The sequence below is a fragment of the Arcobacter sp. CECT 8985 genome, assembly GCF_004116495.1.
Taxonomy (GTDB): Bacteria; Campylobacterota; Campylobacteria; order Campylobacterales; family Arcobacteraceae; genus Malaciobacter.
On sequence record NZ_PDKC01000025.1, the window covers coordinates 1 to 43,567 of the forward strand.

At 27.6% G+C, this 43,567-nt stretch carries 37 protein-coding genes and 8 tRNA genes; 11 read left to right on the forward strand and 34 right to left on the reverse strand.

From position 1 onward, the window contains the following. The coding region (locus tag CRU93_RS10465; RefSeq protein WP_129104154.1) for a TonB-dependent receptor at window positions 1-633 on the forward strand (633 nt) is incomplete at its 5' end. A gap of 184 nt (window positions 634-817) precedes the next feature. Beyond that, window positions 818-2,965 carry a TonB-dependent siderophore receptor gene (locus tag CRU93_RS10470; protein WP_129104155.1) on the forward strand — a complete coding sequence of 716 codons (2,148 nt, stop codon included), beginning with the start codon at window positions 818-820 and terminating at the stop codon, window positions 2,963-2,965. Window positions 2,966-3,094: 129 nt separating this feature from the next. Here CRU93_RS10470 and lepA read toward each other — a convergent pair whose 3' ends face one another. The 7 genes from lepA to CRU93_RS10505 all read right to left on the reverse strand — a co-directional run bounded on the left by lepA (window position 3,095) and on the right by CRU93_RS10505 (window position 11,400). Continuing rightward, complete coding sequence (gene lepA, locus CRU93_RS10475; protein WP_129104156.1) at window positions 3,095-4,882, reverse strand: translation elongation factor 4; 1,788 nt, start codon at window positions 4,880-4,882, stop codon at window positions 3,095-3,097. A gap of 106 nt (window positions 4,883-4,988) precedes the next feature. Further along, window positions 4,989-6,017, reverse strand: coding sequence for an OmpA family protein (locus CRU93_RS10480; RefSeq protein WP_129104157.1), 1,029 nt, complete (start codon window positions 6,015-6,017; stop codon window positions 4,989-4,991). A gap of 72 nt (window positions 6,018-6,089) precedes the next feature. Beyond that, window positions 6,090-7,022, reverse strand: coding sequence for a ribose-phosphate pyrophosphokinase (locus CRU93_RS10485; RefSeq protein WP_129104158.1), 933 nt, complete (start codon window positions 7,020-7,022; stop codon window positions 6,090-6,092). A 412-nt stretch (window positions 7,023-7,434) separates the two neighbouring features. Continuing rightward, on the reverse strand, window positions 7,435-8,469 hold the full coding sequence (gene mnmA, locus CRU93_RS10490; RefSeq protein WP_129104159.1) for a tRNA 2-thiouridine(34) synthase MnmA: 1,035 nt from the start codon (window positions 8,467-8,469) through the stop codon (window positions 7,435-7,437). A 202-nt stretch (window positions 8,470-8,671) separates the two neighbouring features. Then, complete coding sequence (gene mnmA / locus CRU93_RS10495) at window positions 8,672-9,769, reverse strand: tRNA 2-thiouridine(34) synthase MnmA (RefSeq protein ID WP_129104160.1); 1,098 nt, start codon at window positions 9,767-9,769, stop codon at window positions 8,672-8,674. 33 nt (window positions 9,770-9,802) lie between these two features. Then, window positions 9,803-10,318 carry a 2-amino-4-hydroxy-6-hydroxymethyldihydropteridine diphosphokinase gene (gene folK / locus CRU93_RS10500; RefSeq protein WP_129104161.1) on the reverse strand — a complete coding sequence of 172 codons (516 nt, stop codon included), beginning with the start codon at window positions 10,316-10,318 and terminating at the stop codon, window positions 9,803-9,805. A 56-nt stretch (window positions 10,319-10,374) separates the two neighbouring features. Continuing rightward, window positions 10,375-11,400, reverse strand: coding sequence for a M24 family metallopeptidase (locus CRU93_RS10505; RefSeq protein ID WP_129104162.1), 1,026 nt, complete (start codon window positions 11,398-11,400; stop codon window positions 10,375-10,377). A gap of 66 nt (window positions 11,401-11,466) precedes the next feature. Between CRU93_RS10505 and aroQ the strand changes: the two genes are divergently transcribed. The 4 genes from aroQ to CRU93_RS10525 all read left to right on the forward strand — a co-directional run bounded on the left by aroQ (window position 11,467) and on the right by CRU93_RS10525 (window position 15,501). Then, window positions 11,467-11,940, forward strand: coding sequence for a type II 3-dehydroquinate dehydratase (aroQ, locus tag CRU93_RS10510; RefSeq protein WP_129104163.1), 474 nt, complete (start codon window positions 11,467-11,469; stop codon window positions 11,938-11,940). A 5-nt stretch (window positions 11,941-11,945) separates the two neighbouring features. After that, on the forward strand, window positions 11,946-13,169 hold the full coding sequence (locus CRU93_RS10515) for a metal-dependent hydrolase (protein WP_129104164.1): 1,224 nt from the start codon (window positions 11,946-11,948) through the stop codon (window positions 13,167-13,169). Beyond that, window positions 13,162-14,052: a signal peptide peptidase SppA gene (sppA, locus tag CRU93_RS10520; protein ID WP_129104165.1), complete on the forward strand. Its 891-nt coding sequence runs from the start codon at window positions 13,162-13,164 to the stop codon at window positions 14,050-14,052. The genes CRU93_RS10515 and sppA overlap by 8 nt, the downstream gene beginning before the upstream one ends. 195 nt (window positions 14,053-14,247) lie before the next feature. Beyond that, entirely contained in the window at window positions 14,248-15,501 is a 1,254-nt protein-coding gene (locus CRU93_RS10525; protein ID WP_129104166.1) for a DEAD/DEAH box helicase, read from the forward strand. A 59-nt stretch (window positions 15,502-15,560) separates the two neighbouring features. Here CRU93_RS10525 and CRU93_RS10530 read toward each other — a convergent pair whose 3' ends face one another. From CRU93_RS10530 to CRU93_RS10635, 22 genes are all read right to left on the reverse strand, one after another. Next, entirely contained in the window at window positions 15,561-16,763 is a 1,203-nt protein-coding gene (locus CRU93_RS10530; RefSeq protein ID WP_129104167.1) for an acetate/propionate family kinase, read from the reverse strand. A 22-nt stretch (window positions 16,764-16,785) separates the two neighbouring features. After that, entirely contained in the window at window positions 16,786-17,784 is a 999-nt protein-coding gene (gene pta, locus CRU93_RS10535) for a phosphate acetyltransferase (protein ID WP_129104168.1), read from the reverse strand. 217 nt (window positions 17,785-18,001) lie between these two features. After that, window positions 18,002-19,192: an acetate/propionate family kinase gene (locus CRU93_RS10540; protein ID WP_129104169.1), complete on the reverse strand. Its 1,191-nt coding sequence runs from the start codon at window positions 19,190-19,192 to the stop codon at window positions 18,002-18,004. 279 nt (window positions 19,193-19,471) lie between these two features. Continuing rightward, a complete protein-coding gene (locus CRU93_RS10545) occupies window positions 19,472-20,899 on the reverse strand; it encodes a putative nucleotidyltransferase substrate binding domain-containing protein (RefSeq protein WP_129104170.1) in 1,428 nt (475 codons plus the stop codon). Between the two features lie 53 nt (window positions 20,900-20,952). Next, window positions 20,953-22,602, reverse strand: coding sequence for a cation acetate symporter (locus tag CRU93_RS10550; RefSeq protein WP_129104171.1), 1,650 nt, complete (start codon window positions 22,600-22,602; stop codon window positions 20,953-20,955). Then, window positions 22,602-22,916, reverse strand: coding sequence for a DUF485 domain-containing protein (locus tag CRU93_RS10555; RefSeq protein ID WP_129104172.1), 315 nt, complete (start codon window positions 22,914-22,916; stop codon window positions 22,602-22,604). The genes CRU93_RS10550 and CRU93_RS10555 overlap by 1 nt, the downstream gene beginning before the upstream one ends. Window positions 22,917-23,173: 257 nt before the next feature. Then, a complete protein-coding gene (locus CRU93_RS10560) occupies window positions 23,174-23,806 on the reverse strand; it encodes a 3'-5' exonuclease (protein ID WP_129104173.1) in 633 nt (210 codons plus the stop codon). Further along, window positions 23,806-25,620, reverse strand: a complete 1,815-nt coding sequence (locus CRU93_RS10565; protein WP_129104174.1) for a DUF294 nucleotidyltransferase-like domain-containing protein — start codon at window positions 25,618-25,620, stop codon at window positions 23,806-23,808. Before CRU93_RS10565 ends, CRU93_RS10560 begins: the two co-directional genes overlap by 1 nt. Window positions 25,621-25,709: 89 nt before the next feature. Next, the gene (locus tag CRU93_RS10570) at window positions 25,710-27,605 is read right to left on the reverse strand and encodes a sodium:solute symporter family protein (RefSeq protein ID WP_129104175.1); all 1,896 of its coding nucleotides are present in this window, start codon (window positions 27,603-27,605) and stop codon (window positions 25,710-25,712) included. A gap of 15 nt (window positions 27,606-27,620) precedes the next feature. Beyond that, entirely contained in the window at window positions 27,621-27,875 is a 255-nt protein-coding gene (locus CRU93_RS10575) for a DUF4212 domain-containing protein (RefSeq protein ID WP_129104176.1), read from the reverse strand. Between the two features lie 166 nt (window positions 27,876-28,041). After that, the gene (locus tag CRU93_RS10580; protein ID WP_129104177.1) at window positions 28,042-28,704 is read right to left on the reverse strand and encodes a response regulator transcription factor; all 663 of its coding nucleotides are present in this window, start codon (window positions 28,702-28,704) and stop codon (window positions 28,042-28,044) included. Continuing rightward, a complete protein-coding gene (locus CRU93_RS10585) occupies window positions 28,685-30,268 on the reverse strand; it encodes a cache domain-containing protein (RefSeq protein ID WP_129104178.1) in 1,584 nt (527 codons plus the stop codon). The genes CRU93_RS10580 and CRU93_RS10585 overlap by 20 nt, the downstream gene beginning before the upstream one ends. A 111-nt stretch (window positions 30,269-30,379) precedes the next feature. Further along, window positions 30,380-30,456, reverse strand: a tRNA-Asp gene (locus tag CRU93_RS10590). A 6-nt stretch (window positions 30,457-30,462) separates the two neighbouring features. Further along, window positions 30,463-30,538, reverse strand: a tRNA-Val gene (locus CRU93_RS10595). 17 nt (window positions 30,539-30,555) lie between these two features. Continuing rightward, a tRNA-Glu gene (locus CRU93_RS10600) sits at window positions 30,556-30,630 on the reverse strand. A 9-nt stretch (window positions 30,631-30,639) separates the two neighbouring features. After that, window positions 30,640-30,715 (reverse strand) — tRNA-Lys (locus CRU93_RS10605). A gap of 18 nt (window positions 30,716-30,733) precedes the next feature. Further along, a tRNA-Asp gene (locus CRU93_RS10610) sits at window positions 30,734-30,810 on the reverse strand. Window positions 30,811-30,816: 6 nt separating this feature from the next. Continuing rightward, a tRNA-Val gene (locus CRU93_RS10615) sits at window positions 30,817-30,892 on the reverse strand. 17 nt (window positions 30,893-30,909) lie between these two features. Continuing rightward, window positions 30,910-30,984, reverse strand: a tRNA-Glu gene (locus CRU93_RS10620). Between the two features lie 9 nt (window positions 30,985-30,993). After that, window positions 30,994-31,069: transfer RNA gene (locus CRU93_RS10625), tRNA-Lys, on the reverse strand. A gap of 40 nt (window positions 31,070-31,109) precedes the next feature. Continuing rightward, window positions 31,110-31,616: a CinA family protein gene (locus CRU93_RS10630; protein WP_129104179.1), complete on the reverse strand. Its 507-nt coding sequence runs from the start codon at window positions 31,614-31,616 to the stop codon at window positions 31,110-31,112. A 112-nt stretch (window positions 31,617-31,728) separates the two neighbouring features. Beyond that, window positions 31,729-33,075, reverse strand: coding sequence for an FAD-dependent oxidoreductase (locus CRU93_RS10635; protein ID WP_129104180.1), 1,347 nt, complete (start codon window positions 33,073-33,075; stop codon window positions 31,729-31,731). 352 nt (window positions 33,076-33,427) lie between these two features. On the opposite strand from CRU93_RS10635, the gene ileS reads away from it, so the two are divergent. From ileS to CRU93_RS10655, 4 genes are all read left to right on the forward strand, one after another. Further along, on the forward strand, window positions 33,428-36,154 hold the full coding sequence (gene ileS / locus CRU93_RS10640; protein ID WP_129104181.1) for an isoleucine--tRNA ligase: 2,727 nt from the start codon (window positions 33,428-33,430) through the stop codon (window positions 36,152-36,154). Window positions 36,155-36,264: 110 nt separating this feature from the next. Continuing rightward, entirely contained in the window at window positions 36,265-36,543 is a 279-nt protein-coding gene (locus CRU93_RS10645; RefSeq protein WP_129104182.1) for a NifU family protein, read from the forward strand. Further along, window positions 36,543-37,136 (forward strand): hypothetical protein, encoded by a 594-nt coding sequence (locus CRU93_RS10650; protein ID WP_129104183.1) that lies wholly within the window; start codon window positions 36,543-36,545, stop codon window positions 37,134-37,136. Before CRU93_RS10645 ends, CRU93_RS10650 begins: the two co-directional genes overlap by 1 nt. Next, complete coding sequence (locus CRU93_RS10655; protein ID WP_129104184.1) at window positions 37,117-38,400, forward strand: UDP-N-acetylmuramoyl-L-alanyl-D-glutamate--2,6-diaminopimelate ligase; 1,284 nt, start codon at window positions 37,117-37,119, stop codon at window positions 38,398-38,400. The genes CRU93_RS10650 and CRU93_RS10655 overlap by 20 nt, the downstream gene beginning before the upstream one ends. Here the strand turns inward: CRU93_RS10655 and CRU93_RS10660 are convergent. The 5 genes from CRU93_RS10660 to CRU93_RS10680 all read right to left on the reverse strand — a co-directional run bounded on the left by CRU93_RS10660 (window position 38,397) and on the right by CRU93_RS10680 (window position 42,224). Continuing rightward, window positions 38,397-39,146: a hypothetical protein gene (locus CRU93_RS10660; protein WP_129104185.1), complete on the reverse strand. Its 750-nt coding sequence runs from the start codon at window positions 39,144-39,146 to the stop codon at window positions 38,397-38,399. The two genes, CRU93_RS10655 and CRU93_RS10660, sit on opposite strands and share 4 nt — an antisense overlap. Window positions 39,147-39,156: 10 nt before the next feature. After that, window positions 39,157-39,960 carry a VWA domain-containing protein gene (locus tag CRU93_RS10665; protein ID WP_258238896.1) on the reverse strand — a complete coding sequence of 268 codons (804 nt, stop codon included), beginning with the start codon at window positions 39,958-39,960 and terminating at the stop codon, window positions 39,157-39,159. Between the two features lie 91 nt (window positions 39,961-40,051). Continuing rightward, window positions 40,052-40,438 (reverse strand): hypothetical protein, encoded by a 387-nt coding sequence (locus CRU93_RS10670; protein WP_129104187.1) that lies wholly within the window; start codon window positions 40,436-40,438, stop codon window positions 40,052-40,054. Continuing rightward, entirely contained in the window at window positions 40,438-41,271 is an 834-nt protein-coding gene (locus tag CRU93_RS10675) for a DUF58 domain-containing protein (protein WP_129104188.1), read from the reverse strand. Before CRU93_RS10675 ends, CRU93_RS10670 begins: the two co-directional genes overlap by 1 nt. Further along, entirely contained in the window at window positions 41,271-42,224 is a 954-nt protein-coding gene (locus CRU93_RS10680; RefSeq protein WP_129104189.1) for a MoxR family ATPase, read from the reverse strand. Before CRU93_RS10680 ends, CRU93_RS10675 begins: the two co-directional genes overlap by 1 nt. 117 nt (window positions 42,225-42,341) lie before the next feature. Here CRU93_RS10680 and CRU93_RS10685 point away from each other — a divergent pair, with 117 nt between their 5' ends. Continuing rightward, window positions 42,342-43,520 (forward strand): murein transglycosylase domain-containing protein, encoded by a 1,179-nt coding sequence (locus CRU93_RS10685; RefSeq protein WP_129104190.1) that lies wholly within the window; start codon window positions 42,342-42,344, stop codon window positions 43,518-43,520. Window positions 43,521-43,567 lie beyond the last annotated feature (47 nt).

A 43,567-nucleotide genomic window follows, 5' to 3' on the forward strand; every position in this document is an offset into this window, starting at 1 on the left:
CAATTAAATAGTGATTACAATAAGTTTTATAAAGATATTGATTCAGATTATATGAAAAATAAAGATAACATAACACGAGGTATAGAATTGACATTTGAAAAAGATTTTTTTGAATCTTATTTAATAAGTACGACTTTTTTTATAGCAAATAATGATTACGATTACATTTATAAAAAACATACTTCAAATAAAAAACACAGAATTAATAGCTTGTCTAAGGGGTTAAACTTTTCTATAGATAAAAGTATTTCTGATAATTTCAAAGTTGTAACAGCAGCAAAAATAAGCCAAAATAAAATAAAAGATAGTAATGAAAAATATTTAATTGGGAACAATGTTAAAAACAAAGCTAATACTCAATTAGCTTTAAATTTAGAATATAAAATAAACAAGATTAAATTATTTAGTAGATTTACTCATATGTCAAGTAGATATGCAAATGATAAAAATAGTAAAAAATTAGATCCTTATACTATAGGTACAATTGGAAGTTCTTTTTATACAAAAGTAAAAAATAGAGATATTAAATTTGATTTTAATATAAAAAATATATTTAATAAGAAATATTATATTGATTCAGATACGCAAGGAGATTTGAGGAATTATTTTTTCAATATGATTATGAGTTTTTGAATTTAAAACTCTAATTTTTTTTGTTTTTTTACTTATATATAACTACTTTTATAAAAAAATAACTGACTAAAATCATTTAAAATTATTAATAATAATAATTATCAAAATTAAGTATTTGCTAAGAAAAATTTGCTATTATTTTGCCTTTGCAACAAGTTTGCAATATTCAAATACAAGGAAAATAATGCAAAAAAAAGTTTTTTCTATGGTAGCAGCATCTTTTATATTACTTCCTAATATAATGTTTTCATCTGAGATAAAAACTAATAAAAGTGTTTCTTTATCTGATGTAACTATTGTTAGTGATTCGGATGAGAAAAAGCAATCATACTATAAAACTGAAGCTACTTCAGTTACTCGTACAGATACACCTCTTTTAGAAACAGCTCAATCTGTTCAAATAGTTACAAACAAAATTTTGGATGACATGGGTATAGTTAGTCTTGATGAGTCATTAGATTATGTAAGTGGAATCTCAAGACAAAATGATTTTGGTGGAGTGTGGGATAACTTCGCTATTAGAGGTTTTTCAGGACATGAAAATACAGGAATAAGTATGCTTAAAAATGGGTTTGCTGATAACAGAGGATACAATGCTCCTAGAGATGCAGCAAACATTGAGAGTATAGAAGTTTTAAAAGGACCATCAGGATCTCTTTATGGTAATACTGAACCTGGTGGAACAATAAATATTGTTACAAAACAACCAAAATTTACAAGAAACAACTCAATCACAACTATGCTTGGTAGTAATGATTTTTATAGAGTATCAGCAGATTTAACTGGACCATTAAGTGAATCTTTCGCCTATCGGTTGAATGTAGCTGCTGAAAAGAAAAAAAGTTTCCGTGATTATATTCAAAGTGAAAGATATATTATTGCACCTTCTTTTCTTTGGTTAATCAATGATAATACATATTTGACATATATGGGTGAGTATATCAAACAAGAAGCTCCTTTTGATAGAGGGATTGTTGCATTTAATGGTGATTTTGATGTTATTGATCGTAAAACATTTTTTGGGAATCCAAAAGATGATAATATGGTACTTGAAAACTATACTCATCAGTTAAAATTAGAACATGATTTTTCAGATAGTTGGAGTACAAAAGTTGGATTAGCTTATAAAACAGGAGATTTTAAGGGAACAGGAGCAGAAGTAAAACCTTTTGTTAATGTTACAACCGATTCTTTGATGCTTCGTTCTAGGTATAAAGATTTTGAGTCCAAAGATTTTTCTTTTCAAGCAGATGTAAAAAATGTTTCAACAATAAAAGATTTTAAAAACACTCTTTTATTTGGAATGGAATCTTATCGTTATGAGTTAGATTTTGCTTTATATAATTTAAATAACTCTGTAAGAATGGATAATATTAGGGGCAATCCAACTTATACAACTTTAGCTACAGGAAAAGGAACTATAATTAAAGATGAACACCAAGTACAAAAGGGAATAGCATTTTTTGCACAAGATGAATTAGCTTTCTCTGATTCATGGAGATTACTTGTTGGTTTAAGATATGATGATATTGATACACAATTGGAAAAACATAAAAAAGGAATCTCCTATTCTCAAAATGATTATGCGTTGTCCCCTAGAATAGGTCTAACTTATCTTATAAATCCTAATTGGTCTTGGTATGCTACTTCTGGAAAGTCATTTAGACCAAACTCTGGTGTAGATAAAGATGGAAATACTTTTGAAGCAGAAGAAGGAATATCTATAGAAACAGGTTTGAAGTTTGAATCTGACAATAAAGATATGGGAGGAAGCCTTGCTTTATACAGAATTGATAAAAAGAATGTTTTAACAGGGACAGATCCTAATGGTGTTTACTCTATTGCAGCTGGTAAAGTAAGAAGTCAAGGTATAGAGTTTGATATAGGAGGAAGTCTTACTTCTAATATAAGAATTAATGCAAACTATACATATACTGATACAGAAGTTATTAAAGATACTGGTGGTGCTATTGATTGGTCAATTGGAAGAGTTGTTAATTTGGAAGGTAAAGCCTTGACAAATGTAGCCAAACATAGTGGATCAGTTCTTTTTATGTGGGAAGAAAAATTATCAAATAACTCTTCTTATGGTATTGGAAGTAATCTTATTTATGTAGGAAAAAGAGAAGGAAATTATATTAATAGTTTTACATTACCTGATTATATTACGATGGGATTAACATCTTATTGGCAAGTAAATAAGAGTTTAAAATTTAAATTAAATGTTAATAATCTATTTGATGAAAAATATATTGCAAGTAGTTATGATCGTTCATGGGCTGTACCTGGTTCACCAAGACGTTTTACATTAAGTATGAATTACAAATTTTAAAATTTGACATAGTTTCAAAGTAGAAAAAAGTGTGTGAATAGGAGTTTATTTAAATATACTCCTATTCAAAAACTAAAGTTGTTTTGTGTTTTAAAAAAACATTTAATAATGCAGTAGATATGTTAAATATTAGATTTTTAAAACTGCCATAAAAGCTTCTTGTGGTACATTTACTTTTCCAATAGCTTTCATTCTTTTTTTACCTGCTTTTTGTTTTTCTAAAAGTTTTCTTTTTCTTGTAATATCTCCACCATAACATTTTGCAGTAACATTTTTACCTGTAGATTTTACAGTTTCTCTTGCTATAATATTACTTCCAATTGAAGCTTGTATTGCTACTTCAAAAAGCTGTCTAGGAATTAATTCTTTTAATGCTTTTATAAATTCTCTTCCTTTTGAAAGTGCTTTATTTTCTGGAACAATAATTGATAATGCATCTACTACATCTCCAGCAACTTTAATATCAAGTTTTTGTAAAATCCCTGGTCTAAATCCAATTGGTTCATAATCAAATGATGCATAACCTTTTGTAGTAGATTTTAATTTATCATAAAAGTCCATTACAATTTCATTCATTGGAATGTCATATTCTAGTAAAACTCTTTTTCCAAGATAATCCATTTTATTTTGGATACCTCTTTTATCATTTAGAAGTTTTATAACATTTCCTAAAAATTCATCAGGAACCAAAATTGTAGCTTTTACATATGGCTCATAGATTGTTTCTATATAGTTTGGTTCAGGTAATTCAGATGGGTTTTGAATTTCGATTTTTTCTCCATCTTTTTTTTCAATTTGATATACAACAGTTGGTGCAGTTGCAATTAAATCTAAATCAAATTCTCTTTCAAGTCTTTCTTTTATAACTTCCATATGAAGCATTCCAAGAAAACCTGTTCTAAATCCACTTCCAAGTGCAGCTGAACTTTCAGGTTCAAAAGATATTGATGAATCATTTAATTGAAGTTTTATTAAAGCTTCTCGTAAATCTTCAAATTTATCTGTTTCTATTGGATATAATCCAGCAAATACAAATGGTTTAGCTGGTTCAAATCCACCAATTGCTTTTTGTGTTGGATTTTTTGCATCTGTCATTGTATCACCAACGGCAATTCCATCTAAAGTTTTAAGACCAAGTACAACAATACCAATTTCTCCTGTTTTAATTTCAAGAGTTTTTTCCCTATTTAATGGGTGAGGGTACATTAAGTCAAGTACAGGATGTTCAACTTTTGTATTCATCATTTTTAATACTTGACCTTTCTTAATACTTCCATCATAAACTCTTACAAGTGCTAAAGCTCCAAGATAATTATCAAACCAAGAATCATAAATAAGAGCTTTAGTAGAAGCATCTTTATCTCCATTTGGTGCTGGCACTCTATCTACAATTGAGTCAATTAAATCTTTAACTCCAAGACCAGTTTTTGCACTAACTAGATTATGTTCTGTACAATCAAGTCCAATTGCCTCTTCAGTTTCTTCAAGTACTCTCATAGGGTCAGCACTTGGTAAATCAATTTTATTTACAACTGGAAGTAATTCTAAGTCATTATCCAATGCAATATAAACATTTGCAATAGTTTGTGCTTCTACACCTTGTGTTGAATCAACAATTAATAATGCACCTTCAGATGAAGCTAAACTTCTACTAACTTCATAAGAAAAATCAACGTGACCTGGAGTGTCAATTAGATTAAGGATATACTCTTGTCCATCCTTTATATATTTTAATCTAACACTTTGAGCCTTGATTGTGATTCCTCTTTCTTGCTCAATATCCATAGTGTCCATCATTTGTGCTGACAACTCTCTATCTGTTACAGCTCCGCACTCTTGAATAATTCTATCTGCAAGTGTAGACTTTCCATGGTCAATGTGTGCAATAATACTAAAATTCCTAATATTTTGTTGCAAAGTAAGTTCCTATTGATTTATATTTTACGCGATTATATCTAATTTAATGTTATGTAGTGTTTAAGTTTTTAAGTAGTTAAAAGATAGGTTTTACCTATCTTTTAAATTATTTTATAATAGTTGCTTCAACTCTTCTGTTTTTAGCTCTACCTTCTTTTGTTTCATTTGTAGCAATTGGTCTTGATTCACCATAACCAAACCATTTTAATCTTTTTGTGTCAATTTTATATGCTTTAAGTGCATTTACAGTTGAAAGTGCTCTTCTTTTAGATAATTTATCATTATATTCTTTAGTTCCTATTGAATCTGTATGTGCTTCAATTTTAGCTTTTGTAGTTGGGAAAGCTTTCATAAATTCAGCAAATCTTTTGATTTTTGATTCATAAGAATTATTGATTTTTGCACTATCAAATTTAAAATTAATATTTAAATCTGTTTTTAACGAACATCCAACTTTATCTACAAAGTCACCTTTTGGAGTATTTGGACATTGGTCAATTGAATCAACTACACCATCTCCATCGCTATCCATTTCAACTTTTTTTGGTTCTTCTTTTTTAACTGGAGCCATTTTTTTAACTGGTTCTTCTTTAACAGGAGCTACATTAGTTGCTTTTTTACCAAATGAAATTGCAAGACCAACAGTATATAAAAGTGTATTATCACCATGATTTGCATTGATTAAATGTCTAACATCTGTTTTTAAAGCTATATCATCTGTAAATTTATATTTATAACCAATACCATAGTTTCCAAATAATCCAGAGTCGTTTCTGTGGTCTTCATTACTAAATAATTCAACACCAGCACCAACTAATCCATAAATTGAAGAGTTATTAGTGATTTCAAAATCTTTAATTACGTTAGTGAAAAGTCTTGTAATTTGAGTATCTCCACCTTTATCATAATCAACTTCACCAAGGCTATTTAAAAAACCTAGTTCAACTTGATTAAAAAAACTTTTGTCGTCAAGATTAAAACCTAAACTTAGTCCACCTACGCCATAGTGATCATCAAGGTTTGTATTCCCTTCTGTAATAGCACCACCAATAATTGGAGTAACTTCATATTTATATTCACTTGCAGCAAACATTAAGCTACTACATAAAATAGTCGATAATAAAACCTTCTTCATAAAAAATCCTTGTTTTTTTTATTTCAATATACTAAATTATAGGTTTAAATAAATTAAATCCTACTTATTAGTTTAACTTTTAAAAATTGAATTAACCGATTCATTATTATGAATTCTTTTTATAGTCTCTCCAATAATCTCAGCAGCAGTTAAAACTGTAATTTTATCACACTCTTTTTTAGCAGGGATTGTATCAGAAATTACAAGTTCGTCTAAAACGCCATTTTCAATTCTTTCATATGCAGGACCTGAAAGAACTCCATGTGTACAACATGCCATTACTGAAGTTGCACCTTTTTTCTTAAGTACTTCAGCAGCTTTAACTAAAGTTCCAGCAGTATCAACCATATCATCAACTAATATAACATCTTTTCCTGCAACATCGCCAATAATATTCATAACTTCAGCTACATTTGCTTTTTCTCTTCTTTTATCAACAATTACTAAATCATAACCTAACTTATTTGCATAAGATCTTGCTCTTGCAACACCACCAATATCAGGACTTGCAATAATTGGATTTTTTAATTTTTTAGATTTAATATAATCAACGAACATAATTGAACCAAATAAGTTATCAACAGGAACATTAAAGAAACCTTGAATTTGAGCAGCGTGTAAATCAATTGTAATAACTCTATGGATACCAGCTTTTTCTAATAAGTCAGCAACTAATTTTGCAGAAATTGGAACTCTTGGAGCAGCTTTTCTATCTTGTCTTGCATATCCATAATATGGAATAACTGCAGAAATCGATTTTGCACTTGATCTTTTAAGTGCATCAATCATAATTAAAAGTTCCATAAGATTATCATTTGTTGGAGCACAAGTAGGTTGAATGATAAATACATCTTGACCTCTTACACTTTCTGTAACTTGTACAGAGATTTCTCCATCACTAAATTTATTAAGTGTAGCCTCTCCAATAGGCTCTTTTAAATATTCCCCGACTTTTTTTGCAAAATCAGGATTTGCAGAACCACTAAAAAGTTTGAAACATGACATTATTTTTTTTCCTTGTAATTTTTATTATAGTATTTATAATGCGATTTTATCTAAATACTTCTTATATTGAATTTATATGTTATTAATAAAAAATATATAGTCTAAAAGTATAAAAAATATACATGCAAAATATTGAATAGGATTTATTAAATGTTATACTTTAATTGTTCTTCTAAAGGAAAGAAGACTAAAGGGAAATTTTTTAAGCGCGAGTCCGTTATTTTTATTACATACCTTGTAATTTTATGAGTTATTGGATAAAAAAGTTTTAGATATTTTTCGCTCATTTTTCTAAAACTTTTTAATATCCTTTATGTAACTCTTTGTGATGACAGTCATGTTTGACTTCATATATACTTTCTAGTGTAAAAATCTAAGAGAGATTCCTCCTCCTCTCTTAGTATTTTTATAATTATTTAGATGTATTCTCTATCCAACCACTTCCAATAACTTTTTGTTTATCATAAAATACAGCAAGTTGACCAGCTGCTACACCAAATGCTGGCTCTTTTAATTTTATTATTGCTTTGTTATTTTTAATATTCACTTCGCAAGGTGTTGTTACACTTCTATATCTTAGTTTTACTCCACAATTAAAAGTAGTTTCATCAATATACATATTTAAATTATTTGCTATTACATTATTAACTTCAAGTGCTTGTTTTTTCCCAACTACAATTGTATTATCTTTAGGGTTTAATTTTGTAACAAAGTGAGGTTCATGTGCTCCATTTACTGTAAATCCTCTTCTTTTACCAATTGTGTAGTGCATATAACCTTTATGTTTACCAACTATATTTCCATTTTCATCAAGAACATTTCCAGGAATATCAATATTTGCATGACGTTTCACAACATCAGTATAAACTGTTTCAACAAAGCAAATTTCTTGTGACTCACTTTTTTCTGTAATTTTTTTATATGCAACATCAAGTTTAGCACCAAATTTGATGATATCTTCTTTTTTGTAAGTACTTAAAGGGAACATCATATATGGTAATGCTTCTTTTTCTACTTGAGATAAGAAATAACTTTGATCTTTTGTTTTGTCATCAGCTTCATAGAAAAATTTTCCATCTGTTTTGGCATAATGACCTGTTGCCAAATATGAAGCTCCATGCTCTTTTGCAAATTTAAGCATTGCACCAAATTTTATTTGTCTATTACATTTAACACATGGATTTGGAGTTGTTCCTTGTAAGTATGAATCTACAAAATAATCATAAACTTCTTGTGTAAACTTATCAGCTAAATCTAGAATGTGATATTTTATTCCAAGATATTTTGCAACATCTTCAATATATCCTAAATTTTTCTCGTGATAACCATCTGTTCTATTATGAAGTTTTAAGTAAACACCTTCTACTTCATATCCTTCTTTTTGTAGCATATATGCAGTAACTGATGAATCAATTCCGCCACTCATTCCAACCATTACTTTTTTCATATTTTACCTTTAAAAGTCTCTTTATAGAAACTATAAATTTAATAAAGGAATAATCACTGATTCTCTATTGCCCAATTTAATAAGATATTTAATTTTTGGTTTTAGACGTATCTTGAAAGGATCGCTTTCTTCCATATTTTAGTTTTAATCTCTACAATTATTTAAATAGTTGTAGAGATTATAAAAGCGCGATTATAGCATATTAATTGTAATTACTAATAAATCCACCACCTAAGCAATAATTACCATCATATAAAACTAGACTTTGTCCTAAAGTTACAGCTCTTTGAGGTTTATCAAATTCTACTATTACTTTATCTTCATTTATTTCAACTACTGTACAAGCTTGCTTTTGTTGACGATAACGAATTTGTGCCATTAGTTTATCTCCAACTTTAGCAGGCTCTTCAAGTACCCAGTGCATATGACTAGCTTCTACATTTTTACTCATAAGTAAAGGATGGTTTGTATCTTGAACAACTGTTAAAGTATTATCTTCAATATTCTTTTTAGCAGCATACCATGATTTGTGAGTGTTATTTTCACCTTCAAGCCCTTTGATCCCACCAAGACCAATACCTTTTCTTTGCCCTAATGTGTAGCAAATAAGTCCTTTGTGTTTTCCTAAAACTTTTCCATTTTCATCTATAATATCACCAGGAATCGCTTTTAAATGCTGTGTAATAAATTCATCAAATCTTTGGTTGCCAATAAAACAAATTCCAGTACTATCTTTTTTATCACTTACTGGTAGATTATGTTTTCTTGCTATTTCTCTTACTTCTTTTTTAGTTAAATCACCAAGAGGAAACATAGATTGAGATAATTGTTCACTTGATAATGCATGTAAAAAATAACTTTGGTCTTTTGTATTATCTTTTGGAGTATCTAAAACATAATGGTCGTGATATTTAGCTATTTTTGCATAGTGTCCAGTAGCAATGAAATCTGCACCCATTTTTTTAGCTTCATTTAAAAATACATTAAATTTAATTTCACGATTACATAAAATATCTGGATTTGGAGTAAGTCCTTTTTTTAAACCTTCTAAGAATACATCAAATACTTTAGTTCTATACTCTTCAACAAAGTCTTTACCTTTTACTTCAATTCCAATTAATTCACCTACTTTTTTAGCATCTTCAAATTCTATACGATTAGGGCATTGGCTACCTTTAATTCCATATTCCCAATTTCTCATAAATAGGCCTTGTACTTCATAGCCTTGTTCTTTTAATAATAATGCAGTAACTGAAGAATCAACACCCCCAGACATACCTACAACTACTTTTTTTTTCATTATGTACCTTCTTTAAAATAATTGAACATTATTTTATTTATTTATAACTATGTTCTTTTTTGTTTTGTAATTTTTTATATATTTTAAAGGAATAATCACTGATTCTCTATTTGCCCAATCTTTGTGAGGAATAATAAGTTTTTGGGTATTAATTTTTTTATTATCAAAGAAAATAATATCAATATCCAAGGTTCTAGGCGCATCTTGAAAGGATCGCTTTCTTCCCAATCTATTTTCTAATCTTTGCATATTTTTCAAAAAATCATTTGGCGATAGATTAGATTTAATCACAATTATACCATTTAAAAAGTCATTTTGATTTAAAAAACCAAATGGAGGATTTAAAAGTAGGGGAGATGTCATAAGTATATCAAATCTTAGATCTTCTTTTAAATATAAGAATAACTTATCAAATCTGCTTTTAACATTTCCTATATTTCCCCCAATACCAATAGTAACAAGATATTTTTTGTTTGAATTAATTTTTGAAGTGTATGGAAAATTACTTGTAAAAAAAAGTGTTAATTTATCATCTAATTTTTTTAGCATTTTGCTCCTAAATATAAAATTGAGTAAAAAAGTCAAGTTTAAAAAAAACTTAACTTTTATAAAATTACTGCTTTTCCATTTATCATTGCAACTGTATCTTCAATTCTAATTCCAAATTCATTTGGAAGATAAATACCTGGTTCAATTGTAAAAACCATATTATCTTCAATTATTACATCAGATTTAGCACTTATAAAAGGAAATTCATGGATATCCAACCCAACCCCATGACCTGTACTATGCACAAAATATTTGCCATAACCTGCTTTTGTAATAATATCTCTTGTAAGAGCATCAATTTGTGATGCTTTCATTCCTGAACGTGCATTATTAATCGCATTAAGTTGAGCTTTATAAACTAAATCATAAATTTTTTGATGTTTTTTGTTTTTAAATTTTTGCTCTCTTTTAAAAGAGAATTTTTCAAAGTTTACATTAGAAGTACAAGTTCTATCAGAACAATATCTTTTATATTTTATTCCCGCATCAACTAAAAGTAAATCATTTAATTTTAGTTTTTTCTTTGTTGGTAAAGCATGAGGCTTTGCAGCATTTTCATTTATTGCCACAATTGGTTCAAAACTTAAGTTATATTTTCCCACTTGACTCATCTTTTCAACTGCTTTAAAATATAAAAGTTGTTCTTTTTGATTAAATCCATTTTTTCTTATATATTTGGCTAAAGATTTAAAACCATCTCTTCCTAATTTTGCAGCTTTACTTAATATTGCAATTTCATCATCTGTTTTGATAATTCTTTTTTGTTTTGAAAAATTTAGTTTTTCAATAAAATCAATATCTAAGTCTTCGATTAGTTTTTTATATGCATGGTATGTAAAATCACTTGGATCAAAAGTTAGTTTTTTTATTTTACTATCTTTTAAAAGTTCTTTTGTAGTTTTTATCAAATCACTTGATTCTATGATAGAACAACTCTTTGCATACTCTTTTGCTTCTAAAACATATCTAGCATCCGTAAGAAAAAAGTTCTCACTTCCTAACTTGATAAATATCACATTATCACAAGAAAATCCACATTCATAATAGATTGCATTTTCATTTTGTAGTATATAGTTTTCCATAACTCATCTTTCATTAACAAAAATTTTAATATAATCTTATCAAAAATTTATAAAAGGAAATATAATATGAAAATTGCAGTTATCCAAGGTCCAAATTTAAATATGTTAGGTATTAGAGAAAAACATATTTATGGTCCTATGTCATTAGAACAAATTCATGAACAAATGAAAGCTAGTGCAGAGCAAAATAATGTAGAATTAGAATTTTTTCAATCAAATTTAGAAGGTGAAATAGTAGATAGAATTCAAGAATGTTTAGGTGAAGTTGAAGGTATTATTATAAACCCAGCAGCATATTCTCATACATCAATTGCAATTAAAGATGCACTAAGTGCAGTAAATCTTCCTGTAGTTGAAGTTCATATCTCAAATATCTATAAAAGAGAAGAATTTAGACAAAAATCAATTACTGCAAGTGCAAGTACTGGTGTAATTTCTGGATTTGGTCCATTTGGATATCATTTAGGATTAATTTCATTAATGCAAATGATTACAGAAATTAAAGCTGTACAAGAAGCAAATGATTCAAAAGAACAATAATTGTAATGAAATCAATTAGTGCAAAGTGGGTTTTTACCTGCGATGAAAACAATAGTATCATTGAAAATGGTGCTATTGTTTACGATAAAAAAATTATAGATATAGATACTTTAGAAAATATTCAAAAAAAATATCCAAATTTAGAAACTACTATTCTTGAAGATAATTCAGTTTTGATGCCTGGTCTTATAAATACTCATGTTCACTTAGAGTTTAGTTCAAACTCTACAACTTTAAAGTATGGAAATTTTATGTTATGGCTTAATTCAGTAATTGCTTCAAGAGATGAACTTATAAATAAAGCTACTAAAAAATTAATTTTAAAAAAATTAGATAAAATGAAAAAAAGTGGTACTACAACAATTGGTGCAATATCATCATATGGTTTTGATATGGAAGCTTGTTTAGAATCACCAATAAATACAGTATTTTTTAATGAAGTAATAGGAAGTCGTCCTGATATGATAGATACTTTATTTACTGATTTTAAATCAAGATTAGAAAAATCAAAAAAAAATAAAAATGAGAGTTTTTATCCTGCGATTGCAATACATTCTCCATATTCAGTTCATCCTATTTTAATAAAAGAGACATTAATCATTGCAAAAGAAGAAAATTTACCTGTTAGTGCACACTTTTTAGAATCAGTTGAAGAGTATGACTGGTTACATAAAGATGAGGGTGGATTTACCGAGTTTTTCAAAAACTTTTTAGGTCAAGAGAAAGCTGTTACAAAACCTATGAATTTTTTAAATCAATTTGATGGAATTTCAAATCTTTCATTCACTCACTGTGTGGAAGCAAGTGATGATGATTTATCAAAAATTAAAAGTTTAAATGCAGTAATAAATCATTGTGTTACTTCAAATAGACTTTTAAATAATACAAAATTAGATTTATCTAGAATAAATGAAGCTGATTTTGCAATAGGAACTGATGGTTTGAGTTCAAATAATTCTTTATCAATGTTTGATGAAATGAGAAATGTTTTGATGATGCATAGTGATTTTGAAATAAATAGTTTTGCAAAGAAAATCTTAAAAGCTTCAACTGTAAATGCAGCTAGAGCATTGGGCTTAAATAAAGGAATTTTAGCAAAACAAAAAGATTCAGATATTATAGCAATTAATCTACCTGATGAGTTAGCTCACAAACAAGATTTGGCAACACATATTATCTTACATACTAAGTATGTGAAAAAAACAATAATAGGAGGGAAAGATGTTTAATTTCCTTAAGACTTTATTTTCACCAATCATTGCAATTTTAGATTTTATAACTAAATATTTTAAAACAATTGTATTTTTAACAATTATGTATTTTGTAATAGTTAGTGGTTCAAATAATGAAATTTCTACTTTTGAACAAAATCATGCAAATTTACAAAAAATCGAGTTAACAGGACCAATTGTTAGTTCACAAACAATATTAGAACAGATAGATAAAGCTAGAAAAGATCCAAATATTAAAGGTGTTTTGCTTGAAGTAAATTCACCAGGTGGTGCAGTTGCTCCTTCAGTTGAGATTGCATATGCAATAAAAAGATTAAGAGATACTAAGCCAGTTGTAGCTTATGCAAGTGGAATAATGGCTAGTGGAAGTTATTACTCTTCTATTTGGGCAAATAAGATTATTGCAAATCCAGGAAGTATGGTTGGTTCAATTGGTGTTATTTTTCAAGGTGCTAATGTTGAAGAGTTAATGAATAAAATTGGAATAAAAGCACAAACCATAAAAGTAGGGAAATATAAAGAAGTAGGAACTCCTACAAGAAAATGGTCTACTTATGAAAAAGAAGAATTAGAAAAAGTAATAAATGATACTTATGATATGTTTGTATCAGATGTTGCAAAAGCAAGAAATCTTAAAAAATCTAATTCAAAAGATTTTGCCGATGCACATATTTTCACTGCAAGACAGGCAAAAGATGTAAAATTGATTGATGAGGTAGGTACTATTTATACTGCAAAAGCACAATTAATTAAATTATCAAAAGTTATTGTTCCTGTTTGGAAAAAAGAAGATAAGATTAATAAATTTATAGATAAATTTATTAATGAAGCAGTAACTCATTTTTCAATGAGATTTATGGATGGATTAAAAGCTTATTAAAAGTTATAATCTTTAATTTTACTGTAATTTAAAAGAGTACTTAAAAAAAAGTACTCTTTTTTTATATATTATGATATACTTCTTCAATCAATAAGTAAATAATCTACGTTATTCTTCGTTTTAATTATAATTAATTTCTTAATTAGCCTAGCATATCAACATTTTAAATTACTGATACTTATTAAAAGGTAATTAATGTCATTTTCACATTTAGGATTAAATCCTAATATTTTAAAAGCAATAAAAGAGCAAGGATATACAACTCCTACTGCTATTCAAAAACAAGCTATTCCGATCGTTTTAGAAAAAAACGATATATTAGCAGCAGCACAAACAGGTACTGGTAAAACAGCCGCATTTACACTTCCATTATTAGAAATAATGAGTGTTAAAAAAAATAAAAAAGAGCAAAAGCCTTATATTAAAGCTCTTATTTTAACTCCAACAAGAGAATTAGCTTCTCAAGTTTGCGAAAACATACAATCATATTGTAAATATCTTCCTTTTAAATCTACGGTTATTTTCGGTGGAGTTGGAATTAATCCACAAAAAGCAGCTTTAAGAAAAGGTGTTGATATTGTAATAGCAACTCCAGGAAGATTGCTTGATCATATTTCTCAAAAAACTATAGATTTATCAAGAGTTGACTTTTTAGTTCTTGATGAAGCTGATAGAATGCTTGATATGGGTTTTATCAATGATATAAAAAAAGTTATGAGTTATATTCCACAAAAAAGACAAACACTTCTTTTTTCTGCAACATTTTCACAAGAAATTAAAAAATTATCACAATCTTTTTTAACTAATCCAAAACTTGTAGAAGTTCAAAGAAGTAATACTTTAACAAAACAAGTTTCACAATTTGTTTATTATGTAAAAAAAGATACAAAAAGAAATTTATTAGTTTCTTTGTTACATAAAGAGAAATGGAATCAAGTTTTAGTTTTTACTAGAACTAAACATGGTGCAAATAAACTATGTGAATTTTTAAATAGAAATGGTATAACATCACTTGCAATTCATGGTGGCAAATCTCAAGGTGCAAGAACAACAGCTTTAAAAGATTTTAAAGATAAAAAAATAAAAATTTTAGTTGCAACTGATATTGCTGCACGTGGATTAGATATCGAATTACTTCCCCATGTAATAAACTTTGAATTGCCAAATGTTCCTGAGGATTATGTTCATAGAATAGGAAGAACAGGAAGAGCAGGGAATATTGGTGAAGCAATTTCTTTAGTTTGTGATGAAGAATTTTTATTTTTAAAAGATATAGAAAAACTTACAAAAACAAATATTCCTGTCAAAACAGTTGAAGGTTTTACAATCGCTAAATTAAAACATGTAGGAAAAAAATCTACTTCAACTTCTAATTCAAGAAGAAAAAATAATAAAAGCGATTCAAATAATAGTAGAAGTAATTCTAGAAAAAGAACTCAAAGAGTTTAAAAGTATAAATTATTAGTCTATTAGAAGTCAAAAGATAAGAGTATAACTCTTATCTTTTTTTATTTTTCAAGTCCTGAAACAATTTTATATGTATCATTTGCAATAACGAACTCTTCATTTGTAGGAATAACAAAAATTCTAGCATTAGAACTATTTGTTGCAATATCTCTAGCTTCAGTTTTTCTTTTGTTATTTTTAGTAGGGTCAATTATTAATCCCATACCATCAAGACCAGCACATACGATTTCTCTAATTAAAGCTGAATTTTCTCCAATTCCACCTGTGAAACATAATGCATCAATTCCATCAAGTGCAGCAACATATGAACCAACATATTTTTTGATATTGTATGCAACCATTTCAACTGCTAATCTACATTTGTCATCACCTTCTTGCATTCCATCAAGTACTTCTCTTAAATCTGAAGATTTACCAGAAATTCCTAAAATACCAGATTTTTTATTCATAATATCTAAAGTTTCATTTATTGAAAGTCCTTCTTGACTCATCATAAATGAAATTGCACCTGCACCAACATCACCAGCTCTTGTTCCCATCATTAAACCTTGAACAGGAGTAAGACCCATAGATGTATCAATACATTTACCATTTAATACAGCACTTACAGAAGATCCATTACCTAAATGACAAACTATAATTCTTGTATTTCTTTTTTTATCAAGCATATTTCTAGCTTCATTTGATACAAAAAAGTGAGAAGTTCCATGAAAACCATATTTTCTTATACCATGTTTTGTATATTGGTCAAATGGAAGTGCATACATATATGCATAATCAGGCATTGTTTGATGAAAAGCAGTATCAAATACAGCAACATTTGGTTTACCTGGCATAAGCTCTTGGCAAATTTCCATTCCCATAATATTTGCTGGATTATGTAAAGGTGCAAGGGGAATAAGTTTTTTCATAGTCTCAATTACTTTTTCTGTAACAATTACAGAAGAAGCAAATTCTTCACCTCCATGTACTGCTCTATGTCCAATAGCTTCAATATCATCAATAGAATCAATTACTTTACCTTCTCCATCTGTTAAAGTTCTAAGAACAAGTTCAATTGCTTCTTTATGTGTAGGCATTGAAACATCAATTTTTAATTTTTGTCCATCACCAAATTCATGTTTTAAAACACCATCAATTCCAATTCTTTCACAGATACCTACTGCTAATACTTTTTTTGTAACTGGATTCATTAATTGGTATTTTAATGAAGAACTCCCTGCATTTAATATAAAAATATTCATTATTATCTCCTCCCCTTATTTTTTAATCTTCTACTTGAGTTGCTGTAATAGCTACTAAATTTGCAATATCTTCTACTGAACACCCTCTTGAAAGGTCATTTACTGGTTTTGCAAGTCCTTGAACAATTGGTCCATGCGCATCTGCTTTTGCAAATCTTTGAACTAATTTATATCCAATATTTCCAGACTGTAGGTCAGGGAATACTAAAATATTTGCATTTCCTGCAACACTACTTTTTGGAGCTTTTTTCTCTCCAATTGAAGGAATAATTGCTGCATCTGCTTGCATTTCTCCATCAAATTTAAAATCTACATTTCTACTTTTTAATATTTCAACTGCTTCTTGTACTTTTGAAACAAGTGGATGTTTAGCACTTCCCATTGTAGAAAAAGATAACATAGCAACTCTTGGATCAAGTCCAACTACATTTTTTGCAGTTGCAGCTGTACTTGATGCAATATCAGCTAATTGTTCAGATGTAGGATCTGGTAAAACCGCACAGTCTGCAAATAATATTAAACCATTATCCCCAAATTCTGTGTCTATTGTTTCCATAACAAAAGTTGATGAAACTGTATTAATTCCAGGTGCTGTTTTAATAACTTGTATAGCAGCTCTTAAAACATCTGCAGTTGGTGAATTTGAACCAGCAACTAATCCATCTGCATCTTTAAGTCTTACCATCATACAACCAAAGAATCTTGGTTCAGTTGTCATGATTTTTATAGCTTCCTCTTTTGATAAGCCCTTTGATTTTCTTAATTCAACTAATTCATCTACATATCTATCAATATTATTAAATTTTGTCGGGTCAATTATTCTTGCACCATCAATATTTGCTTCGCACTTCAGTGCATCTTGTTTGATAGTATCTTCATTACCTATTAGGATAATATTTGCTGTTTTATCTTCTAAAACTTGTTGTGCTGCTTTTAAAACTCTTTCATCTTCCGATTCGGGAAGGACAATAGTTCTAAGCTTTTCTCTAGCATTATTTTTAATACTATTAATTAAACTCATTTATATATCCTTTGTTTATATTCTTTAAAAATTATAGAAGATTAGTATAGCATTTATGTAGCAATAAGGGTAGATTTGGAAAAAAAATTTATACAAAATATAATAAAATGTATGATTTATGTACAAATAGTAATAAATGTATAAAAGTTGTGTGGTTTTGAAACGATAAGAAAAAAATGGAATTTACTCAGCAAAAATTAAGTTTGCTGAGTAAATTTTATAAGTCTTTTACAAGGTTATATGTATCATTTGCAATAACATACTCTTCATTTGTAGGAATTACAAATACTTTTACTTTAGATTTGTTACTACTAATTTCTCTTGTTCCTGATTTTTTAGCTTCATTTCTATCTTTATCTATCTCAATACCCATAAATTCTAAGTTTTCACAAACTTTTTCTCTTATTAAGCTAGCATTTTCTCCTACACCAGCTGTGAAGCAAATAGCATCAACGCCACCTAGTACACCAGCATAAGAACAGATATATTTTTTAATTCTTGTTGTTTTTAAATTAATTGCAAGGGTTGCTCTCTCATCACCATTATCACTTGCTTCAATAATTTCTCTTAAGTCTGAACTAACTCCAGATACTCCAAGTAATCCTGATTTTTTATTTAAGTAGTTAATTAGTTCTTCAGCACTCATTTGTTTTTTTTGCATTAAAAAAGATATAACAGCAGGATCTAAATCACCACTTCTTGTACCCATTACTAAGCCTTCTAAAGGAGTCAATCCCATAGAAGTATCACATGATTTCCCATCTTTAACTGCACAAATAGAAGAACCATTTCCTAAATGACATACGATAACCTTGGCATTTTTATCATTTAATAGTTTACATGCTTCTTTTGATACAAAATTATGGCTTGTTCCATGAAAACCATATTTTCTAACCCCATATTCTTTATAATCTTCGTAAGGAAGAGCATACATATAAGTGCTTGGATCCATTGTCTGATGAAATGCTGTGTCAAATACTGCAACATTTGGCTTGCCTGGCATTAGTTCTCTACAAATTTTTATTCCCATTATATGAGCTGGATTATGTAAAGGAGCTAAAGGTACTAATCTTTCTAATTTTGAAATAACATCTTCATCTATTATTACAGATTTAGAGAAAAATTCTCCTCCATGTACAACTCTATGTCCAATTGCATCTATATCTCTTTCAACTGAGTCAATTACTTTATGCTCGCCCTTGACTAAAGATTTTAAAACTACTTCTATAGCTTCTTTATGAGTAGGCAAATCTACTTCTTGTTTTGTTTTAGTACGAGATTCAATAACTAGTTTACCATCAATTCCAATTCTTTCAGCTATTCCTGATGCAAATACATCGTGTGTGGCATGATTCATTAATTGAAATTTTAGTGATGAACTACCAGCATTTAAAATTAATACTAACATATATTACTTCCTCTTTGTTCTAAATTGTGAAAATTATACCCAAAGCAACTATAAGAGTAATTAAAAATTTTTTTTGAAGTTTTTTCATATATTGTTTTATCTTTTTAGGTATATATTTTATATAAATATTCGTTAATTACCATGAAATAGTAACTTTTAGTTCTTAAATCATAATAAAAAATAAATGTTTTAACAAGTTTAAAATAATTATTTGTTTAATATCGTAATACTTTTTTAAAATAATTATAATATGTTGTAATATTGTAATACTTATAAATGTTATATGAAGTTTAGCTTGTAGTGGTATTCTATTTTCTCTTTTAGCTTATTTACTATTTTAAAACTATCTTTTAAAAGATCTCTTTGCATACTATTTAAATCTTCTAAAGTTATAAAATTATCAACTTTTTTCCCTTCTTTTATTTTTCTTAGATTTGTTTTTAGTTTAATAGAACAAAGAAAATTAAAAGCCTCTTGTATCTCTTTTGAAAACTCTTCATCTAAAACATTTAGTTTTGTTAGTTCTTGCACTCTTTTTATTGTATTTGTTCTATAAAGTTTGTTTTCCAAACTTAAAGTTCTAATACATTGAACAACTATAAAAATTGCACCTCTTTTAATATCTATTTGATTATGATTTTTGCTATCTAAAATAAATCTATTGAAAAATCCAAGTGGTACTTCAAAGCTTTCAATAACTTTTGCAAAATTCATATAAAAACTTTGAGAATCAGTTGTAACTTTTAGTAAATACTTTTTTAAATCTAGTAATAGTTGTCTATCTCCACTTGCACATATAGAGTCATAAAATATTGCCAAATTCATAAAATCATCAGGTTTGTTTCCTAAAACCCAATCAAAAATTACATTTTTAAATTCTGTGAATTTTCTACACCAATAAGGATTTGAAACCATTATATTACCTTCACATTTAGGGAAACCAAACTCAATTAATGTATTTGTAAATGTATTTGTAAATATATTTATTTGTTCTTTTGAAAGTTTACAATCATCTGAAATAATCAATGCATTGTCTTGATCTGTTTTTATTGTTTGTTCACATCTTCCTTCACTACCCATGACAATTAATGTTGATTTATTTATTAATTCTTTTGGAGCTAATAGATTAAAAATTTTATTAAGTAATTTTATATTTAATTGGTTGATTAATTTTGTAATGAAAGTTATTTTTACACCTTTTGCTTCAAGTGATTTTATAATTTTTAGAAATAGAGTTGAAATATTTTTTAACTCTTCTAGTGTTTGAGCTGTATCAATTTCATTTGATACCCAAAAAGTATTAGTTGCAAAAAATGAACTTAAAGATATTTGATCAACTATTCCTATTATCTTTTCATCATTATTTTTAACAACTAATCTTTTTAAAGAGTGTTTAGACATAATTAATTGTGCATTGAATAAAAAATCATTTTCATTTACATAAACTAAATTTGTACTTGAAATTTTTCCAACTTCTTCATCAAAATCCATTTTGTTTAATATTACTTTCTCCCTAAAATCAGAATCAGTGACTATATGTAGTTTATTTTTATTATCTTTTAATATAATAGTTGGAATTTTTTGTTCTTTTATTATTTTAGCAGCTTCATAAATAGTAGTGTTGTAAGGTATAATTGTTACTTTATGAATTTTCGAATCTTTTACTTTTGCTAACATTATATCTGCTAATTCACTATTGTTTTTCATAAAAACTCCAAGTATTATATTTATTATTTCAAAGAGGAAAGTCCTCTTTGAATTTAATGATCAACTGCTCCAGATGCTCCAATACCAGTCTCTGCTCTTATGCTTTGAGCTTCAAATGCTTTTTGTTCATCTTTTGCTCTTTGAGAATTATCTGTAATAGAGAAAAACCAAATAGCAATAAATGCAGTTGTTACTGAAAATAGTGCAGGGTGTTTATAAGGGAAAATTGCCTCTTCATTACCTAAGACTTGTACCCAAACAATTGGTCCTATTATTACTAAAATAACTGCTGTTAGAAGTCCTATAAAACCACCAATAACTGCACCTCTTGTTGTTAATTTTCTCCAATAAATAGATAAAAATAAAATTGGGAAATTTGCAGATGCAGCAATTGCAAATGCAAGACCTACCATAAATGCAATATTTTGTTGTTCAAATGCAATTCCTAATATAACCCCTACAATCCCAATAACAATAACAGAAATTTTTGAAATTCTAATTTCTTGTTCTTCAGTTGCATTTGTATTTATAACTGATGCATAAATATCATGAGATATTGCAGAAGCACCTGCTAAAGTTAAACCTGAAACAACTGCAAGAATTGTTGCAAATGCAACTGCTGAAATAAATCCTAAAAATACATTTCCTCCAACAACATGAGATAAATGAATTGCTGCCATATTATTTCCACCAAATAATTTTCCATCTACAAAATATTGTGCTCCAGCATCTGAATTTAAAAATACAATTGCTCCAAGGCCAATAACTGCAATTACTAAATAGAAATATCCAATAAAACCTGTTGCATAAACTACTGATTTTCTTGCTTCTTTAGCATTTCCAACTGTAAAAAATCTCATAAGTACATGAGGAAGACCTGCTGTTCCAAGCATCAATGCTAAACCAAGTGAAATTGCAGAAATAGGATCAGAAATAAAGCCTCCAGGAGCCATAATTGCTTGCCCTTTTGAGTGAGATTCAACTGCTTTAGTTGCTAATGCTTCAAAGCTAAATCCAAAATGGCTTAATACCATGAATCCCATAAATGAAACACCAGAAAGTAATAAAATTGCTTTTATAATTTGAACCCATGTAGTTGCAAGCATACCACCAAATGTTACATAAATAATCATCATCACACCAACAAGTATAACTGCATATTCATAGTCTAAACCAAATAGAACCTGAATTAATTTACCAGAACCAACCATTTGTGCAATTAAGTATAAAGTTACAACTGACAATGAACCAAAAGCAGCTAATGTTCTAATCTCTTTTTGTCCAAGTCTATAAGCAGCAATATCAGCAAATGTAAATTTACCTAAATTTCTTAGTTTTTCTGCCATTAAAAATAAAATTACTGGCCATCCAACTAAAAATCCAACAGCATAAATAAGTCCATCATATCCACTTAAATATACAAGTCCAGAAATACCTAGAAAAGAAGCAGCAGACATATAATCACCTGCAATAGCCATACCATTTTGAAATCCACTGATTCCACCACCTGCTGTATAAAAATCGCTTGCAGATTTTGTTTTTTTTGCTGCCCAATATGTAATTACTAAAGTACCTGCTACAAAAATAAAAAACATAATAATTGCAGGAACATTCAATTCTCTTTTTGTTGCTTCAAAATTTGCATCACCCGCTGCAAATAAAGATACAGCAAAAATAGTTAATATTAATAATATTCTACTCATTATAACTTATCCTTTATCTCTTCTTTTACTTGATTATTTAAATCTTCAAACTCAGTGTTTGCTCTTCTTACATATATTAGTGTAGTTATAAAACTAATTACTATAATAGCTGCTGCTATTGGAAATGCAATTGTCATCACCCCATCACCTGTTTTAGTTGCCATAACACTTGGATCAAATGCAATAGTTAAAATATATGCATAAAACATAACTAAAACAAAAATTCCTAATTTAAGAGCAAAACCAGTTCTTTTTTTTACTAATTCTTGATATTTAGGATTAGCTTTTATTTGCTGAACTAATTCATCATTCATACTCTCACTCCTCTTTTTTTTGTGAATTTTATAGTACTTCTAACCAATATATAAAATCAATCAAAGCCCCTTTATATAGACTCCGTAGCATTAAAATAGCATTGGTTAAATACTATTTCATTATACAAATTATTGATTTTTATTTCTACAGAAATATGCTTTTTAAGTAGAGTTTTATTTTGTAAAAAAAGCTAAGTAACTTTTAGTAACTAAAAATGTATAAATTGTGTACAAAGTGCATTTTTATTTTGAGTAATTTAATTTGAATAAAAAGTTGTCTTTGCTGGAGTTTTATCTTTTAATTTTAAAAACATCATTGAGGTCATAATTGCATCATTTAGTGCATCATGTTTTCCAAGTTCAGGAATATTTAGTTCTTTCATAATTGTATCAAATTTTAAATCAACAAATTCATACTCACTAGAACGTTTTTTTGTTTTATAATACATAGATGAAACTTCAATTGTTTCATTTGGCAGTTTTATTCCTATAAGATTTTTTGTATATTTAGAAATTATTGAAATATCAAATTTTATGTAATATCCAATAATTGGTCTAGAACCAATAAACTCTAAAAGTTTAAAAATTGCATCTTTAGGATCTTGTGCATTTTTTAAATCAATTGGTCTTATTTGATGAATTTTTATTGATTCTTCATTTACATTTGATGAAGGTTTTAAAAAGATATTAAAATTATTCTTTATAATTACTTTATTATCTTTTATCATAACTGCACCAATTGATAATATTTCATCTTTTTTGGGATTTAATCCAGTAGTCTCACAATCTAAACAAATATATTCACCTTTAGGTGCTTCATCAAATAGATACATAAATTCTTTATTTTTTAATTTCTTTTTTTGAAAGTTTCTAATTATATTTTTTAACATTATAATATCTTATCAATTTTAAATGTAAAAGTAATAAACTTTTTAAAAGCAACAACAATTTTAAAACTATCTTTTAATAAATCCCTTTCTATTTTGCTTAATGTATGAGTGTCAATTTCATTATCAATTTTGCCTTTGTCATTAACTTGGGCTAATTGTGATTTTAATCTTAGTGTACTTAACACTTCAAATGCTTCGATTAACTCATTTGCTAATTCATTATCAATTTCTTTTCTATTTTGTAATATTTTAATTCTTTTTATTGTAGTTGTTTCTCTAATTTTTTCTCTTAATGCAAGACTTCTAACACCTTGAACAATAGGAAAAACACCAGTCTTTTTTATATCTATAAAATGTGTTTTTGTCATAAAATTTGCAATTGTATTTGGTGTATCGAAAGTTAATGTTGCTTTTGCAAAATATGCTAAGAATACATCTTTATCATGTAGTTTATTAAATAAATTATCTTTTAATTTAATTAATAAGTTTTTATCTCCTGCAACTGCAAAAGAATCAAAGAAAATTGCTAAATCCATATAATTTTGCATATCAGGAGCTTCAATCCATCTTGATGTTTCTGTTTCATAATCTTTTACATTTTTACACCAAAATGGATTTGATACCATAATATTACCTTCACAAGGTGGATAACCAAAATCTATAAGTGTATTTGTCATTTGATTCATATACTCTCTATATTGTTCTACATCAACTCCATTTTTTATTACAAGTGCATTATCTTGATCTGTTTTTATAATTTGTTCATTTCTTCCTTCACTTCCCATTACAATAAAACAAGCATCATTTTGTAAGTTTTCTGGAACTATTAATTGATATAACTTTTTATATACTTTTGTATTTAATTGTCCAATTAAATTTGATATATGATTTACTTTTACACCTTTTGCTTGTAAAGCTCTAATAATATTAATTAAATCCTTACTTGCACTTTTTAAAGATTCTATATTTTTTGCTTTTTTTATTTGTGTATCTACAACAAAAGTATGGTTTGCAAAGTGAGAAAGAACATCAAGTTGTTCAAGTATTCCTATTAATTCATTATTACTATTTATCACACCCACTCTTTTAATACCTTTTTTGATTAAAAGTGTTAAGGCTTCAAATAAATAATCATCATTAAAAACTGTAAGTAGTGGGAAAATAGCAATATCTTCTACAAAAGTTTCTAAATTTTTTTCAGTTAAAAGAACTTTCATTTTTAGCAAAGAATCAGTAATAATTCCATACTCTTTATCTTTTTTCACAATAATTGTAGATGTTTTATATTCAATAGATTTAGCAATTGCATCTTTAAGTGTTGTTCCCTTTTTTACAATACAAGGGTCATGAATTAAAGTATCTTCAACTTTTGCAATCATAAAAGATGATAATTGTGATGTATATTCTTTTGTTTTTAATGTCTGTATTTTTTTTACTAAGTTATTTAAGAAAAATTCTTTAAATTCCGAATTTTGTTCAAGTAATTCTAAAAATGTATTTTTATTTAGCTCATAACAGATTAAATCTTCATGTACCTTAAAAGTGCTTTTTGTCTTTGAATATATTAAAGAATTTGCATCAAATGAGTCCTGTTGATGATAGTCCATAACTAATTGTTCATCTCGATATTCGTGAACAATTCCTTTTATAATAATAAAATAATAATTAGGTATTGTTTCAGGAGTTATTAGTGTTGTATCTTTTGGATAATATGCGATATCCATATTGTTTATACATTTATTCATTTGTTGAGAAGATAAGACTTCAAAAGGGTGAATATTAGATAAAAAGGCTTCTTGATCTCGTAGACTCATTAAAAATCCTTTATAAAATCTTTTATATTAAATTTATCTAATTTAACATAAAACAGATTATAAAAAGCCAACTTTCGTTGGCTTTTTAATTAATGATCGTGTGCTGCACCAGCTCCTGAAGGGATTCTGATGTTTTCTACAATTTCTTGTACATGTGCAGGTGGTTCTGGTGTCATTCTTGAAACCACAAATGCAACAATTAAGTGAAGTATTGTACCAATTGTACCAATACCAGTTGGAGCAATTCCTAAGAAGTAATCTTCTTTTGCACCACCTAAGAATACAAAGTAAACTATGTATCCGAAAGTAAATATTAAACCTGTTAAGATACCAGCAATTGCACCTTCTTTATTCATTCTTTTATCAAATATACCAAGAATAATAGTAGGGAAGAATGCTGCTGCTGCTAAACCAAAGGCAAAAGCTACAACTTGTGCAACAAAACCAGGAGGGTTAATTCCTAGATAACCAGCAACACAAATTGCTGCAACTGCTGCAATTCTAGCCCACATTAACTCAGATTTCTCTGTTAATTTAGATTTACCAGTATCTTTATCTTTAAAGATAACTTGACCCATTAAGTCATGCGAAATAGCTGATGCAATTACAAGTAATAAACCTGCTGCTGTTGATAAAGCTGCTGCAAGTCCCCCAGCTGCAATAAATGCGATAACCCAATTTGGTAAGTTAGCAATTTCTGGATTTGCTAGAACCATAATATCTCTATCTACATATAGTTCATTGTGCATTCCATTATTTTTAGCTAACTCTTCTTTTGTTGGCATACCTTTACCATTTATTGTAGCTCTATGTCCATCTGCATCTTTTTTCTCACCATCAAATACTGGCTTACCTTTTGGTCCGTTAAAAGCTGCACCTTTAGCATATTGGATTTTTCCATCACCGTTTCTATCTGTCCAAGCAAGTAGTCCACCTTGTTCCCAAGTTCTAAACCAATTACCATCATTTTTTGATCCATCTGCATGTGATAATTCACCGTTTACAAATGCTTTATATTCAACATTTTGAACATTTTTAATTAGATTTACTCTTGAAAATGCTGCAACAGCTGAAGCTGATGTATACATAATCGCAATAAATACTAGTGCCCAACCTGCAGAAACTCTAGCATCTTTTACAGTTGGAACTGTAAAGAATCTTACAATAACGTGAGGTAACCCAGCAGTTCCTAACATTAATGCAGTTGTAAGCATAAACATATTCCATAAGTTCCCAGGTTCAGTATAAGCTCCAAATCCTAGATCTGTTATGGCTGAATCAAGGGCATGTAATAAGTATGTTCCTTCTGGAATAACTTTTACTCCATCATCAAATGCAAATGTTGTTTGTCCAAAAATACCTAATTGAGGTAAAAATGTATCAGTAACTTGTAATGATAAGAAAATTGCAGGAATTGTATATGCAAAAATCATTACTACATATTGAGCAACTTGTGTATAAGTAATACCTTTCATACCTCCAAGAACAGAGTAGAAAAATACTATTACCATACCAATAATTACACCTGTATTTACATCAACTTGTAAAAATCTTGAAAATACGATACCAACCCCTCTCATTTGACCAGCAACGTATGTAAAAGATACAAATATTACAGATATAACTGCAACTGTTCTTGCTACATCAGAGTAATATCTATCACCCACGAAATCAGGAACAGTAAATTTACCAAATTTTCTTAAATATGGTGCTAATAGCATTGCAAGTAGAACATATCCACCTGTCCAACCCATTAAATATGCACTTGCATCACTACCAATAAATGCAATAATACCAGCCATAGATATAAATGATGCAGCACTCATCCAGTCTGCTGCAGTTGCCATACCATTTGCTACTGGGTGAACCCCTCCACCAGCAACATAGAAATCTTTAGTAGAACCTGCTTTTGCCCAAAGTGCAATACCAATATATATTGCAAATGAAATACCTACGAATAGATAAATTAATGATTGTAATTCCATTTCTCTCTCCCCTTACTATTCGTTTACACCGTATTTTTCATCAATTTTTGTCATTAATCTAACATAAACAAAAATTAAAATCACAAATACATATATTGCACCTTGTTGTGCGAACCAGAATCCTAACTTAACACCTTTTATTTCAATTGCATTAAGTTCATTAATGAAAATGATTCCACAACCAAAAGAAACGATAAACCAAACTACTAATAGTTTTATAATAGTAGATATATTTTCTTTCCAATAAGCTTGAGCTTTTTCAGGACTCATATTCTCTCCTTTTAAGAATTTGATTAAACAAATCATCTTGTTTAGTTATCCAACACTGAAAGTATATATTCTATCTATAGCAAAAGGGTAGCAATTGATAAAAAAATTAAATTAAATTTTATTTTTAGATTGAAAGAGGGCATCAAATGCCCTAAAAACGGTAGTTTTAAACAGAGTAATATCTATCTATTTTATATCCAAGGCCTCTTATATTTTTTATAAAATCTTCTTTTAAAGCTTTCTTTAACCTAGAAATTTCTGCTCTAATGGTAGGATTATCTATGTTTTCTCCCTTCCAAATGTCCATTCTAAAGCTTTCAAAATCAACAATCATATTGATATTTAAAGCTAAAATATGAATAATTTCAGACTGTTTTTTTGTTAAAGTTTGAGGTTCACCATTAAAATATAGTGTTTGAGTATCTTTTGCATATGAGTAATGTTCACTAAATTTCATATGAGAAGTGTTTTTTTGATCTTTTTTAAGTATTTGATTTATTTTTATTCCTAATTCACCTAAATGAAATGGCTTTTTGATATACTCTCTTGCACCTAAATCATATGCTTTTGTAATATCTTCAATATCAACTAAAGCACTAATAAATATAGTTGGAACATAGATTTTTTTCTGGTTAAGTTCTTGTATTATTTCAAAACCATCTTTTTTGGGTACATTAATATCAAGTATTAATAAATCAAAAGAGCTATCCACATTATCAATAACTTGTTGACCATCAGTAAAACTTTCAGCCATATGACCAATATCTTTTAGATATTCTGAAATTGCATTATTTAGCATTAATTCGTCTTCAAGAAGTAGTATTTTCATTTATATTAAACCTATAAGTAAATTTTGTTTCTTGTTCATTTGAATCTAACTTGATTATAACTAAGTTCTTATCACAAATTTCTTTTACTATTCTCAAGCCTAGTCCAAATCCTCCTCTAGCATTATTTTCCCTATAAAAATCATTGAATATTTTATCTTTGTTTTCTATTTTTTCTGATGCAGTTTTTACTTGAAATTCTATTTTTTCATCATTAAGATATTTTAATTTAATGTAAATAGGTGATTTGGCATATGAATATTTTATTGCATTTGATATATTATTATCAATAACTCTTTGTAATTGAGTTTTATTAAATTTTATATATATATCTTCTTGTACATTAGCGATGAAAAATAGACTATTTGATTTTGCTACTTCTGCAAAAAATTCAATTCTTGAGTTTAATATTTCTGAAAAGTTTAAGTACTCTTTTTTATATTCTACTCTATCTTTTTTTATCATAAAAGATAAATCATTATAAATATTTTGAATTATTTTACAACCAGATTCAATATTTGTAATATATTTGTTTTTTGGAGTATCTCTTTTTAATAAATCAATATTTGTTTGAATAATTGCAAGAGGGGTATTTATTTCATGAACTGAATTTTTTAAAAATTGTTTTTGAGACTCAATAAGATTTGTAAGCTCTTTTGTTTTTTCTTTTACACTATTTTCAAGATTTTTGTTTAAGTCTTCTACTAAATGTTTTTTGTATTTGATACTTGTTAAAGCTTCATTTGCATAATTTACAATTGTTCTGAATTCATTTAATACAAGATTATCATTATTTATTGGATGATGATGTTCATCAATCTGGCTTTTTTTAAAATAATTTCCTATCTCTTTTACTTCATTTGCAATTAATAATGTTGCATTTTTAAAAATAAATATAGAGTATAAAACTAGCATAATTGTTAAAGAAGTTATTTGCAACGTTGAATTTGAAATCTTTTCATCATACTCATTTTCTTTTTCCCTAACTAGTTTTTTAATATTATCTAAATATACACCTTTACCTACTGTCCAGTTCCATGGCTTATAAGACATTGCAAATGAGATTTTATTTGTTTCTTTTTTTATTTCAGGTTTGTACCAAGTATATTTTACAAATCCACCTGCAGGTTTTTTTGATACATTAATCAAATCTTTAATTACACTTGTTCCATTTTTATCCATATATTCTAATAGGTTTCTTCCTGTTTTACCTATTGGATAATAAATTGAAGTTCCTTTAAAATCATAAATAAAAGTATAATCATCAACATCATTATAATTTTTCATTTTTTCTATGGCATGAATTACATCTTTTTTTATTTGTTCTTCACTTTTTTTACCTTTATTTATATTATGGTAAAACTCAATGAATTTAATAGTATTTGTTATATCTTGTTTTATAATCTCTTTTTGTTTACTAATATAGTTTGTTTTTATAATTTTAATTTTTTCTTGAAATTCATCGAAAGTATTGTCAATAATAATAACGGTAAAAAAAGATATTAGAATAATTATAAAGATAATACTATAGACAATTAATTGATATAGAGACTTTGCTTTAAACAAGAAATAACCTTTGTGTAAATTATATGTAATATAAAAATATTATCTTATTTTTGATTAAAGTAAACAAAGTATTAAAAAAATGATTTATTAAATTTTTGAAGTGTTTCCAAGTGGCGCGGTTGACGAGACTCGAACTCGCGACCTCCTGCGTGACAGGCAGGCATTCTAACCAACTAAACTACAACCGCACATAATGGTGGTCGATAGTGGACTCGAACCACTGGCATCTACCTTGTAAGGGTAGCGCTCTACCAACTGAGCTAATCGACCGAAATAAGAATTAAAATTGGTGACCCCTAGGAGACTCGAACTCCTGTGATTGGGATGAAAATCCATGATCCTAACCGCTAGATGAAGGGGCCAAAAAAAAATGGTGACCCGTGAAGGATTCGAACCTTCGGCCACCTCCTTAAAAGGGAGATGCTCTACCAGCTGAGCTAACGGGTCAAACAATAATAAAAATAGTGGCGCGGTTGACGAGACTCGAACTCGCGACCTCCTGCGTGACAGGCAGGCATTCTAACCAACTAAACTACAACCGCACATAATGGTGGTCGATAGTGGACTCGAACCACTGGCATCTACCTTGTAAGGGTAGCGCTCTACCAACTGAGCTAATCGACCGAAATAATAATTAAAAATGGTGACCCCTAGGAGACTCGAACTCCTGTGATTGGAATGAAAATCCAAGATCCTAACCGCTAGATGAAGGGGCCAAAAAAAAATGGTGACCCGTGAAGGATTCGAACCTTCGGCCACCTCCTTAAAAGGGAGATGCTCTACCAGCTGAGCTAACGGGTCATCTTTCTCAAAATGGAGTGGAATTATATAAAAAAATTTTTTATTTGTCAAGAGTTTTTTGGAAAAAATTCGAAAATTTTTCAAAACTTGTTTTTGCAGCTTGAAATTGTACGGATTTTCTATCTCCATCAAAGTGGTAAATATCAATTTCTGTGCCATTTACTTTAGATGTAACTCCAATTACAACTGTACCAACTGGCTTTGTTTCTGTTGCTCCTGTTGGACCTGCAATTCCACTTGTTGCTATTGCATAATCTGCATTAAATTTATTTATTGCTCCCCTTAACATATCTTTTACTACTTCAATGCTAACTGCACCATGATTTATTAAATTACTTTCACTTACATTTAATTCTTGCATTTTTATTTCATTTGAATATGATACTATTGAACCATTAAAAATATTAGATGAACCAGAAATCTCTGTTATCATCGATGCGATTAAACCTCCAGTACAACTCTCCGCACAAGTAACTGTTTTATTATTAGCTTTTAATAAGTCTTGTAAATTTTGCATCTTTTTTTCATCAAAAATATTATCAAACATAATATATGATCCTTTAATATATAAATATATTAATACTATTATAATTTAAATGAAAGTTTAATTTGAAGGGATATATATAGTATGAATTTCATACTATATATATATGAGTAGTTTACTCTTTGTCAGTTAAGTCTTCTAAGAATTGTTTTTCATCGAATTCTAAATTTAAGAAGTCAGTAACAGTTTTTACATCTCTTTGTGCATTTCCTAAACATGAAGTAGCACCTGGGCTTGGAGTCATATTAAATATTATTCCATCTCCAGTATTTATTGAAGCTTCACCTAGCATTAGTCTTTGTTCTTCTTTATTTAAAACTTGAGGTCTAACTCCTCCAAATCCTTTTGCATATTCTATATCCTCTTCTTTTAAAGAAGGAACGATTTTTCTAGCATCTTTTACAAATAGTTTTTTATTTAAAAATGGCACTTCAAATAAGAAGTTTTTAAATACATAGTTTCTAATTTCACTATCTTTTAATAAGTCCCAGAAAATTTTAATGATGTTTCCATCTAAATTTAAAGTTTTAAAGAAGTCTAAATATGTTCCTGGTTTATATCTTTCTAATTTTGGAAGCATTAATGCAGTTGGACCAAATCTTGTTTTCCCATCACATAAAATATCTGGATCACCATGTAATGCAGCAAATGGTAATTTATCATTTTGAACCATATATACTTTACCGTTTAGGAATTCTCCATTTGTAATATAAAAGCTTCCTGCCATTGGAAGACAACCCATATGTTTACCGTAACCCATTTTATGAGCTAAGTATAATGAATGTGCACCCGCATCAACAACAACAAAATCAGCTGTAAATACTGTTCCAGAAGTAGTAGTTAATTTATAAACATCTCCAACTTTTTCAATTTCATCTACTTGAGAATTAAAGAAAATATCTGTTACAACATCTTCACAGTCTTGGGCAGCTTTAGCTAGCTCTTTAGTCATTTGACCATATTCAACAGTAGTATATTGGTCTTTTGTACCCATAGCTAAAATTGGTTCAGGTCTTTCTGTTCCATCATCTAAATAAACAAGTTTTGGTTCTAACTCTTTAAGTTTTTCTTTATCCCATAGCTCTAAATAAGGGAAAACAGTTTTGAACTCTTCATATCTATTTCTAATAAAGTCAACTTCTTCTTGACCTACACCTAATGCCATTTTTTGATGTTTAAACATAACTTTGTCTTGCAGATTATGTTGCAGACAAAATTTTTCAACCATTTTTGCAGTTCTTTTTGTGATTTTTGCTTTTTCTAAAGTATAGTTTGTCTCAATATCTCCAACATGGATTGTTTGAGAGTTACTTGTACCTTTAGTATTTAGTGTAGCTAAGTCTTCATATTTTTCCAGCATACAAAGGCTTTTTACATTTGTATATTTTGCCAGCTCGTAAAATAAAGCCGCGCCAGAAATCCCTCCACCGACAATAACTACTTCATAATGTTTTTCATTCATATTAATAATCCCCATAGTTTTTGTAAAAAATCTTATCGATATTATCATAAATAAGTTATTTTATAAATAAAAATAAATTAATTCATACATTATTAAGATTTACTATCCATTTTGGTAACATATGAGCATATGCTCATGCAATTTAGTTGTACAATTATTGTACAAAGGCATTAAAAAATGGTTACTCATATGGTAAGTTTTATTTTAGCTTAAATTTTAAAGTAATATAAAAAATTAAAGTAATAATATTTGCCAAGTAAATAATGATTAAATCTAAATTTACTAAAACTTAGATATAATCAATGATTTTAATAAATATAGATAAATACTAATAACTGAAGGTAGTACAAATATGGATTATAAAGATAGTTTATTACTTCCAAACACTAAATTTCCAATGAGAGGGAATTTACCACAAAATGAGCCTAAGAGATATAAATCTTGGGAAGAGAAAAAAGTTTATGACAGAATGAAAAAGAATAGAGAAGGTAAACCTAGTTTTACGCTTCATGATGGACCTCCATATGCAAATGGGCACATTCATATTGGTCATGCATTAAACAAAATACTAAAAGATATTATTGTTAAGTATCATTATTTTAATGGAGAATCTGTTCGATATGTTCCAGGATGGGATTGTCATGGTTTACCAATTGAACAAAAAGTTGAAGAAAAAATTGGTTCAACTAAGAAAAAAGAGTTAGATAAATCTAAAATTAGAGAGTTGTGTAGAGAACATGCAAGAAGATTTGTTGATATTCAAAGAGATGAATTTAAAAAGCTTGGTGTTTTAGCTGATTGGGATAATCCATACTTAACAATGGATTTTAAATTTGAAGCAAATATATACAGAGAGTTATGTGCAATTGCACAAAAAGGTTTATTAGTTCAAAGAAGTAAGCCAGTTTATTGGTCATGGGCAGCTCAAACAGCACTAGCTGAAGCAGAAGTTGAATATGAAGATAAAACATCTCCTTCAATTTTTGTAGCATTTAAACATCAAGATTTAGATGCAAGTTTAGTTATTTGGACAACAACACCTTGGACTCTTCCTGCAAATACAGCAATTTCATTAAATCCTGAAGAAGAGTATGTTATTACAACAGATAAATATATTGTTGCTAAAAAACTTTATAACTCTTTAATAGAAGATGAAGTTATCAAAGGTGAAATTGATAAAACTCTTCCTGCAATAGAACTAGAAAATACAGTTGCAATAAACCCATTAAATGGTAGAACATCAAAAATTGTATTAGGTGATCACGTAGAGATGGAATCTGGTACAGGTTGTGTTCATACTGCACCTGGGCATGGTGAAGATGACTACAAAGTTGGTCTTATGTATGGTCTTGATGTAATTATGCCAGTAGATGATTATGGTAAATATGATGAGACAATAGTTCGAGAAAAATTATTTAAAGATACTGATAAATATCTTGGTGTTCATGTATTTAAAGCAAATGAGTTAATTTTAGAAGAATTAGGTGATGCGTTATTAAAACATACAGATATAAGACACTCTTATCCTCATTGTTGGAGAACTCATAAACCAATTATATTTAGAGCTACTAAACAATGGTTTATTTCAATTGATGATGAGTATGGAGAAAAAAATAATACATTAAGGCAAAATGCTTTAGATGTAGTTGAAAATATCAAATTCTACCCAGAATGGGGAAGAAATAGATTAAAATCTATGTTAGAAGGAAGACCTGATTGGTGTATTTCAAGACAAAGAGATTGGGGTGTTCCAATTGCATTTTTTAGAAATAAAAAAACTGATGAAATAGTTTTTGATGAAAAAGTATTGAATTATACTGCTATGATTTTTGAACAAAAAGGTTGTGATGCTTGGTATGATTTATCAATAGAAGAGTTATTATATCCAGGAAGTGGACTAAATCCTGAAGATTTAGAAAAAACAATGGATATTTTAGATGTATGGTTTGATTCAGGTTCTACTCAAAATGCAGTATTAAGAAGTAGAAATTATGATGCTGGAACATTCCCTGCAGATATGTATTTAGAAGGAAGTGATCAACATAGAGGTTGGTTCCAATCTTCTTTATTGACAACTTTAGCATCAAATGAAGTTGCACCTTATAAAGCTTTAGTAACTCATGGTTTTACTATGGATGAAAAAGGTGAAAAAATGTCTAAGTCTAAGGGAAATGTAATAGACCCTGCAAAAATAATGAAACAGTATGGTTCAGAAATACTTAGACTTTGGGTAGCAATGAGTGATTATCAAAATGATCAAAAAATCTCAGATAATATTTTAAAACAAAATGCAGAGCTTTATAGAAAAATAAGAAATACTGCAAGATTTTTACTTGCAAATATTAATGATTTAGATGAAGTTGTTTCTATTGATAAAATGGGAGTTTTAGATAAATGGATATTAGCAAAAGCTAAAAGGGTATTTACAGAAATTGAAGACTCTTTTGCAATTTATGAATTTTCTAAAGGATTAAATAAATTAAACAACTTTTTAGTAGTTGATTTATCAGGAATTTATTTAGATGTTTGTAAAGATAGATTATATTGTGATAATAAAGATGATATTCATAGAAGAAGTTCACAAAGTGCAATGGCTATAATTGCCAAAAAATTAATTTCAACATTGGCTTGTATCTTAACATATACAATGGATGAATTACTAGAAAATGCACCTGAATTTATTAAAGATGATGCAGAAGATATTTTTGATATTTTAGATGTAAAATTAGAAGAAGTTGAAACAAATCTTAATGAAGAAATTGTATTAAAAGCTAAAGAAAAATTTTCTGAAGCAATTGATACACTAAAAAAAGAAAAAGTTATTAAATCAACTTTAGAGTTAGGTCTTGCTACAGATTGTGAAGATATTATATCTTTACCTCAAATTGAAGCAGAAGATTTATTTTTAGTAAGTAGTGTTAAAAAAGAGCATAACAGTGAAACTTTAGTATCGTTTGAAATAGAATCTTTTAAATTTGAAGTATTTAAAGTAAAAGAACATAAATGTCCAAGATGTTGGAAATTTAAATCACATGATGAAGATACACTATGCCAAAGATGTGAAAGTGTGATTGGTTAAATGTTTACAGAACCAGTTAGCTTATCTTTTATATTTGAGACAATAGCAGTAATTTTAGTATTTATTGCTATTGCAATATTTTTTATAAACAAAAAGAAGAGGTAATAATTATGATGCCATTTTCAGATGAAGATTTACAACTTCCAGTAAGCACTATAATAAAAAATAAAGTTGCTCCAATGTTAGCACAAGATGGCGGTGCCATCTCTTTATTAGCAATTAAAAATGCAAAAGTATATGTACAATTACAAGGTGCTTGTGTTGGTTGTGGTTCAAGTGGGACTACACTTAAATATGTAGTAGAAAAAGAGTTGAAATCAGCAATACATCCTGATTTAGAGATAATAAATGTACCACATGGTATGGAAAATAGTTTAGAGGAACTTTAATGGTAAATGAAAGAAGATTATTGAATGAAGCAAATTCATATTTTATAAATAAAGATTACGATAAAGCAATATTTATTTATTCTCAACTTTCTTCTTTATTTCCAAAAAAAGAAGAGTATAAAATCTATGCTCTTTTTTGTGATATTGCATCAGAAGATGAATCAAAAGCACTATCACTATATGATTATTTCACTGTTGCAGTTGATGATGATAAAGATGCGGCAATTTCATATGTAAAACAAGCAATTGATGCATATGATGGAGATATAGATAAGATGATGAGCCTACTTAAAGATATTACAGATTCAAATGTAGATAATTTAGACGCAATAAAATATGAAGATTTTATTAACTTAGTTGATTCTAGAGGTTCATTTAGAGTAGCTTTTGAAGATATTATGTTTTCTACAAAAGTTGCAATTGAAACTAAAGAAGATTTTTTTGATTTTGTTTCAAAATTAATTGATAATGGATTTAATACTACAGCTTATAGCTATTTAGATGGTTTTAATGACTATTTTAGTTATGACAAAAAGATAGAAGAACTTTATAAAAAACTAGAAGAGAAACAAATTGCTAATAACCATAAATAATAATAAATTTACAGATAATTCAAAAGAAGCAAACAGTGAAATTGCCTTTGTTTATTCTTCACAAAATGAAAAATTTTGTGAAGATGCAAAAAATAATGGCTGCACACAATTAATAGCTTCAGAAAAATTAAAAGATTATGTTGATTTTTCATCTATTAAAGTAATTGGAATAACAGGAACAAATGGAAAAACAACAACAGCAGCTGCAATATACTCTATTTTATTAGATTTAGGATATAAAGTTGCATTACAAGGAACAAGAGGGTTTTTTATTAATGATGAAAAAATAGAAGATTATACTTTAACAACTCCTGTTCAACTTGCAAACTTTGCACATATTCAAAAAGCAATTGATAATGGTTGTGATTTTTTTGTAACAGAAGTTAGTTCTCATGCAATTGAACAAAAAAGAGTTGAAGGTATTGAGTTTGAATTAAAAGTTCATACAAATATTACAAGAGATCATCTTGATTATCATAAAACGATAGAAGAGTATATAAATGTTAAAAACTCATTTTTTAATGATGAAACAAAAAAATTAATTAATAAAGATGATAAAGTAGTAAAATTTAATACAAAAAATGCATATACATACTCTTTAGAAAATCCTTCAACTTATAAAGTTGGAGCATATTCTTTTAAAAATGGAATGCATGTAATGTTTTCAAACATTGAAAAAATGCACTCTTTCTCATCTATGATGATGGGTATTTTTAATATCTATAATTTAATGGCTGCAATTGGTTCTGTACATTTAACTACAAATAAAACTCTTGATGAAATTTGTCAAGCAGTAGAAAACTTTGCAGGTGTAAGTGGTAGAATGGAAGTTATTAGCACAAAGCCACTTATTATAATAGATTTTGCTCATACACCAGATGGTATGAAAGAGGTTTATGAAAGCTTCAATCATAAAGATATAATTACTGTATTTGGTGCAGGTGGAGACAGAGATAAAGATAAAAGACCACTTATGGGACAAATTGCAGGAAAATATGCAAATCAAATTATTGTTACTTCTGATAACCCAAGATTTGAAGATCCAGATTTAATAATAGAAGATATCTGTGAAGGAATCAAAGATAAATCAAATTTAGTTGTTGAAGTTAATAGAAAAGAAGCAATTAAAAAAGGTATTGATTTAGCAAAACAGAATGAAAATAGTGTTTTATTAATATTGGGTAAAGGTGATGAACCATATCAAATAATATATGATAAAAAATTTCCTTTAGTTGATAAAGATGAGGTATTAAAGCATATCTAATTGTGATATGCTCTAATAATTATTCCTTTATTATCATCTTTAGATATTATATTATAATTTACTGGTGTTAATATAATCTTTTTATTACCAATAATCTCTTTTACTGTCCAAAATGATTGAATTACTCTATCTCTTGAAATACCATTTATAATGTATTTTTGAATTTGTTTATTCTCTGACATCTTATTTGCTTTTTTAATATCAGACTCTCCAACTATTCCTATTACTTCAAATCTTACTGCATTACTATTTTTTTCAACGAATGTTTTTATTTTTTCCTTGCACTTTAAAGGAGGTTTCTTTTGAAAAGTATTATAGTTATAACATTTTATAAGTGTAAATTTTTTAGTATTAAATAAATTTCTTAAATCTTCTTTTGAAGATATAGTGTCATTTTTTTTAATTAAAACTTCTTCTTTTTTTATTGTCTTTTTTACTTCTTCAATGGGACTGCTTTCTATCTTTTTTACTTCTTTAGAGACTTCTTTTATTGGATTAGTATTAGTATTTTCTTTTTTTATTTCATTATTTAATTTATTTGAAACAAGTAGATATGTAATAAATGAAATAATTATTAAAGTAAAGATTGTTGCTAAAAGATAGAAGAGTTTTTTTTGTTTTTCTAATTTCTGATTTTTTATTGTATCTTGTTTTAGTTTCTCTTCTTTTAACTTTTCTTCAATTGCTTCTTTACTTAAATTTTGTGTTAAAGCCTCTTTTAACTGCTCTTTTTTTTCATCATACATATATTCGCCTTTACTCTTTATTTTTTAGATATATAACTATAATCAAAAGAATTATAGATAAAAAAAGTGGATAGAAGTAATAATAATCTTTTAATACAACTTTGTTTTGTTTTATTTTTGATTTTTCTAATTTATCTATTTGTGAATATATTTGTGCCAAATCCCTTTTGTTATTTGCAACAAAATATTTTCCACCAGTTTGGTTTGCAATTTCATTTAAAACATATTCATTTTGGCTTTGTATTCCAATTGTATAAACTTTTATTTCATATTTTTTAAGAAGTTTTAATGCAATAGAAAAAGGTATTTGACTTGAAGTATCTTCTCCATCAGTTAATAAAATTACAATTTTTGATTTTGCAGTTGAGTTTTTTAATATTTTTACACTACTTGCAAGGGAATCAAAAAGTGCAGTTCTTGGACCAACAATACCAATATCTAAATAGTCTAAAATCTCTTTTTGAGCTTGTTTATCAAAACTTAATGTAGAAGCAATAAGTGAATTATTACCAAATATAACAAGTGCAATATTATCATTTACTCTTTTTGTTATAAAATCACCAACAAGTTCTTTTACAACATCAAATCTATTTTCATTTGGATTAATTTCATTAAAACCTCTAGCTCTCATAGAATCACTTGTATCTAAGCTTAATACAATATCAATTCCATCACTATTTATATACTGTGTATTTTTTATTTTTACAGGTGAAGCAAGTGCTGTTATGGCTAATACAATTGCAAGATATTTTAGTATTTCAATTAAAATAGAACTTTTATGTGAACTTTTTTGCAATAAAAAAAGATGAGGCATAAATATAGTTGATTCTTTAGGTTTACAATATTTAAAGCACAAAAAGAAAATGATTAGCAGTAAAAAAACATATGGGTATTCAAAAGTAAAATTAAACATCTATTGCATCCATAAATCTATGAAATTGATTTATTGTTGATTGATCAAACTCATAGACTTCTTTTTTATATTTGTATTTTTCTAACTCTTCTTTTAACTCTTCATATAATTTTTTACTTCTTTTATCTTTTGCTACAATTTTCCCATATTTAGTAATATTATATGCATCTTCTTTACTGTTTTTTAAACAAAGATTTTGTAGTTTTTCAAAGGCTATCTTTTCATCACTTTTTTTTCTATTTAAAAATGATTTTATAATAAAATATATAACCAATAATAAAACTAAAGCAGCAAGTATTATCAATAGTATATAGATATAAAATGAGTAATCAGGAATTGTAACAAGCTGTTTTATATCATTTATTTTTAAATTATTCATTATCTCATTAACCTTATAAGTTTTGAAAATGGATTTTCATTTGTATATATTTTTGTAAAATTAATATTGCATTTTCTTAAGTGTTCATATAAAACTCGGTCATTTTGTTTAAGTATTTGTTTATACTGATTTATTGATTCTTTATTAATCACACCTTTATATTCATTACCACTTTCTAAATCTCTTAATTGAACATTACCTAATGTTGATAAATTCTCTTCAAATTTATCTCTTATTATAATAACTATAACTTCGTGTTTTTTACTTAATAGTTTTAAGTCAACTTTTGAACTATCAAAAAAATCTCCAATTAGAAATATCAGTGATCTTCTTTTTATATTAGAAAAGAGTTGATTGAAAATAGTTTTATAATTACATTTTTTACCAATACTTTTGTATTCTAAAATATTTTCAGCCATTTTATTTACACTGAAGTTCTTTTTACTTTTTTTTGTACATAAAGAAAGTTGTTCATTTGCAATAAAAGAGCTAAAAGTATCTGCTTGTTTTATTGCGCTATAAGCAAGAATTGTTGAAATCTCACAAATTAAATCTTGTTTAAAAGTATCTGTTCCAAAAAAAACACTACCATTTAAAATTGGAACAATATTTACATTTAATTCTTTTTGTGCATGAAAAACTTTTACATATGGCTTTTGTAATTTTGCACTAATTACCCAATCAATATTTTTAACATCTTCCCCATATTCGTACTCTTTAAGTTCTAAAAAGTCATAACCTTCTCCTTTTATTTTAGAACTATTGTTTCCTACAATTTCACTAAAGACTTCTTTTTTACTTTTTATTAAAATCTTTTTTAGTTTTGAATTCATTAGGGTACATCAATACTTTCTATAATTTTTTGGATAACATCATCAACATTAACATCTTGAGCTTGAGCTTCATAACTTAAAATCACTCTATGTCTTAAAACATTTTTAACAACAAGTGCAATATCAATAGGACTTACATAATCGTTTCCTCTAATATATGCTTGTGCTTTTACTGCTTTGAACATATCAATTGTAGCTCTTGGACTGGCACCAAACTCTATTTGTTCAGCAACTTCTTCAATTGCATATTTTTTAGGATCTCTTGTTGCACAAATTATATCTACAATATATTCTTCTAGCTCTTTATCTATATGAACTTCAAAAATCTCTTGTTTTATCTCATCAAGCTTTTGTTTGTTAATAATCTTTTCTAAATTTATTTCTTGTTTGCTTGATGCCATTTTTGCAATTTCATATTCTTGTTCTTTTGTATTATAAGAAACAACAATTTTAAACATAAATCTATCAAGTTGTGCTTCAGGTAAAGAGTAAGCTCCCTCTTGTTCTATTGGGTTTTGTGTTGCAAGAACTAAAAATGGCTTATCAATTATAAAGCTATTATCCCCAATTGTTACTTGTCTTTCTTGCATAACTTCTAGTAGTGCAGATTGTACTTTTGCAGGAGCTCTATTTATTTCATCTGCAAGAAGTAAATTTGTAAAAATTGGTCCTTTTTTGATTTTGAATTCACCCGTTTTCATATCATAAATTTGTGCACCAATGATATCACTTGGTAGTAAATCAGGAGTAAATTGAACTCTTTTAAAATCTAAATCTATTGTTTTTGCTAATGCATTAACTGTTGTTGTTTTTGCAAGACCAGGAACACCTTCAAGTAAGATGTGACCATTTGTCAATAGCCCTATTAACAATGCATCAATCATCTCATTTTGACCTATGATTTTTTTTGATAACTCTTTTTTTATTTGTAAAATAATTTCATAACTATTCATATATATTCTATTACCTTTTTTTGATTAAATATTTTATCAAAATAGAAATAAAGGCAGTTTAAAGTAAAAAATTACCAATTCAAGCTTAATGTATAAATTTTTTGATAAAATAATTTTATGAAAAGAATCATACTTATTTTATTTATCATACTTTTTTTAGTTGGTTGTAGTAGTAACGATATATATAATTTAACAAAGGCTGCAGTTAGTCAAAATCCATCTTTAGCATTTAAAAGTTTAGCAAAATCCAAAACTATAGCATATGCAACAAATCCTAAAAGTTTAAAAAATGATATTAAATCTCTTGATAAAAATTTTAAAAAAATAATTGAAGGTTTTATAAGAGCTATTAGTGGAGAATGGGGAAAAGATAATGTTGAACTACCTAAGCAAAAAGAGTATGTTAAATATATGCAAAACTATAAAAGTAGGGCATTAATTGATTTTGATAAAGGTTTAGTTACTATTGAAACGATTGATGAAAAAAATACGAAAAAAAGTCTACATAATGCAATAGTGGCAACACTTCTACTTCCAGATGATCCTCAATCAGCTGATTTATTCAATGCTTCGAAAATAAAACTAGGTAAAACACCATATTTACTAGGTGAAATAAAAGATGATCAAAATAAAAATATTAGATACTCTTGGCGAGCAAATAGGTTTGCAAAAATATTGACAAAAAAAATAAAACATAAAAATATTAAAAAAGCAAATAAAAGTCTAAAAGTTTCTTATGTAGAAATTCCAATGATAAAAGATCATGCATCTGTAAGAGTTGCAAAATTTAAAAATATTGTTGAGAAATACTCTAAAAAATATAATATAAGTAAAAATTTAATTTATGCAATAATTAAAACAGAGAGTAATTTTAATCAATTTGCAATTAGTAATGCAGGTGCAATTGGTTTAATGCAAATAGTTCCATCTACAGCAGGAAAAGATGCATATAAATATTTGACAAATAAAACTTATACACCAAGTAAATCTTATTTATTTAATGCAAACAATAACATAAAAATAGGAACTGTATATTTAAAAATTTTAAATGACAGATATTTAAATGGAATATACAATAAAATTTCAAAAGAGTATTGTGTTATTAGTGCATATAATACAGGAAGTGGAAATGTATTAAAAACTTTTAGTTCAAATATGCAAAGAGCAAAAAGAATAATTAATAACAGTAGTACTTCTAAAGTATACAACAAATTAATAACTAATCTACCTTATAAAGAGACAAGAAGATATCTTCAAAAAGTAATATCTAATAAAAAAGAGTTTGTAGCATTATAAACTCTTTTTCTATTTAAAATAATTTATAATTTAACTCTATATAATAT

What these genes read in the sequence shown, in the direction of transcription:
- CRU93_RS10485 (WP_129104158.1), bottom strand. Translation starts at nt 7,022, where the DNA reads ATGTCATGTTTCAAACTTTTTAGTGGTTCTGCAAATCCTGATTTTGCA.
- CRU93_RS10505 (WP_129104162.1), bottom strand. Translation starts at nt 11,400, where the DNA reads ATGGAAAACTATATACTACAAAATGAAAATGCAATCTATTATGAATGT.
- mnmA (WP_129104160.1), bottom strand. Translation starts at nt 9,769, where the DNA reads ATGAAAAAAAAAGTAGTTGTAGGTATGTCTGGGGGTGTTGATTCTTCA.
- sppA (WP_129104165.1), top strand. Translation starts at nt 13,162, where the DNA reads ATGTTTAATTTCCTTAAGACTTTATTTTCACCAATCATTGCAATTTTA.
- mnmA (WP_129104159.1), bottom strand. Translation starts at nt 8,469, where the DNA reads ATGAAAAAAGTAATGGTTGGAATGAGTGGCGGAATTGATTCATCAGTT.
- CRU93_RS10575 (WP_129104176.1), bottom strand. Translation starts at nt 27,875, where the DNA reads ATGAGTCCTGAAAAAGCTCAAGCTTATTGGAAAGAAAATATATCTACT.
- folK (WP_129104161.1), bottom strand. Translation starts at nt 10,318, where the DNA reads ATGCTAAAAAAATTAGATGATAAATTAACACTTTTTTTTACAAGTAAT.
- CRU93_RS10635 (WP_129104180.1), bottom strand. Translation starts at nt 33,075, where the DNA reads ATGAATGAAAAACATTATGAAGTAGTTATTGTCGGTGGAGGGATTTCT.
- CRU93_RS10650 (WP_129104183.1), top strand. Translation starts at nt 36,543, where the DNA reads ATGGTAAATGAAAGAAGATTATTGAATGAAGCAAATTCATATTTTATA.
- ileS (WP_129104181.1), top strand. Translation starts at nt 33,428, where the DNA reads ATGGATTATAAAGATAGTTTATTACTTCCAAACACTAAATTTCCAATG.
- CRU93_RS10630 (WP_129104179.1), bottom strand. Translation starts at nt 31,616, where the DNA reads ATGTTTGATAATATTTTTGATGAAAAAAAGATGCAAAATTTACAAGAC.
- pta (WP_129104168.1), bottom strand. Translation starts at nt 17,784, where the DNA reads ATGAGTTTAATTAATAGTATTAAAAATAATGCTAGAGAAAAGCTTAGA.
- CRU93_RS10560 (WP_129104173.1), bottom strand. Translation starts at nt 23,806, where the DNA reads ATGTTAAAAAATATAATTAGAAACTTTCAAAAAAAGAAATTAAAAAAT.
- CRU93_RS10545 (WP_129104170.1), bottom strand. Translation starts at nt 20,899, where the DNA reads ATGAAAAACAATAGTGAATTAGCAGATATAATGTTAGCAAAAGTAAAA.
- CRU93_RS10570 (WP_129104175.1), bottom strand. Translation starts at nt 27,605, where the DNA reads ATGGAATTACAATCATTAATTTATCTATTCGTAGGTATTTCATTTGCA.
- CRU93_RS10555 (WP_129104172.1), bottom strand. Translation starts at nt 22,916, where the DNA reads ATGAATGATGAATTAGTTCAGCAAATAAAAGCTAATCCTAAATATCAA.
- CRU93_RS10680 (WP_129104189.1), bottom strand. Translation starts at nt 42,224, where the DNA reads ATGAATAGTTATGAAATTATTTTACAAATAAAAAAAGAGTTATCAAAA.
- CRU93_RS10480 (WP_129104157.1), bottom strand. Translation starts at nt 6,017, where the DNA reads ATGAAGAAGGTTTTATTATCGACTATTTTATGTAGTAGCTTAATGTTT.
- CRU93_RS10675 (WP_129104188.1), bottom strand. Translation starts at nt 41,271, where the DNA reads ATGAATTCAAAACTAAAAAAGATTTTAATAAAAAGTAAAAAAGAAGTC.
- CRU93_RS10540 (WP_129104169.1), bottom strand. Translation starts at nt 19,192, where the DNA reads ATGTTAGTATTAATTTTAAATGCTGGTAGTTCATCACTAAAATTTCAA.
- aroQ (WP_129104163.1), top strand. Translation starts at nt 11,467, where the DNA reads ATGAAAATTGCAGTTATCCAAGGTCCAAATTTAAATATGTTAGGTATT.
- CRU93_RS10550 (WP_129104171.1), bottom strand. Translation starts at nt 22,602, where the DNA reads ATGAGTAGAATATTATTAATATTAACTATTTTTGCTGTATCTTTATTT.
- CRU93_RS10565 (WP_129104174.1), bottom strand. Translation starts at nt 25,620, where the DNA reads ATGAGTCTACGAGATCAAGAAGCCTTTTTATCTAATATTCACCCTTTT.
- CRU93_RS10515 (WP_129104164.1), top strand. Translation starts at nt 11,946, where the DNA reads ATGAAATCAATTAGTGCAAAGTGGGTTTTTACCTGCGATGAAAACAAT.
- CRU93_RS10670 (WP_129104187.1), bottom strand. Translation starts at nt 40,438, where the DNA reads ATGAATAATTTAAAAATAAATGATATAAAACAGCTTGTTACAATTCCT.
- CRU93_RS10530 (WP_129104167.1), bottom strand. Translation starts at nt 16,763, where the DNA reads ATGAATATTTTTATATTAAATGCAGGGAGTTCTTCATTAAAATACCAA.
- CRU93_RS10580 (WP_129104177.1), bottom strand. Translation starts at nt 28,704, where the DNA reads ATGAAAATACTACTTCTTGAAGACGAATTAATGCTAAATAATGCAATT.
- CRU93_RS10665 (WP_258238896.1), bottom strand. Translation starts at nt 39,960, where the DNA reads ATGCCTCATCTTTTTTTATTGCAAAAAAGTTCACATAAAAGTTCTATT.
- CRU93_RS10470 (WP_129104155.1), top strand. Translation starts at nt 818, where the DNA reads ATGCAAAAAAAAGTTTTTTCTATGGTAGCAGCATCTTTTATATTACTT.
- CRU93_RS10685 (WP_129104190.1), top strand. Translation starts at nt 42,342, where the DNA reads ATGAAAAGAATCATACTTATTTTATTTATCATACTTTTTTTAGTTGGT.
- CRU93_RS10525 (WP_129104166.1), top strand. Translation starts at nt 14,248, where the DNA reads ATGTCATTTTCACATTTAGGATTAAATCCTAATATTTTAAAAGCAATA.
- CRU93_RS10645 (WP_129104182.1), top strand. Translation starts at nt 36,265, where the DNA reads ATGATGCCATTTTCAGATGAAGATTTACAACTTCCAGTAAGCACTATA.
- CRU93_RS10660 (WP_129104185.1), bottom strand. Translation starts at nt 39,146, where the DNA reads ATGTATGATGAAAAAAAAGAGCAGTTAAAAGAGGCTTTAACACAAAAT.